37 protein-coding genes, 3 tRNA genes and 1 other RNA gene are annotated in these 41,908 nt (G+C 64.3%); 18 read left to right on the forward strand and 23 right to left on the reverse strand.

Going from position 1 to position 41,908, the window contains the following annotated elements; genetic code table 11:
* Positions 1–5: 5 nt before the first annotated feature.
* From HPA02_RS12885 to HPA02_RS12920, 8 genes are all read left to right on the forward strand, one after another.
* Positions 6–81, forward strand: a tRNA-Glu gene (locus HPA02_RS12885).
* A 21-nt stretch (positions 82–102) separates the two neighbouring features.
* Positions 103–177: transfer RNA gene (locus HPA02_RS12890), tRNA-Gly, on the forward strand.
* A 482-nt stretch (positions 178–659) separates the two neighbouring features.
* Positions 660–1,613, forward strand: a complete 954-nt coding sequence (locus HPA02_RS12895; RefSeq protein ID WP_146803614.1) for an ABC transporter ATP-binding protein — start codon at positions 660–662, stop codon at positions 1,611–1,613.
* Complete coding sequence (locus HPA02_RS12900) at positions 1,610–2,383, forward strand: ABC transporter permease (protein WP_146803615.1); 774 nt, start codon at positions 1,610–1,612, stop codon at positions 2,381–2,383. The genes HPA02_RS12895 and HPA02_RS12900 overlap by 4 nt, the downstream gene beginning before the upstream one ends.
* Positions 2,380–3,216, forward strand: a complete 837-nt coding sequence (queF, locus tag HPA02_RS12905; protein ID WP_146803616.1) for an NADPH-dependent 7-cyano-7-deazaguanine reductase QueF — start codon at positions 2,380–2,382, stop codon at positions 3,214–3,216. Before HPA02_RS12900 ends, queF begins: the two co-directional genes overlap by 4 nt.
* A 72-nt stretch (positions 3,217–3,288) precedes the next feature.
* Positions 3,289–3,849 carry a nitroreductase family protein gene (locus HPA02_RS12910; RefSeq protein WP_146803617.1) on the forward strand — a complete coding sequence of 187 codons (561 nt, stop codon included), beginning with the start codon at positions 3,289–3,291 and terminating at the stop codon, positions 3,847–3,849.
* Between the two features lies 1 nt (position 3,850).
* Positions 3,851–4,348, forward strand: a complete 498-nt coding sequence (locus HPA02_RS12915) for a YiiD C-terminal domain-containing protein (protein WP_146803618.1) — start codon at positions 3,851–3,853, stop codon at positions 4,346–4,348.
* 139 nt (positions 4,349–4,487) lie between these two features.
* A tRNA-Ser gene (locus HPA02_RS12920) sits at positions 4,488–4,575 on the forward strand.
* 471 nt (positions 4,576–5,046) lie between these two features.
* Here the strand turns inward: HPA02_RS12920 and HPA02_RS12925 are convergent.
* The 4 genes from HPA02_RS12925 to HPA02_RS12940 all read right to left on the reverse strand — a co-directional run bounded on the left by HPA02_RS12925 (position 5,047) and on the right by HPA02_RS12940 (position 8,670).
* A complete protein-coding gene (locus HPA02_RS12925) occupies positions 5,047–5,796 on the reverse strand; it encodes a transporter substrate-binding domain-containing protein (RefSeq protein ID WP_146803619.1) in 750 nt (249 codons plus the stop codon).
* A gap of 93 nt (positions 5,797–5,889) precedes the next feature.
* Positions 5,890–7,290, reverse strand: coding sequence for an FAD/NAD(P)-dependent oxidoreductase (locus HPA02_RS12930; protein WP_146803620.1), 1,401 nt, complete (start codon positions 7,288–7,290; stop codon positions 5,890–5,892).
* Positions 7,287–7,574 (reverse strand): (2Fe-2S)-binding protein, encoded by a 288-nt coding sequence (locus HPA02_RS12935; protein ID WP_146803621.1) that lies wholly within the window; start codon positions 7,572–7,574, stop codon positions 7,287–7,289. The genes HPA02_RS12930 and HPA02_RS12935 overlap by 4 nt, the downstream gene beginning before the upstream one ends.
* Positions 7,555–8,670: an NAD(P)/FAD-dependent oxidoreductase gene (locus HPA02_RS12940; RefSeq protein WP_146803622.1), complete on the reverse strand. Its 1,116-nt coding sequence runs from the start codon at positions 8,668–8,670 to the stop codon at positions 7,555–7,557. Before HPA02_RS12940 ends, HPA02_RS12935 begins: the two co-directional genes overlap by 20 nt.
* Positions 8,671–8,764: 94 nt before the next feature.
* On the opposite strand from HPA02_RS12940, the gene HPA02_RS12945 reads away from it, so the two are divergent.
* Positions 8,765–9,667, forward strand: coding sequence for a LysR substrate-binding domain-containing protein (locus HPA02_RS12945; RefSeq protein WP_146803623.1), 903 nt, complete (start codon positions 8,765–8,767; stop codon positions 9,665–9,667).
* A 145-nt stretch (positions 9,668–9,812) separates the two neighbouring features.
* On the opposite strand, the gene nhaC is transcribed toward HPA02_RS12945, so the two are convergent.
* The 7 genes from nhaC to HPA02_RS12980 form a co-directional block, all read right to left on the reverse strand.
* Positions 9,813–11,255 (reverse strand): Na+/H+ antiporter NhaC, encoded by a 1,443-nt coding sequence (nhaC, locus tag HPA02_RS12950; RefSeq protein WP_146803624.1) that lies wholly within the window; start codon positions 11,253–11,255, stop codon positions 9,813–9,815.
* Positions 11,256–11,284: 29 nt separating this feature from the next.
* Complete coding sequence (locus tag HPA02_RS12955; protein WP_146803625.1) at positions 11,285–12,604, reverse strand: NAD(P)/FAD-dependent oxidoreductase; 1,320 nt, start codon at positions 12,602–12,604, stop codon at positions 11,285–11,287.
* A gap of 468 nt (positions 12,605–13,072) precedes the next feature.
* Positions 13,073–13,744 carry a GntR family transcriptional regulator gene (locus HPA02_RS12960; RefSeq protein ID WP_146803626.1) on the reverse strand — a complete coding sequence of 224 codons (672 nt, stop codon included), beginning with the start codon at positions 13,742–13,744 and terminating at the stop codon, positions 13,073–13,075.
* A 109-nt stretch (positions 13,745–13,853) separates the two neighbouring features.
* Positions 13,854–15,431 carry an aldehyde dehydrogenase (NADP(+)) gene (locus HPA02_RS12965; RefSeq protein ID WP_146803627.1) on the reverse strand — a complete coding sequence of 526 codons (1,578 nt, stop codon included), beginning with the start codon at positions 15,429–15,431 and terminating at the stop codon, positions 13,854–13,856.
* 70 nt (positions 15,432–15,501) lie between these two features.
* A complete protein-coding gene (locus HPA02_RS12970) occupies positions 15,502–16,506 on the reverse strand; it encodes an Ldh family oxidoreductase (protein WP_146803628.1) in 1,005 nt (334 codons plus the stop codon).
* A 124-nt stretch (positions 16,507–16,630) separates the two neighbouring features.
* On the reverse strand, positions 16,631–17,578 hold the full coding sequence (locus tag HPA02_RS12975) for a dihydrodipicolinate synthase family protein (protein WP_146803629.1): 948 nt from the start codon (positions 17,576–17,578) through the stop codon (positions 16,631–16,633).
* 120 nt (positions 17,579–17,698) lie between these two features.
* Positions 17,699–18,634 carry a 4-hydroxyproline epimerase gene (locus HPA02_RS12980; protein WP_146803630.1) on the reverse strand — a complete coding sequence of 312 codons (936 nt, stop codon included), beginning with the start codon at positions 18,632–18,634 and terminating at the stop codon, positions 17,699–17,701.
* 387 nt (positions 18,635–19,021) lie between these two features.
* On the opposite strand from HPA02_RS12980, the gene HPA02_RS12985 reads away from it, so the two are divergent.
* From HPA02_RS12985 to HPA02_RS13000, 4 genes are all read left to right on the forward strand, one after another.
* Positions 19,022–20,056, forward strand: coding sequence for an Ldh family oxidoreductase (locus tag HPA02_RS12985; protein WP_146803631.1), 1,035 nt, complete (start codon positions 19,022–19,024; stop codon positions 20,054–20,056).
* A 375-nt stretch (positions 20,057–20,431) separates the two neighbouring features.
* Positions 20,432–21,484: a TRAP transporter substrate-binding protein DctP gene (dctP, locus tag HPA02_RS12990; RefSeq protein ID WP_222593998.1), complete on the forward strand. Its 1,053-nt coding sequence runs from the start codon at positions 20,432–20,434 to the stop codon at positions 21,482–21,484.
* A gap of 64 nt (positions 21,485–21,548) precedes the next feature.
* Positions 21,549–22,052, forward strand: coding sequence for a TRAP transporter small permease subunit (locus HPA02_RS12995; protein WP_146803632.1), 504 nt, complete (start codon positions 21,549–21,551; stop codon positions 22,050–22,052).
* The gene (locus HPA02_RS13000) at positions 22,052–23,371 is read left to right on the forward strand and encodes a TRAP transporter large permease (protein ID WP_146803633.1); all 1,320 of its coding nucleotides are present in this window, start codon (positions 22,052–22,054) and stop codon (positions 23,369–23,371) included. Before HPA02_RS12995 ends, HPA02_RS13000 begins: the two co-directional genes overlap by 1 nt.
* 435 nt (positions 23,372–23,806) lie before the next feature.
* Here the strand turns inward: HPA02_RS13000 and HPA02_RS13005 are convergent, their stop codons facing one another.
* Complete coding sequence (locus HPA02_RS13005; RefSeq protein ID WP_146803634.1) at positions 23,807–25,297, reverse strand: CoA-acylating methylmalonate-semialdehyde dehydrogenase; 1,491 nt, start codon at positions 25,295–25,297, stop codon at positions 23,807–23,809.
* 36 nt (positions 25,298–25,333) lie between these two features.
* Positions 25,334–26,677 carry an omega-aminotransferase AptA gene (gene aptA / locus HPA02_RS13010; protein ID WP_146803635.1) on the reverse strand — a complete coding sequence of 448 codons (1,344 nt, stop codon included), beginning with the start codon at positions 26,675–26,677 and terminating at the stop codon, positions 25,334–25,336.
* Positions 26,678–26,835: 158 nt separating this feature from the next.
* On the opposite strand from aptA, the gene HPA02_RS13015 reads away from it, so the two are divergent.
* Together HPA02_RS13015 and HPA02_RS13020 are read left to right on the forward strand one after the other, a co-directional pair.
* On the forward strand, positions 26,836–27,759 hold the full coding sequence (locus tag HPA02_RS13015; protein ID WP_146803636.1) for a LysR family transcriptional regulator: 924 nt from the start codon (positions 26,836–26,838) through the stop codon (positions 27,757–27,759).
* A 71-nt stretch (positions 27,760–27,830) separates the two neighbouring features.
* Positions 27,831–28,256: a DUF3617 domain-containing protein gene (locus tag HPA02_RS13020; RefSeq protein ID WP_146803637.1), complete on the forward strand. Its 426-nt coding sequence runs from the start codon at positions 27,831–27,833 to the stop codon at positions 28,254–28,256.
* A gap of 91 nt (positions 28,257–28,347) precedes the next feature.
* Here HPA02_RS13020 and HPA02_RS13025 read toward each other — a convergent pair whose 3' ends face one another.
* Both HPA02_RS13025 and HPA02_RS13030 read right to left on the reverse strand, forming a co-directional pair.
* A complete protein-coding gene (locus HPA02_RS13025; protein WP_146803638.1) occupies positions 28,348–31,461 on the reverse strand; it encodes an efflux RND transporter permease subunit in 3,114 nt (1,037 codons plus the stop codon).
* Positions 31,461–32,564 carry an efflux RND transporter periplasmic adaptor subunit gene (locus HPA02_RS13030; RefSeq protein ID WP_146803639.1) on the reverse strand — a complete coding sequence of 368 codons (1,104 nt, stop codon included), beginning with the start codon at positions 32,562–32,564 and terminating at the stop codon, positions 31,461–31,463. The genes HPA02_RS13025 and HPA02_RS13030 overlap by 1 nt, the downstream gene beginning before the upstream one ends.
* A gap of 207 nt (positions 32,565–32,771) precedes the next feature.
* Between HPA02_RS13030 and HPA02_RS13035 the strand changes: the two genes are divergently transcribed.
* The gene (locus tag HPA02_RS13035; RefSeq protein ID WP_146803640.1) at positions 32,772–33,953 is read left to right on the forward strand and encodes a BaiN/RdsA family NAD(P)/FAD-dependent oxidoreductase; all 1,182 of its coding nucleotides are present in this window, start codon (positions 32,772–32,774) and stop codon (positions 33,951–33,953) included.
* A gap of 80 nt (positions 33,954–34,033) precedes the next feature.
* Entirely contained in the window at positions 34,034–34,270 is a 237-nt protein-coding gene (locus tag HPA02_RS13040; protein ID WP_146803641.1) for a GDCCVxC domain-containing (seleno)protein, read from the forward strand.
* On the opposite strand, the gene HPA02_RS13045 is transcribed toward HPA02_RS13040, so the two are convergent.
* From HPA02_RS13045 to HPA02_RS13075, 7 genes are all read right to left on the reverse strand, one after another.
* The gene (locus HPA02_RS13045; protein WP_146803642.1) at positions 34,267–34,563 is read right to left on the reverse strand and encodes a YqjK family protein; all 297 of its coding nucleotides are present in this window, start codon (positions 34,561–34,563) and stop codon (positions 34,267–34,269) included. The genes HPA02_RS13040 and HPA02_RS13045 overlap by 4 nt on opposite strands.
* Before the next feature lie 66 nt (positions 34,564–34,629).
* Positions 34,630–35,034 (reverse strand): phage holin family protein, encoded by a 405-nt coding sequence (locus HPA02_RS13050; protein ID WP_146803643.1) that lies wholly within the window; start codon positions 35,032–35,034, stop codon positions 34,630–34,632.
* Positions 35,034–35,366 carry an ElaB/YgaM/YqjD family protein gene (locus HPA02_RS13055; protein WP_146803644.1) on the reverse strand — a complete coding sequence of 111 codons (333 nt, stop codon included), beginning with the start codon at positions 35,364–35,366 and terminating at the stop codon, positions 35,034–35,036. Before HPA02_RS13055 ends, HPA02_RS13050 begins: the two co-directional genes overlap by 1 nt.
* 70 nt (positions 35,367–35,436) lie before the next feature.
* Positions 35,437–36,459: a phospholipase A gene (locus HPA02_RS13060; protein ID WP_146803645.1), complete on the reverse strand. Its 1,023-nt coding sequence runs from the start codon at positions 36,457–36,459 to the stop codon at positions 35,437–35,439.
* A 90-nt stretch (positions 36,460–36,549) separates the two neighbouring features.
* Positions 36,550–37,314, reverse strand: a complete 765-nt coding sequence (locus HPA02_RS13065) for a TlyA family RNA methyltransferase (RefSeq protein ID WP_146803646.1) — start codon at positions 37,312–37,314, stop codon at positions 36,550–36,552.
* 72 nt (positions 37,315–37,386) lie between these two features.
* Positions 37,387–39,423 (reverse strand): hypothetical protein, encoded by a 2,037-nt coding sequence (locus HPA02_RS13070; protein ID WP_146803647.1) that lies wholly within the window; start codon positions 39,421–39,423, stop codon positions 37,387–37,389.
* A 30-nt stretch (positions 39,424–39,453) separates the two neighbouring features.
* Entirely contained in the window at positions 39,454–40,677 is a 1,224-nt protein-coding gene (locus HPA02_RS13075; RefSeq protein WP_146803648.1) for an ATP-grasp domain-containing protein, read from the reverse strand.
* A gap of 177 nt (positions 40,678–40,854) precedes the next feature.
* Between HPA02_RS13075 and ffs the strand changes: the two genes are divergently transcribed.
* Positions 40,855–40,951: signal recognition particle sRNA small type (gene ffs / locus HPA02_RS13080), an RNA gene on the forward strand.
* A 126-nt stretch (positions 40,952–41,077) separates the two neighbouring features.
* On the opposite strand, the gene HPA02_RS13085 is transcribed toward ffs, so the two are convergent.
* Positions 41,078–41,875 (reverse strand): DUF2201 family putative metallopeptidase, encoded by a 798-nt coding sequence (locus HPA02_RS13085; protein WP_146803649.1) that lies wholly within the window; start codon positions 41,873–41,875, stop codon positions 41,078–41,080.
* Positions 41,876–41,908 lie beyond the last annotated feature (33 nt).

Below are 41,908 nucleotides of genomic sequence, written 5' to 3' on the forward strand. Positions count from 1 at the left end.
ATTGCGTCCCATTCGTCTAGTGGCCTAGGACACCGCCCTTTCACGGCGGTAACAGGGGTTCGAACCCCCTATGGGACGCCACTTCGCACACTTCGATGATTAGCGGGAATAGCTCAGTGGTAGAGCATCGCCTTGCCAAGGCGAGGGTCGCGAGTTCGAATCTCGTTTCCCGCTCCAATCGATGTATAAAGGAACTGCCAGGCACCTGCCTAGGCGGTTTTTTTCGTATGTGTAGCCAGGGCTCGGGTCACGAGCCGGTGCGCCGGTCCGATCGAATCTCGTTTCCCGCTCCAATTGATGCGCCAGACCTTTGAGAGCCAAGACTCGGGGCACGAGCCGGTACGCCGGTCCGATCGATCTCGTTTCCCGCTCCAATCGATGCATAAAGGAACTGCCAGGCACCTGCCTAGGCGGTTTTTTTTCGTATGTGTAGCCAGGGCTAGGGTCACGAGCCGGGGCGCCGGTCCGATCGATCTCGTTTCCCGCTCCAATCGATGTTTAAAGGAACTGCCAAGCCAAGCGCTTCGGCGGTTTTTTGTTTTTCCCGCTGTTAGCGGCTTCCTCGCCCGGGCTCCGAGCCCCACTTCTTCCCTTGGCATTGCAATCGACGCGCTGGCCCACATAATTTGTAGCCTAATGAGTGACGCAGAGGTGACTTCATGGCCGAACCGGCCCTGTCCATACGCGGCCTGACCAAGGTCTACGGCAACGGCTTCCAGGCCCTCAAGGGCATCGACCTGGAGGTCGCCGAGGGCGACTTCTTCGCCCTGCTGGGCCCCAATGGCGCCGGCAAGTCCACCACCCTGGGGGTAGTCAGCTCTCTGGTGCAGAAGAGCGACGGCAAGGTCGAGATCTTCGGCGCCGATATCGACCGCGACTTCGCCCGCGCCAAGTACCACCTGGGCGTGGTGCCCCAGGAGTTCAACTTCAACCAGTTCGAGAAGGTTATCGATATCGTCCTGGCCCAGGCCGGCTACTACGGCATGCCGCGCCGCGAGGCGCTGCCCCGGGCCGAGGAGCTGCTCCGCGACCTGGGCCTGTGGGACAAGCGCAACGGCAGCGCGCGGATGCTCTCCGGGGGCATGAAGCGTCGCCTGATGATCGCCCGCGCCCTGATGCATCGCCCGCGGCTGCTGATCCTCGACGAGCCGACCGCCGGGGTGGATATCGAACTGCGCCGCAGCATGTGGGACTACATGCGTCGCATCAACCGCGAGGAGGGCACCACCATCATCCTGACCACCCACTACCTGGAAGAGGCGGAGAGCCTGTGCCGCAACGTGGCGATCATCAACCACGGCGAGATCGTCCGTAATACCGGCGTGCGTGAGCTGCTCGCCGAGCTCGACACCGAGACTTTCCTGCTCGACCTGGCCCGCCCCCTGGCCGAGGCCCCCGCGGTCGAGGGCTTCGAGGTCAGCCTCAGCGAGCCGGCCCAGCTGGCGGTGGCGGTGCATCGCGGCCAGCGCCTCAATGAGGTCTTCGCCGCCCTCAACGAGCGGGGCATCGAGGTGGTCTCCATGCGCAACCGGGCCAACCGCCTGGAGGAGATGTTCGTCTCCATGGTGGAGCAGGGCAATGCCGCCACCGCCAAGGCGGAGGGCCAGGCATGAGTCCGCAGCAGATCGCCATCGCCCTCTGGACCCTGCTGGTCAAGGAGATCAAGCGCTTCACCCGCATCTGGCCGCAGACCCTGCTGCCGCCGTCGATCACCATGACCATGTACTTCATCATCTTCGGCAGCCTGATCGGCTCGCGGATCGGCGAGATGGACGGCTTCGACTACATGGACTTCATCGTGCCGGGGCTGATCATGATGTCGGTGATCACCAACAGCTACTCCAACGTGGCCTCGAGCTTCTTCTCCAACAAGTTCCAGCGCAGCATCGAAGAGATGATGGTCTCGCCCATGCCCAACTGGGTGATCCTCTCCGGCTTCGTGCTGGGCGGCATGGCCCGGGGCCTGGGGGTGGGGGTGATCGTCACCATCGTCTCGCTGTTCTTTACCCGGATTGAGGTGGCGCATCCGCTGCTGACCGTCGCCGTGGTGGTGTTGACCGCGGCGCTGTTCTCCCTCGGTGGCTTTATCAATGCCCTGCTGGCGGACAAGTTCGACGATATCTCCATCGTGCCCACCTTCGTGCTGACGCCCCTGACCTACCTGGGCGGGGTCTTCTACTCTATCTCCCTGCTGCCGAGCTTCTGGCAGGGGGTGTCGCTGCTCAACCCCATCCTCTATATGGTCAATGTGTTCCGCTACGGCTTCCTCGGCGTCTCCGATATTCCGGTGGGCTGGGCGCTGGCGGCCATTCTCTGTTTCATTCTGGTGCTCTTCGCCATCGCCCTGTGGATGCTGGAGCGCGGTAAAGGTATTCGCTCATGACCAGTCACCGTCCCGAGACCCTCGAGCACGCCCCCCTGGGGCGTGATTCCGCCTACCCGGAGCACTACGACGCCGGGTTGCTCTACCCCATTCCCCGGGCCGCCAATCGCGCGCCCCTGGGCATCAGCGAGGAGGCGCTGCCCTTCGTCGGCGAGGACGAATGGCACGCCTTCGAGCTCTCCTGGCTCAATGCCCGTGGCAAGCCGATGGTCGCCGTGGCGCGTTTCCGGCTGCCGGCGGACTCGCCGAACCTGATCGAGTCCAAGTCCTGGAAGCTCTACCTCAACAGCTTCAACCAGACCCGCCTCGAGAGCCGCGAGGCGCTGATCGCGACCCTCGAGGCCGACCTGGCCGCCGCCGCCGGCGCCCCGGTGACGGTGGAGCTCTTCGGCGTGGACGACGCGGCCCTGGCGCCGCAGCGGCTGCCCGGCGACTGCCTCGACGACCTGGATATCGAGGTCAACGACTACACCCCCAGCGCCGAGCACCTGGTGGTGGGGGAGGCGATCGTCGAGGAGACCCTCCACTCCCACCTGCTCAAGTCCAACTGCCCGGTCACCGGCCAGCCCGACTGGGGCAGCGTGCTGATCCGCTATCGGGGCCCCCGTCTCGACCGGGAGGGGCTCTTGCGCTACCTGATCTCCTACCGCCAGCACCAGGACTTCCACGAGCACTGCGTGGAGCATATCTTCACCGACCTGCTGGCCCGGGCCCGCCCCGAGCGGCTCTTGGTGATGGCCCGCTACGTGCGCCGCGGCGGCCTGGACATCAGCCCCTGGCGGGGCACCCCCGGCGAGACGCCGCCGCTGCCGCTGCGCCTGGCACGACAGTAAGCCCCGGGCGGTGCTAGAGTGGCCACCAAGGCCTACCGAGAACTTTTCGCATTGGATCTGGAGACAGAGTGGATGGATGCCATTTCCCTGCTGCACGAGCGTAGCTCCATGGGCAAGCTGGTGGGCCCGCCCCCCAGCCCCGAACAGCTCGAGGTGATCTACCGCGCCGCCCTGCGCGCGCCGGACCACAAGGAGCTCACCCCCTGGCGCTTTATCGAGTTCTCCGGCGAAGGCCTCGACCGCCTGGGCGAGCTCTTCGCCGAGGCGGAGTATCGCGCCGACCCGCATATCGGCGATGCCGCCCTGGACGCCGCCCGCAAGAAGCCCAAGCGGGCGCCGATGATCATCGCGGTGATCGCCAAGGTGCGTCCGGACATCCCCAAGGTGCCCAAGCTGGAGCAGGTGATCTCCGCCGGCTGCGCCGCCCAGGGGATCCTGCTGGCGGCCCATGCCCAGGGCCTCGGGGCCATGTGGCGCACCGGCCACTACGCCTTCGATGCCACCGTGCACAAGGGCCTGGGCCTCGATGAAGAGGACGAGCTGGTGGGCTTTATCTACCTGGGCCAACTGGCCGGCCGCCACAAGCCGCTGCCCAGCCGCGACCCCGCCGACTTCGTCGAGCGCTGGAGCTGAGATGCGCCTGCCGGGCCACCCCCACCCGCGCCTGCCCTTGCCCCTCGCAGGGCAGGACGAGGATATGGACGCCTTCCTGACCTGGCTGGGGGAGGCGATTCCCCTGGTCCGGCACCTGGGGATTCGCGCCATGCGCTGGGAAGGCGAGGCCCTGGTCTGGGAGCTGGCGCTTTCGCCCAGCCTGAACGACAAGGGCACCGGCTTCGGCGGCGCCCTGACCGCCCAGGCCACCTTGCTGGGCTGGTGCTGGACCACCCTTTGGCTGCGCCGCCAGGGGCGCGCCCAGGACGTGGTGGTGGCCGAGGCCGGCCAGCGCTTTCTGGCCCCGGTCAGCGGCGACTACCGCCTGGTATGTCGCCCCGAGCGCTACGACGGCCCGGTCCAGCTGGCCGAGCGCCTCGCCGCCAAGGGCCGCGGCCGCCTCGCCCTGGTCCAGCAGCTCTGGTGCGGCGACACCCTCTGCCTGGAGGCCCGCGGCGACTACGCCGTGCTGCCCTGACGCCGACTGACGCGAATCAGGGGGCACCGAATGCGGTGGGTTTTTCCAAAAAAACGGCTTGCAATCGAAGACTTATATCGATAACATACGCGCCGTTCTTGAGCGAAAGGCCACGGCCCAAGCCAAAGAACCACAATGCGGAGGGGTGTCCGAGTGGTCGAAGGAGCACGCCTGGAAAGTGTGTAAGTCGAAAGGCTTCGAGGGTTCGAATCCCTCCCCCTCCGCCACGAATTGATAGAAAAGGCCGCTGACAATGTCAGCGGCCTTTTCTTCTTGTGAAGCCTTCTGACCCGTTCGGGTCACTGGTATCCCTGCCAGCCGGCTAACCCGTTTTACAGGGTAGATTCAAGGCGCACCGCCCCCGCCCACTTGATCCCCGCATCTTGTCGTCGGCACCAGATTGGCCAGCCTCCTTATGGCACACCTTTCGGTGGCCGAAGAGGTCCTTGATCACTTGCAAGGGAGGTTCGCCTCGGGCTTCTCGATCTCCAGCAGCAGCGTTTTCATGGGGCTGTCTACCATCCTCGACGGGGTCACGTTTGGCGGCAACACAGCGGCGGGAGCCCCGGGTATCCCTTTCTTCGTCCGGCACTCCCCTTGGGTAAGGTCGTTTCCTGCGGGATTGGGGTGTCGGTTATGAAGACGCTCCGATCGGGGCAAGGAGGGCCGGGGCAGCGCCCCGGCGAGACACTCCGGCATCATTCTCCAAAGTATTGCTGTTGCAGTCGCTCGAAGGTGCCGTCGGCCTTGACCTCGGCCATGGCCGCGTTGAATTCCTCGACCAGTTCCTGATCACGGGTGCGGAAGGCAGCACCGACACCAGGGCCATAGATCGATTCCGGCTCGGTGATCAGCGGGCCCCGGCGAGAATAGGCGTCTTCATCCAGGAGGGCCTCTTGGGCCAGCGGGAAGGCAGTGAATACCAGGTCCAGGCGACCGGAGTGCATATCGCTGATCACGCCGCCCGAGTTGCTATAACGGCGTATATCGGCCTCGGGGTGGAACTGGGTGACGTAGCGGTCTTGGATGGTTCCCTGCTGCACCCCGATGGTGACGCCGGCGAGGGTGTCTTCGACGTCCACCTCATGGTCCGACCGGCCGACCCAGACCGAGGGTACCTGATAGTAGGGCTCGGAGAACTGGACCTGACGGGCGCGGTCCTCGGTGATGTTCATCGCCGAGGCGATGAAGTCGTATTTGCGGGCGAGCAGTCCGGGGATAATGCCGTCCCAATCCTGCTTGATCCATTCGCACTCGCGCTGCATCTCGGTGCAAACGGCATTGATCAGTTCGACTTCAAACCCGGTGATGGTGCCGTCGGGCTGCTGATACTGATAGGGCACATAGGGCACATCCACGCCGATACGCAGCGGACTCTCGTCCGCTATTGCCGGAGACGTCGACAGGGCCGTGGCGATCAGCAGGCCAGAAAACAGGGAAGCACGCATGGGATGACACCTCTTGTGGTTGTGTGATGCAGAAATGGCCGTACAGTCAGGTTGCTGGCGATGCCCGGGTCGGTCATGACGACCGACTCAGGATCAGGGAGCGGGCGGAGCGGCCGAGTCCGCCAGCTCCCCCAGGGTGATCGAGTGCAGCGGCGGACGAACCTGGTAGTAGCCCGCCGCGTTCATGGTGGTGCCCAAGTGTCCCGCCAACAGACGGGTGACGCTCTCGCCGCATAGCCGTCCCTGACAAGGCCCCATGCCGCAGCGGGTGAAGGCCTTGAGCTGGCCGGGACCGGCGGCACCCTGGGCCATGGCGGCGTCGAGCTCACCGAGGGAGACGGCCTCGCAGCGACACACCAGGGTCGTTTCGGGCTGGGCGGCGAGCCATCCATCGGGGACTCGGAACAGCGCCTCGAGCAAGGCTCGGGCACTTAGCTCGCGACGTCGGGCCTGCACAAGTGGCGTGCGCTCGTTCTCTACCGGCTCGCCCTTGGCGGCGAGAATCGATAGGGCCGCGAGATGACCCTCGCGCTCGGCGTTGAGTGCCCCGCCAATACCGGCGCCGTCGCCGGTCAGCCAGATGCCGGGCGCGGCAGCCAGGCTGGCCTCTTCGCGATGGGGGACAAAGGCCTGCTGGCTAGGATGCCAATCAAAGGGCAGGCCTAGGCCCCGGCTCAGTTGAGGCTCCGGCACCACGCCGAAATGCGTCAGCAGCATGGAGGCGTCGACGCTCTGCCAGCGGCCCGCTCGTCGGTAATGCACCGCTTGCAGGTGGGGATTTCCCTCGGCCCTGAGACCTTCGATGCCGTGCACTACTTTCACGCCGGCACGCCGCAGCGTGGTCAGCATGCCGAGTCCCTTGAGCAGGTAGTGGCGGCCATGCCAGGTGCTCAAGGGGCGACGCAGCATGGTCGCGTAACGTGAGCGTGGGGCCGCATCTAGGATCAGGCGAGGCGGACACCCGGCACGCAGATACTGCCAGGCCAGCAGATAGAGCAAGGGCCCTGTCCCGGCCAGTACCGGCGGCACGTCAGGGATCAGGGCGCCCTGCTTGAGGAGAATCTGGCCGGCTCCGGCCTGCATGACGCCGGGCAACTGCCAGCCTGGAAATGGCCAGCCACGCTCCATTGCACCGCTAGCAATGATCAGTCGCCTTACCTGCCAACTCTCGCTGCGCCTGTCCGCCAGCACCCCAAGGGTCGTGCCTTGGCCCTCGCGCTTGGCCCACCACACCCGGCTGCCCGGCCGGTAGTCGATTCGAGCCCGTTCGAAGCGCTCCAGCAGGCGTCGGCCGCGCAAATAGTCGCGGCCCATCACGTCTTCTCCCAACTGGGGGGCGGTGAGCTGACGGTAGATCTGGCCCCCGGGGCTGGGAGCCAGGTCGAAGACCACCGGCACCTGGCCGGCCTCGGCCAGGCGGCTGGCGGCGGCCATGCCGGCGGGACCGGCGCCAATGATCGCCACGTCGGCGTGATGTGTGCTCGCGTCGCTCATGCCGGCCTCCGTTGGCGCTCGAGGCGCATGCCCTCGGCCACCGGTACCAGGCAGCCCTGTCGGTTGGGTTGACCATCGATCGTGATGAGACAGTCATGGCACACCCCCATCATGCACAGCGGCGCTCGGTGGCCGCCGGCGGCATGGTCGCGATATCCCGTGGCGCCGACGAGCCACAGTACCGCCGCGGCGGCACTGAGGGTGGCCGGCACTGAATGGGGTTGCCCCTCCAGCCAAATCGTGACCATCGCCGCGGGGGCGGCATTATCCAGTCGCTTGAACATCGAAACGGGCTCCAGAAAAGTCACCGTGGATTGTCGCCAGGCGATCGGTATCGATGGCCTCGGCGAGCTCCCGAGCATGAAAGGCGGCCAGGGTGATGCCACTGTGGCAGCTCAGGTTGTAGGCCCCTGGGCAGCTACGGGAAGCCTCGTAGAGTGGGCTGCCGTCCGGGGTCATGACCCGCAGCGCACCCCAGCTACGCACCAGTCGCGCCTGGGCCAGCTCGGGGTAGATCTGCACCGCCCTCTGGCCAAGTCGATGGATGGTCTCCAGCGTCACTCCGGTGTCGTAGCCGGCGTCTTCCAGTACATCGCCGATCAGGTAGCCGCCGCTGGCGGTCTGGCGAAGCTGGGGAGTCGGCAGCCGCCCGCTAGGAGGGAAGCGCTCGGTGACCAGCACCTGGCCGCGAACCGGGTGTACCTGGCCGGAGAGCCCCAGTGGGGGGGCCAGGGTACGTGCCCCCAGCCCCGCGGCAAGGATCACCCGTTCGGCAGAGAAACTGCCTTGCGGACTATGTGCGGTGAAGCCAGTAGTGGAAGCCTCGATCCCAGTAACAGGCGTGGCAGGGTGATAGTCGACGCCCAGCGTCAGGCAGGCGGCATACAGAGCACGCAGTAGGTAGAGGGGGTTGCACTGGCCGTCGTGGGGCGAAAAGGTGCCGCCATGGACCCTCTCGCCGAGACCTGGAAGTTGCTCGCGAAGCGCCTCTCGGTCGAGATATTCCCAGCGTACGGCCGTCAGCGAAGGGGTGGCAGCATACAGTGCCCTGTATTCGGTCTGACGTGCCTGGGCCTCTTTGGCATCGAAACACAGATCCACGCCGCCGCAATGCTCATACTCGAGGTCGATGCCGGTGCGTTTGGTAAGCTCCTCCGCGAACTCTGGCCAGGCCATGCTCGAGTGCAGCGACAGTTCGGCATAGCGCGGCATGGCAAGCCCCTTGCCTTGCACCCAGACCAGTCCGGCATTGCCCCGCGAGGCGCGCAGTGAATCGTCGTGCCCATCGAGCACGGTGACGCTTCGACCACGGCGAGCCAACCCATAGGCCACGGCCATTCCAACCACGCCGCCGCCGATGATAAGGAAGTCTTGAGGCATCCGCTTCGCTCCGTCACTGCGATATGTCTCGACGATAGATCAGCCAGGTCATACGATCTAATATCAATACTTGGTCATCCTATATGGTAATGTTATGGAGTCACCGCGACTAAGCGATCGTCAGTTGCAAGCCTTCCAGCAGGTAATGGACTGCGGGACCGTCTCGGGAGCAGCCCAGCGCATGCTCATCGCGCAGCCCGGCGTGACTCGCTTGCTCAAGCAGCTCGAACATGATCTCGGCTTCGCCCTGTTTGAGAGGCGGCGTGGACGCCTGGTGCCGACCCCCGAGGCACGACTCTTTCACCGCGAGCTGGTTCGCGTATGGAGCGGGCTGGAGGAGTTGCGCACCACGGCCAGGCGCATCAGAGAACGTGAGATGGGCGGGCTACGCATCAGTGCTATGCCGCTACTGGGCATGACCTTCTTGCCAGACGTGCTTGCGGCTTTCACCAAACAGCACGGAGAGGCCCAGGCCGAACTCGCTACCTTCCGTTCCGAGCAAGTGCTGGAGGATGTGGTGACCCAACGCGCCGACCTTGGCTTTGCCATGCTGGGTGGAGGCGACGAACGCGTGGAGAGTGAGGCATTTCGCCTCGAGAGTGTCTGTCTGTTGCCCGCGGATCATCCGCTGGTGGCACAGGCGAAAGTGAGTATCAAGGATCTACACGGCCAACCACTGATTTCCTATGAGCCGCGGGATCCGACTCGACAGGCCCTTGATCGGCTGATCGAGGCGGCAGCTGTGCGTCCACAGCGACAGCTGCAAGTGTCTCTGGCCTTGCAGGCGGCTCGCCTGGTGGCGCAGGGTGGTGGCATCGCGATCATTGACCCCTTGAATGCTCGCGGGTTCGAGGGCCAAAACATAGCGATCCGTCCCTTCGAGGCCGATCTGGGCGATACGTTTTATCTGCTGACGCCCCGAGAGCAGCCCCTCTCGAGCCTGGCGAAGGATTTTATCGAGGCCTTTCGAGCTCAATTTTTCGCCATGCGCGTCTAAGCCAGCGTTTTCTGTTTCGGTCTTTTGATTTAAAAGGTGAGCCTGAGCTTCGTAAAAAACAAAACTCAGGCGTTGGCTTTCTTGATATAAGGGTTAGTGACGCTCGGTATCGCTGGTTAAGGCTTAGCCGTACGAGTACAGGCTGTTATGTTGCACTCGCATGGCGGCTTTTCGCCAATTCCTGGTCAGCCTTAGCTGTCGGTGGTGTTCTCCAGATGGCGATATTGGCGTAGCCGTAGAAGAGGGCGAGCGCAAGCACCAGCATGTGATACCAGAGGAAGGGCAGGTAGGTCAGCGTCGAGACCCCAAGCGTGGTGGCCATAAAGACGCCGCCGTCTGTCCAGGGGACCATCGGGGTCGTGATGGTACCACCGGCCTCGGCGTTGCGCGACAGCACGCGCCGGTCCACGCCCTGGTCGTCATAGTTCTTTTCGGTGATGGTGCTGGCCGTGATCAACGAGACATAGGCGGCACCGCCGAAGAAGTTCCCGAAGAAGCCGCCCAGCATGGTCGAGAGCGTCAGGCGACCCGAGTTGTTGGCCCAGCGCAGGAAGCCGTTGCTGATAGCCTTGAGAATGCCGACCCTCTCCATCAGGCCACCCAGTCCCAGGGCGAACAGGATGAGGGCGACTACCCCGAGCATGGACTGGATGCCCCCCCGGTTGAGCAAGGTATTGAGGAACTCGACGTCGGATTGCATGGCGTTGCCGGCGTAGGCGATCCGGATGGCTTCGATCGGGCTGATATCCTGGGCCCACCAGGCGCAGATGCTCCCCAGCATAGCACCGAAGGTGATAACCGGGATGGCGGGATAGCGTCGTGTCAATAGCAGGATAACGATGGCGGCTGGTAACAGCAGCCAGGGGCTGATGGTGAAATGTGTTTCCAGTGCCTGCATGGCGATGGTCGCACGACTCGTATCCACATCGCTGCTGATATAGAAGAAACCGACGATCAGGAACAGCACCGATGCGATAGCGATAGCCGGCACACTGACCCACATCATGGAACGGATATGATCCACCAGGTTGACCTTGCACAGTGAGGCGGTCATCACCGTAGTGTCGGAAAGCGGTGACATCTTGTCGCCCACATAGGCGCCCGAGATAACTGCGCCGGCCACCAGGGGCAGCGGAATGCCAAAGCTGTGGCCTATTCCCATCATGGCGACACCGGCGGTGCCGACGGTCCCGAAGGAGGTGCCGGTGGCCAGCGAGGTCAGGGCGCAGATGATAAAGGCCGCGAAGAGGAAGATCTGAGGATTCATCACCGACAGGCCGTAGTAGATGATACTCGGCACGATGCCCCCGGCAATCCAGGTGCCAATCAGGGCGCCAACGGTGGTGAGAACCAGTACGGCCTCCATGCCATTATGGATACCGTTGATAAGACCATCTTGCATGGTCTCATAGTCGATCTTTAGCTTGAGCCCCAGGGCCATCACCAGGAACCAGGAGGCAAAAAGCGCGAGCTGTATGGGGAGCTGAAGTACATTGATGCTGAGAAACATGATGGCGATGAAGCCGATCATGATGGCAAGGACCTCGGTCATGCTAGGTAGCCTTGCAGGCGTCATTGCAGTGGACATGATGTTTCCTCTGGAATTGTTCTACCGATTTATTCTGAGGGGTATGAAGAAAAACGGGTGAGTCGATAGGGCTTGTGATCGGGTTGGTAATGCGGGGTCGAAGAAGTGGGGCTGTCTCCTTGTATGGCCAGGTTTGCGATAAGCTCTGCCGTCACCGCCGCTTGGGTGAGGCCGAGGTGGTGATGCCCGAAAGCCAGCAGGACCTTGCCGTCTTTCGCGCTATCGATGATGGGTAGCGAGTCCGGAAGTGAGGGACGAAAGCCCATCCATGGCCTAGCGTCGGCCGTGTCGAGATCTGTCTCGAACAGCCCCTGACTCAGTCGATGCAGCTGCCAGGCTCGCTGCATGTTGGGCGGTCGATGAAGGCCGGCAAACTCGACGGTGCCTGCCAGACGCAGGCCTTCGTCCATCGGCGTCATGATGAAGCGTCGCTCCAGCGAGGTAATGGCCACCGGCAAGCGCTCTTTCTCGCGGGGCAACATCAGGTGGTAGCCCCGCTCGGTATCGAGAGGCACCCTGGTGCCGGTGAGGGCTGTGGTGAGAGGAGCCGAGTGGGCGCCACATGCCACCAAGACCTTGTCGGCCCGGATAGCGGGAGAGTTCGCCATTTTCAGGTTGACGCCTCGATCGTCGACCTTTCCCGTGAGCACCTCATCTCGTTGAAACCGCACCCCATTGGCCTTGGCAGCCTTCGTCAGGGTGTCGACTACCTGCCAGGGGTCCACGACATGGGCGGTTTCCGGGAAGAACAGGCCACCCTTGATGCGCTTGGAGAGTTGCGGTGCGATTGTTCGAACGGCGTCTCCCTGCCAGTACTCTGCCGCCACCTGCTGGGCATCCAGGCGTGACTCGAGGACGTCGATCGCCTCCCGAGAGCGCTCGTCTTCATAGATCAAGAAAGAGCCTTCTTTTTTCAGCAAGTGGCCGCCATTCACCGAGTCGAGTAGCCTGTGCCATGCATAAAGACTGGCCTCGTTGAGAGACCGAATGCCGGCCACACTAGCCTGATAGGGCGCCGGACGAAGGTTCCAGAGCAGTTGAGCAAACCAGGGCAAGGCCTTGGGAAAGTGCCGCCAGTCGAGGCGGAGCGGCCCCATGGGATCCATCAACATCTTGGGAAGACGCATCAGGATTGATGCATCGGCAATGGGGAAGACCTGCTCGGTTGCCATGTGCCCGGCATTGCCATATGAGGCCCCCATGCCGGGTTCTTGCTTGTCCAGCACCAGCACACGCCAGCCCAGTCGACTCAGGGAAAGGGCACAGGCAATACCGATGATGCCGGCACCAATGACGACGATGTTGCAATCAGGTTTGAAGTTGCCGGCTGCTGGATCCTGTGAGGCCATGGGCATTCCTTACTTCCGCTTTGTCGATTGTATAAAATATAAGTTGTGACGCTGACACCTGCAATACGGGTGTCGACCAAAGTCTATGGCTCGAGGAAAGAAAATATCGTGGGCGTGCCAAGGGACCATCGACACCACGTCACCGCCGATGGTGGGGCTGACTAAGAGGCGGCGGGGCTGGGCCTGCATCGATGCAGGGATGTAGGGTACCCTGAGCCGCTGATCACTGCCCGGCAAGGTGTGGAAAGGGGGGCAGGTTCAGCATGATTAGGGGGGCTTTAGCCAGTCCAATTGAAGGCTGGAAATGGCAAGAAGAACATCACTGAGAGCGGTTTATCGCCTATGGGGAGTAATCACGGCTAGGCATGCCTTTCTCGGCTTGCATTCATATGAAGCCCTGCTGTTACGAGGGTCTCTGGCCGGCATTGTCAGGGGAATCACAAACCATGGAGAAGGCGTCGCCGAGGCTCAGGTCTTCTCGGCGCGTCTCGCTCGTTCCTCAAGCAGTTCGACGATTCCCTCACAGGCTTCCTGGATATGCGTTTTCAGGAGATCGCATGCCTTGTCGGCGTCGCCCTGGCGAGCCAGATCCAGCAGTTTATGGTGCTCTCGTTCGGCTTTTTCGATCTCTTGAGTATAGAGAAGCTGCATGCGGATGTAGCGATCCGACTTGGTATTCAGCTGGCTGATGAGTGAGAGCGTCTCGGGCAGCTCGGCGGGTTCGTAAAGCGCCAGATGGAACGCGTAGTTGTACTCGCTCCAGTTATCGATTTCTCCCCCAGAATTGAGCGCCTCGTCGTATTTGCGGAGAATCTCCTCGGCTTTTTTGAGGTCTGCGTCGCTAAGTCTGGTAATCGCATGCCTGAGAACGTATGTCTCCAGTAGCGTACGTAACTCGAAAAGCTCTCGAATCTTGCTGACGGAAAGTTCCGTGGTGAAGGCACCACGGTGGGCGTAAAATTCTACCAGCCCTTCGGATTCGAGGGTCAGCAAGGCCTCTCGTACGGGGATACGGCTGACATCGTAATCCTTGGCTAGCGCATCTTGTCGCAGCTGAGTGCCGCCCTTGAATTCACCGCCAAGGATTCGCTTGCGCAAATCGTCGGCCACGAATTGGGCGCGTGTCTTGAATGTCGCCATGGCTTGCATTTACCTAACAAGTGTTATCGCACATTTTATACAAGCCACATTGAAAGTCCATGACTGTAGGCCGCTCTCTCGGTGAGAGAGCGGCCCGGCCAGCAAGGAATCAGGCTTCGCGCTGCCCATCAACCAGCCGTTTGAGGGCCAGAGGGTTGCTCGCCTTGAGGGCCTCGGGAAGCAGTGCATCCGGCAGGCCCTGATAACAGACGGGGCGCAGGAAGCGCAGGATGGCCGCGGTACCCACGGAGGTGGTGCGGACATCCGACGTCGCCGGGAAGGGACCACCATGAACCATGGTGTCGCAGACTTCGACCCCGGTGGGCCAACCATTGACCAGGATGCGGCCGGCCTTGCGCTCGAGCACCGGCAGCAGGGCGCGTGCGGCATCCAGATCGGCGTCATCCATCAGCAGGGTGGCGGTCAGTTGCCCTTCCAGCCGCTCTGCGACCCGCTGGAGTTCTTCGGCATCGCTGCACTCTACCACCAGAGAGGTGGAGCCGAAGACCTCCGCCTGTAGCGACTCATCGCCGAGGAAATCGGATGCCGAGGTCACGAAGAGGGCGGTTTGGCACTGGTTTGGGCCATCGCCTTGCCGGCCACGGGCGATTTCCCGGGCCTTATCGCTGTTGGCCAATTGCTGCATGCCATTCTCATAGGCCTGATGAATGCCGGGCGTGAGCATGGTCTGCGAGGCACTAGTCTCGACGGCCTGTCGCGCAGCGGCGATGAAGTCATCCAGCGCCGGCCCCTTGATGGCGACCACCAGCCCGGGATTGGTACAAAATTGCCCGGCGCCCATGTTCAGCGATCCCACGAAAGCTTCGCCCAGGTTGGCGCCGCGTGCCTCGAGGGCCGCCGGCAGCGGGAAGACCGGGTTGATGGAACTCATCTCCGCATAGAAGGGAATCGGCTCGGGGCGAGACTGCGCGATGTGCCAAAGTGCCAGGCCGCCGCTGCGTGAGCCGGTGAAACCGGCCGCCTTGATGCGGGGGTTCGCCACCAGCGCCTGACCGACTTCACGCCCGGAACCGAAGATCAGCGAGAACACGCCCTCGGGCAGTGCGCAGCGCTTGACCGCTGCCTGGATCGCCCGACCAACCAGCTCGCTGGTGCCCGGGTGGGCAGAGTGAGCCTTGACGATGACCGGGCAGCCCGCGGCCAGGGCCGAGGCGGTATCGCCGCCGGCCACCGAGAAGGCCAGCGGGAAGTTGCTGGCGCCGAAGACCGCGACCGGGCCCAGCGCGATGTGGCGTTGGCGAAGATCGGCCCGCGGCATGGGCTGGCGTTCCGGCATGGCCGGATCGACCCGTACATCGAGCCATTCGCCGGCGCGCACGGTCTTGGCGAACAGCCGTAGCTGGTTGCAGGTGCGCCCACGCTCCCCTTGGATGCGGGCCTGGGGAAGGCCGGACTCGGCGACCGCGCGCTCGATAAGGGCGTCGCCCAATGCTTCGATTTCATCCGCGATGGTCTCGAGAAAGCCGGCGCGTGCTTCCAGCGCAGTCTCTCGGTAGCCGTCGAAGGCGGCCCAGGCCAGTTCGCAGGCCTGCTCGACGTCTTCCCGAGTGCCGCCGAAATAGGCGGGCTCGAGTTGCGCGTTGGTCGCCGGATTGATCGCGTGGATCGCATCGCGCTGGCCTGGAACGGCTTGCTGGCCGATCAGCATCTTACCTTCCAATGTCATGCTCATCTCCTTGGTTTGGGGGGAGAACCTTGAGGGTTTAGGAACGGGATGGAGGAGGCGATCATCGCGCTCACATCAGCTGCACCAGCTCCTGATAGAGAGCCTCCGGTATGGCGATCCCCTCCTTGCGTGTGCGTTCGCGAGCCTCGTAGCGCCGCTGAGAGGGGAGGCGGGCGCCCTGGTCGATGATCGATGAGAACAGGGTCTCGGCCTTGGCCATGTGCTGGGCGGAGTGCTCGCCGAGAAAGCGAGCGGGATCCATCGCCAGGATCAGCTCACCGTGATAGGGCGAGGCGCCGGCGCCGTTGTCATGGGCCAGGGATTCGGCACTGGTAAGGTCCCCGATCAGCGGTCCGGCGATCAGCTCGATCATGGTGGCCAGGGCCGACCCCTTGTGGCCGCCGAATGTCAGCATGGCGCCGTCCAGAACGGCGGCGGGATCCTGGCTAGGCTGACCCGTGCGGTCGATGCCCCAGCCCTCGGGAAGCGACTTGCCTGCGCGTCGATGCAGCTCGATATCGCCGCGCGCCACCGCACTGGTGGCGAAGTCAAAGATAAACGGTGGCTTGCCATCCGGGCGCGGCCAGCCGAAAGCCAGGGGGTTGGTGCCGAGCAGAGGGCGACTGCCGCCGGCGGGGGCGACCCAAGCGTGGCTGGGGTTACATGCCAAGCCGACCAGGCCGAGGTCGGTGATTGCCTCGATCTCGACCCACAGCGCCGAAAAGTGCACGCAGTGGTTGATCGCCAAGGCGGCGATGCCCTGCTCCCGAGCCTTGGTCGCGAGCACCGGCAGGCCCGCCTCGAAGGCGAGCTGTGAGAAACCGCCCCCGGCATCCACGCGCACGATCCCGGGGGCCTGGTCGTCGACCTTCGGGGTCGCATCCGCGACAACCTTGCCGGCGGCCAGGGTAGAAGCGCAGTTCAGTAGGCGATATAGGCCGTGAGAATGGCATTCGTCGCGTTGGCCCGCGATGACCGCCTGGGTCAGGACACGGGTCTGATCTTCACTGAAGCCCTGGCCTTTCAGCACGGCCTCGGCCAAAGCGGTGGCATCTTCCAGACTCATGCGACGCATGAAGGACTCCTAGCGAGTGATGGGAATACCTCGGCCCGTTATCCGGGCCGAGGTGAGACACGAGCGGTCAACGCCGTGTGAGTGCCTGCGGCGTGCCCTCGTGGAACCTGTTCGGACCGTCGCTTCAGGCGTTATCGAGCGAGGCGGACCATTGGGCATACCAGGTACGGAACAGGTCGTACTGTGTCTCTACATAGTTGCGCTGAGCGTCGCTGAGCACGTCGGTTTCGTTGAAGTGCAGCGCGTATTCGCTATCGCCGTTGAGCACCATCAGGTGCTTGTAGTAGAGGACCAGGTCGGCACCCTCGTCGAAGGAGGACAGAACGCCCAGAGCCTCTTCGAGCTCCAGTGCCTGGCGGCGTGCCTTGGCATCTCCCTTGGCGGCCTTCTTGCTGAGCGCGACCAGTTGCAGCACTTCGCGAGGCAGGGCATTGCCGATTCCGGTGATGGCACCGGTGGCGCCGCAGTTGACGAATCCGTGATATACGGTGGTGTCGACGCCGACCATCAGGGTGACGTCCTCGTCCTGAGAGGTGATGTTTTCGGCCGCATAGCGCAGATCGTCGGCGCCCCCGAACTCCTTGAAGCCAATCAGGTTGGGGTACTGATTGCGGAGCTCGAAGAACAAGTCGGCTCGCGTAGCAAAGCCGTAGTAGGGGCTGTTGTAGATCACCGCAGGCAGGTCGGGGGCGGCCTCGAGAATGGCGGCAAAATGCGCCTTCTGGGCGGCAATAGAGCTGCCGCGGGAAAGCACGCGGGGAATCACCATCAGCCCGTGGGCGCCGACCTTGGCGGCATGAGCGGCATGAGAGATGGCCTCTTGGCTATTGACCGCGCCGGTGCCGACAATCGTCGGTACTCCGGCTTCCACCAGGCGCGCGACGCCCTCCTGGCGCTGTGCCTCGGTCAACAGCGGCCAATCTCCCATGGAGCCGCAGTACACCACACCGCTCATGCCGATTTCGATCAGTTCGCGGCCCTTGGCGACCAGGGCATCGAAATCCGGCTGGCGATCGGCGGTGCAGGGGGTCATCAGTGCGGGAATGCAGCCTGTGAAGATGTTGTCGCTCATCGTAGTTCCTTTCGGTTGGTCTCTTCTGTCTCTAGGGGACAGCCCGCTGGCCTTCGATGGCGCTGGACGGGCTGAGGTGTAAAAAGTGGATACCGGTACATCTCAAGCGGGAGTGAATCGTCAGGACGCCGCGATGCCCCAGGCAAAGGGATCCTGCTCATCGATCAATAGCGTGCTGTCGGCGCTCAGGTGGGCGCGCCCCTTGATGTAGGGGCGAATGCGATCGCCTTCCCATTCGTAATATCCCTCGAACCGCCCCCCGCAGATGCTGGCTTGCAGCCACGTTTCTCCGGGGGCCAGCTTGCCGTCCGCTGCCAGGCAAGCCAGTTTGGCGCTGGTGCCGGTGCCGCAGGGCGAGCGGTCATAGGCCTTGCCGGGGCAGAGCACGAAATTGCGGCTGTCCGCCTTGGGGTCATCGCAGAACAGCTCGATATGATCGATCGGCTCACCGTTCTCGCCGGTGATTGCCTGGTTCTCCAAGGCTTGGCGAATGGCCCAGGTGAAGCGGGTCAGTGACTCGACATGCTCGAGTTCCAGCGATTGACCGTGATCATTGACGAGAAAGAACCAATTGCCTCCCCAGGCAATATCGCCGTGTATCACCCCGTGGCCGGGTACCTCGACGGCCACCTGCTTGCGGTACCGGTAGGAGAGGACATTGCGTACGGTCACGGCCCCGTCGTCATGAAGGAGGGCGTCGACGGGGCCCACGGGGGTGTCGATCCTGTGCGAGCCCGGTGACATTTGGCCGAGGTGGTGCAGAGAGGCGACCAGGCCGATCGTGCCGTGGCCGCACATGCCCAGATAGCCGGTGTTGTTGAAGAAGATGACACCGCATGTCGCTTCCGCTGATGTCGGTTCGCAATACAGTGCACCCACCAGGACGTCATGGCCTCGCGGCTCGAGCATGCTGGCGCGCCGCCACGCATCATGCGACTCGCGAAGGGCATCGCGCTTCTCCGCCAGGGTGCTCCCCGGCAGGGAGGGGAAGCCGTCCAGGATCAGTCTCGTCGGCTCACCCGCGGTATGGGAATCGATGACGTGTACGCGCTTCATGGGGGCACCTTTACTTGTCTTTGCGTGGTGATCGTCGTCCGAACCATCGCGGTTGCGAGCGTCGATCACGTCTGGTTTTATATTTTATACAATCTTCGAGCCGCTTTGTGAAGCCATGTTTCCTGGCGAATCGAACGGCTCACGGACGAAGGCATGAGGTGCCGGTTTGGGGCGCCCGATCTGACGCGGCCTTGCGCCGAGGGGTGGGCCAGACCGGGATAGCAGGGATTAGACCAAGGTCTATGCCGCCTCGCGGGGCGGGCCGCGGGTTTCTGCTTAAGCCAAACGCCCGACGGCGAATGCCGGCAATTTGGGATGCCTGCCACGGTCGAGGAACAGGGCATCCGCTTGTTGACTGCCCGAATGGGCGCAAGGAGAGGAATCACCATGACGACAATCACGATGGCCATTGCCGAGCTGGAAGCGCGCATCAGACGAATTTTCACAAACTGCGGCGTTCGCGCCGAGACGGCGGGGGCGGTGGCGCGGGTCATTGCCGCCGGCGAGCGCGATAACTGTAAATCCCATGGGATCTACCGGGTCGAGGGGTGCCTGCGTGTATTGAAAGCCGGCAAGGTGGCGCCAGATGCGATACCCGAGGTGCGCTCAGGAGAGGGCCCCATCATTCGCGTGGACGCCGGCGGCGGTTATGCGAGCCCGGCCTACGAGGCGGCTCGACCGACCCTGATAGAGCGGGCCCGCCGACAAGGGCTCGCGGCCCTGGTGATCAACGACTGCGTGCACTTTTCGGCACTCTGGTACGAGGTCGAAGATCTGGCAGGCGAAGGGCTGGCGGTGCTCTCTATGTGTCCGAGCCATGCCGCGATGGCGCCCTCGGGCGGCCGGGCGCCGCTGTTGGGAACCAATCCCTTCGCCTTCGGGTGGCCGCGTCCTGGGAAGGACCCCTACGTCTTCGATTTTGCCACCACCCTGGTGGCCCGTGGCGAGATCGAACTGCATGAGCGCGAAGGCAAGGCGTTGCCGGAAGGCTGGGCCGTGGGCCCTGATGGACAGCCCACCACCGATCCGAGTGCCGCCCTGGCCGGGGCGATGCTGCCTTTCGGCCAGCACAAGGGGTCGGCGATCGCCACCATGATCGAGCTGCTGGCCGGGGCGATGCTGGGCGATTTCATGAGTCAGGAGGCGCGCGAGTTCATGGAGGGGACCCGTTTGTTGCCGCGCCACGGCGCGCTGATACTCGCCTTCGACCCGAGCGCTTTCTCGCAGGGCCGCGATCGCGATCCGCTCGCCGACGGGGAGAGACTCCTGCAGGGCATCGCGGACCAGGGGGCTCGATTGCCGTCACAGCGTCGCTATGCCGCGCGACGCATAGCCAGAGCCGAAGGCATTCGGCTGAGCACGGAGGAGGTGGCGCTCCTGGATCGGTTGGAGGCCCAGGGGCTAGGGGCTGTTCGTTGCTGATCGTTTTCGGCCGCCTGGCACGGCTAGGGGTGGGGAGGCAAAAAAGCTTGCGCGCAAAAAATATATTTTATACATTCTTCGGGGTCGCCGAATCTGGCCTTCGAAGAGGTGCGTCTTCAATAACTGCCAGCGGAGAAGCCCGCGGGCAGTGGACGCTGAACGCGGATAACGATGTCGTGACCCTGGTGGTCAGGGTCATCAAGGCATGGCGTGATTATCGGGGGCCTAGGCACTCTAGGGTGCCAAGATATCTGGCTTTCCAATAATGAAGAAGCTATTGATTTTTAGTTGCTTGGTGCATCAAAAAGTGCTGGGTGATATCTATCCGGCACACTTCATGCGTGCCGAAAAAACCACAAGAAAGGGGAGTCTTACATGACCCAAAAACAACGTTTGGCTGCGGTCTTAATCAGCGCCTCTATGGCTTCGCCAGTTATGGCTGCCGAGATCGAGTGGCGGATTCCTACCTCAGTTCCAGATGGTTCACCTATCTTTGAGAACTTTCTCGAACGCTTCGCCGTCAATGCGTCGACCCTGACGGAGGGGCGGGTTGAGATTTCCCCCTTCGGTGCAGGAGTTCTGGTCCCGGCGCTTCAGGTCTACGAGGCAGTGAAGGAAGGTACCGTCGATGCGGGGCACTCCACCCCTAGTTACTTGGTTAACCAAGACCCAATCAATGCTATCTTTGCCGGCTTCCCCGGTGGCATGGGACCACAAGCCTATATTAACTGGATCTACGAGGGGGGCGGTCTAGAAAGGCTTCAGGAGATTCGCGCCAGTGAAGGCCTCCACTCCCTCGTTGTTGGAATTGGCTCGACCGAGGTGTTCGCGCACTCGAATGTCCCCATTCACGGCCCCGAGGACCTTGATGGTATTAAGTATCGTACTTCCGGCCCTTGGGCCGAGGTCATGCGGGAGTACTATAATGCCGTTCCGACGGTGGTTCCGCCCGGCGATACGTATACATTGCTGCAGCGAAACGGGGTGGATGCCGTGGAGTGGGCAACGCCTTCCAGCAATCAGCCGGAAGGCTTCCACGAAGCGGCTCGTTATATCGTGGTGCCTGGCGTTCATCAGCCTACGTTCCTCTGGGAAGTGGTAACCCGACAGGAGACCTGGGATCAGGTACCCGACGATCTAAAACCATTGATCGAAGCGGCCGCCAAGCTGACCACCTACGAGGGGCTGAGTAATTTTTATCATCACGACCTGCAGGCAATGGAAACTTATCGCTCAGGCAGGAATGAAGTCATTAGCCTCGATGATTCCTTCGTCGGGGAGCTTGCCGAAAACGGTCGTGAGTGGATGAATAACCAGGCGACAGAGCGCAGCCAGGCAGGGGACACTCGTATGACCGATATCCTGGAAGGGTACAATGAGTATCAGGAGCGCTGGAGTGCTCAGCAGGATTATTTGATCACCAACTGACCCCGGTGGCAGGGGACCCATCTAAGGGTCCCCTTATGCGCTGTCTACTGGGAAGGAAATGAAAATGATCCTAAATTTGATCGATAAAATTTCTTGGCTGTCTGCCTGGGTTAGCAAGGCCCTTCTGATCGTTCTTACAGGAGCGATGTTGTACGAGGTGGTGGCGCGCTATGCCTTCAATGCCTCTACTATCTGGGCGTTCGATATCTCTTATATGGTCACGGGCGCTGTGTTTCTCCTGGGTGTGGCCTGGACCGCTCGCGAGGATGGTCACGTACGGGTCGATGTGGTCAGTAATCTGATGCCAAAGCACATCTCCGCCACTATCAATGGTGTGGCTTATATGATGCTGATGTGTCCAATTGTTTCGCTTATGGCTTGGCATGGCTGGAAGAAGTCATGGAAGGCTTTTGTGACCGGGGAAGTAGATATGGTGAGTATATGGGCACCCAAGATGTGGCCATTTTATGGAATTATTGCCGTCGGGTTAACCCTCCTGGCGCTTCAGCTTTTCGCCCAGGGTGTCAGGTACTTCATTGATAAAAACACGCTCGGGGAGAAAGGGTAATGGATCTGTTGATCTCGGCTTTGATGTTTCCCGGGCTCTTCTTGCTGATTTTCTTGGGAATTCCTGTCGCTTTCTCGCTGGTCATCGTCTCGGTGGTGGCGGGCTGGTTTGCCTTCGGCCCACTGGTCTTTCAGCAGTTGTACGGTAGTATCTATAGCGCTGCTTCCAACTATGTGCTGGCATCTATCCCCTTGTTTGTAATGATGGGTGCCATACTGGAAAAGTCTGGGATTGCCAAGAATCTTTTTAATGCTATCCAGATGTGGATTGGTCGTCTGCCGGGTGGTTTGGCTTTGACGACGATCGCCATGGCGGCAATCTTTGCCGCGGCTTCTGGTGTCGTAGGGGCCGTGGAAATAATGATCGGGCTGATGGCCATTCCGGCCATGCGCGCCTATAAGTATCACAACTCCCTAATTAGTGGCACTATCTGTGCGGGTGGCTCGCTGGGAACGATTATTCCGCCCACTGTCATCGTGGTGGTCTATGCCGCTCTTGCCCAGTTGTCTATTGGTGAGCTTTTCGCCGCAATTATTATGCCCGGCGGAATCATGCTTACGCTGTTTGTCGTCTATATCGTTGGACGTTGCTTGCTACGCCCTGAAGACGGCCCGGTGCCTGCGCAAGCGGAGGACCCTTACCCTCTTAGCAAGAAGTTGGCAATTACCATGAAGGCACTGGTTCCGCCACTCCTGCTTATGCTCTCTGTGCTGGGTTCACTGTTGGGTGGGATTGCCTCTCCCACTGAGGCTGCCGCCGTGGGTGTGGCTGGCGCAGTGATTCTGGCGGTGATCAATGGTGGGGTTTCACTGAAATCCATGACAGATTCTCTCGGGCTCACGGTGCGCATTACTGCGATGATCTTGATGATCGTAGCCGGGGGAACCATGTTTACGGGTATCTTTGCTGTGAATGGTGGCGGAGACATGGTCAGCGCGATTGCCACCGGGCTAGGCGGTGGTACGACGGGTGTCATTCTGTTCTTCTTGGCTGTCACCTTCTTGCTGGGATTCGTGCTTGACTGGACCTCCATCGTGTTAATCTGCGTGCCTATCTTCACGCCGATCGTCAGGCAGATGGGGATTGATCCTGTGTGGTTCGCCACCCTGGTGTTGGTGACTATTCAGACCAGCTATTTGACCCCGCCGATGGCATCTTCAATTTTCTACCTGAAATCAATCGCACCAAAAGACATTACTTACGGTCAGATGTGCCGAGGCGTGCTTCCCTTTATTGCCGTTCAGTTGATCACTTTGCTGATCGTGGCATTGTTTCCAGTTACGGCGACCTGGCTGCCAGACAAGATAGTTGGTTTCTGATTTTCCTTTCCTCTGTTTGAAGTATGTCTGGGTCACCAAGAGTGGCCCAGATTTTTAAGTTTTTCGCGTTCTGGCGTGAATGCCATCGATCGGTTGAGTGCTTGGCCATAAGTTCTGATGTCGACACCTGATCAAATCGTCAAGGCGTTGTACTCAGACACCCTGTCTTCCCAGTGAGGATATGGCGCCCGGGGCGATGGCATCCGGGTATCAAGACGCTCGGCCGTTTCGCGGGCCCGGGACTCCGCGTGACCGGCGATCATCGGCAGAGCACTGGCGGTGCCGGGGGAGTAGGCCCACATCGCCATCGATGATCACCCGCGGGTGGCCTTTGGCCGATGTATCAACCACGAAACCCGGATACCCTCAACACCGGATCGGGTCGCCCCGATCCGGTGTTATCAATACCGCGATGTTAGTCGAGTATTCTGTTTATCAGGAGGGGAAGGAGAACTGCGCGCCTTCGCGTACCCCGGCGGAGGGCCAGCGCTGGGTGATGGTCTTGCGCTTGGTGTAGAAGCGCACCGCGTCCGGGCCGTAGGCGGACAGGTCGCCGAACAGCGAGCGCTTCCAGCCGCCGAAGCTGTGGTAGGAAACCGGCACCGGCAGCGGCACATTGATGCCCACCATGCCGACCTGGATGTGATCGCTGAAGTAGCGGGCCGCCTCGCCGTCGCGGGTGTAGATGCAGGTGCCGTTGCCGTATTCGTGGTCGTCGATCAGCGTCATGGCCTCCTGCATGGTGTCGACCCGCACCACCAGCAGCACCGGGCCGAAGATCTCTTCCAGGTAGCAGGTCATCTCCGGGGTCACCCGGTCGATCAGGGTGCCGCCCACGTAGAAGCCGTTCTCGAAGCCCGGCACTTGCACGCCGCGGCCATCGACGACGATCTCGGCGCCCTGGGCCTCGGCGCTGTCGATATAGCCGCAGACCTTCTCCTGGTGCGCCTGGGTGATCACCGGGCCGAAGTCGTTGCTCTCGTCGAAGTGGGGGCCCACCTTGAGGGTCGCCAGGCGCTCGCGCATCTTGGTGACCAGGGCGTCGGCGGCGGCGTCGCCCACCGCCACGGCCACGGACAGCGCCATGCAGCGCTCGCCGGAGGAGCCGAAGGCGGCGCCGGTCAGGGAGTCGACCACGTTATCCATATCGGCATCGGGCATGACGATGGCGTGGTTCTTGGCGCCGCCCAGGGCCTGGCAGCGCTTGCCGTGGGCGCTGGCCCGGCCGTAGATGTAGTCGGCGATGGGGGTGGAGCCGACGAAGCTGACGGCCTGCACCCGCGGGGCATCGAGCAGGGTGTCGACGGCCTCCTTGTCGCCATTGACCACGTTGAGCACCCCGGCGGGGAGCCCCGCCTCCAGGGCCAGCTCGGCGATATAGAGGGTCGAGGTGGGGTCGCGCTCGGAGGGCTTGAGCACGAAGGTGTTGCCGGTGGCGATGGCCATGGGGTACATCCACAGCGGCACCATGGCCGGGAAATTGAAGGGGGTGATGCCGGCCACCACCCCCAGCGGCTGGAACTCGCTCCAGGAGTCGATATTGGGGCCGACGTTCTTGCTGTGCTCGCCCTTGAGCAGCTCCGGCACGCCGCAGGCGTACTCGACGTTCTCGATGCCGCGCTGCAGTTCGCCCTTGGCGTCATGGGTGATCTTGCCGTGCTCGAGGCCGATCAGCCGGCAGATCTCCTCGGCGTGCTCTTCCAGCAGTTGCTTGAAGCGGTACATGACCCGGGCGCGCTTGGCGGGCGGGGTGTTGCGCCAGGCCGGGAAGGCGGCCTGGGCGGCTTCGATGGCGGCCTCCACGGTGGCTTGGCTGGCCAGGCTGACCCGGCTTGCCACCTCGCCGGTGGAGGGGTTGTAGACGGCCTGGGTGCGGGTGGCGTCGTCGACGCGGACGCCGTTGATCAGGTGGCCGAGAGTGGTCATTGCAGTACCTCTAGCTAACAGGTGGGTCGGTCGTGTTCAGTCCAGTTCGCCGAGGGCGTCGCCCAGCACATTGATCAGCCGGTCGATCTCCTCGGGCTCGACGATAAAGGGCAGGCCGAGTTGGATGGTGTCGCCGCCGTAGCGCACATAGACTCCCTTCTCCCAGCACTTCATGGCGATCTCGAAGGGGCGGCGGGCCGGCTCACCGGCGTAGGGCTCGATTTGCAGGGCGCCGGCCAGGCCATAGTTGCGGATATCGCTGACGTAGCGGCTGCCCTTGAGGGAGTGCAGGGCGTGCTCGAAGCGCGGGCTCATCTCGCGCACCCGCTCGATCAGGCGGTCGTTCTCGAGCACCTCCAGGGTGGCCAGCGCCGCGGCACAGGCCACCGGGTGGCCCGAGTAGGTGTAGCCGTGGGGCAGCTCGAGCATATAGTCGGGGCCGCCCTGCTCCATAAAGGTCCGGTAGATCTCGCCCTGGACGATCACCGCGCCCATAGGCACCGCGCCGTTGGTGAGCTGCTTGGCGACGTTCATGATGTCCGGCACCACGCCGAAGGCGTCGGCGCCGGTCATGGCGCCCATGCGCCCGAAGCCGGTGATCACCTCGTCGAAGATCAGCAGGATCTCGTGCTGGTCACAGATCTCCCGCAGCCTTTGCAGATAGCCCTTGGGGGGCGGAATCACCCCGGCGGAGCCGGCCAGGGGCTCGACGATCACCGCGGCGATATTGGAGGCGTTGTGCAGGGCGATCAGCTCGAGCAGCTCCTCGGCCTTGTCGGCGCCCCGCTCGGGCAGGCCGCGGGTGAAGGCGTTCTCGGCCAGCAGGGTGTGGGGCAGGTGGTCGGCATCGATACCCTGGCCGAAGAGGGCGCGATTGGCGCCGATGCCGCCCAGGCTGATGCCGCCGAAGTTGACCCCGTGATAGCCCTTGGCGCGGCCGATCAGCTTGGTCTTGGTGGGCCGGCCCTTCTTGCGCCAGTAGGCGCGGGCGATCTTCAGGGCGGTGTCGGCGCTCTCCGAGCCGGAGCCGGTGAAGAAGGCGTGATCGAGGCCCTCGGGGGTCAGCTCACGCAAGCGATGGGCCAGCTCGAAGGCCTTGGGGTGGCCGAACTGGAAGGCCGGCGCGTAGTCGAGCTCGGCGAGCTGGCGGCTCACCGCCTCGGTGATCTCCGGGCGGCCATGACCGGCGCCGCAGGTCCACAGGCCCGAGAGGCCATCGAAGACCTGGCGGCCGTCGGCGTCGGTGAAGTAGCTGCCCCGGGCGCCGACGATGATCCGCGGGTCGCGCTTGAACTGGCGATTGCCGGTGTAGGGCATCCAGTAGGCATCCAGCTGCTCGGGGCTCGGGCCCATGGTCTGGGGGAGATCACGCTCTGACATGGCCGCATCCTCGGTTGGCGTTGCCATTGGTGGGGGATGAGTCGCAGGCTAGCCCCGGTAGGTGATAAGTTAAATCCAGATTTTTTTACGTTTATAAAAGCGTCTGGTTAACTTTATGGGGCGGGGCGATATCGTCCCACTGCCGGGAGGGGAGGGTTATGTCGCGGCATAGGGAAGTCTTGGGAGGACGGCTCAGCGATACCGATCTGCGCCTGCTGCGGATCTACCGCCAGGTGGTGGAGTGTGGCGGTTTCTCCGCCGCCGAGGTGGAGCTCAATATCAGCCGCGCCGCCATCAGCATGGCCATGAACGACCTGGAGACGCGGCTCGGCCTGCGGCTCTGCCAGCGGGGACGCAGCGGCTTTTCCCTGACCGACGAGGGCGCCGAGGTCTACGAAGCGGTGCTGCAGCTACTGGCGGCGGTGGAGGGCTTTCGTACCCGGGTCAATGGGCTGCATGCGCGACTCAAGGGCGAGCTCAATATCGGCATCACCGATAACCTGGTGACCATGCCGGAGATGCATATCACCCACGCCCTGAGTGCCCTCAAGGCGCGTGGCCCGGAGGTGCGCATCAATATCCGCATGATCCCGCCCAGCGATATCGAGCTGGGGGTGCTCGACGGTCGCCTGCATACCGGCGTGGTGCCGGCCCTCAAGACCCTACCCGGGCTGGAGTACCTGTCGCTCTATGAGGAGACCTCGCGGCTCTACTGCGCGACGGGGCATCCGTTATTTGCGGCCGAGGCGGTCGACGAGGCGGCGCTCGGCGAGTGCGATGCGGTGGTGCCGGCCTATGCCCAGACGCCGGAGATCAAGGCTTGCCATGCGCCCCTGCGGGCCACCGCCTCCGCCACCGATCGCGAGGGCATCGCCTTTTTGATCCTCTCGGGGCGCTATCTTGGCTACCTGCCGACCCACTATGCCGAGCGTTGGGTCGGCGAGGGGCGCATGCGTGCCCTGAACCCCGAGCGCTGGCACTACCTCACCCACTACAGTGCCATCACCCGCAAGGGAGCGCCGCCCAATCTGGTGGTGGAGCATTACCTGGAGGCGCTGAGGCGCCTGGTGGCGGCGGCCTGACGCCGCGATTTCCCCTCGACGCCGCCATGGCATAAGCTGCGGTGTACATTCATGACATCCGGAGTCCTCCCATGCTGCCGCGCGCTCTGCTCGTTTCTGCCGCCCTGGCCCTGCCCCTGGCCGCCCAGGCCGAAGCCCCCGACCTGCTGCCCGGTCAGTGGGAGTTCACCAGCACCACCACCGTGGAAGGCGATATGCCGATCCCCGAGCAGAACGAGACGCACCAGGAGTGCCTGACTCAGGAGGAGATCGATGAGGCGCCGATGACCCTGATCGAGGAGGAGGAGGGCTGCGAGCTGCTGGAGCAGAATGTCAGCGCCGCCGGCATGGACTATCGCATGCGCTGTACCGGGGAGGGTGGCGAGGCCGATATCGTCGGGAGCATGAGCTATCTGCGGGATCGCGCCGAGGGCACCATGCGCGTGGAGATGACCACGCCCATGGGCGAGATGGTCATGAACACCGAGATCCAGGCCGAGCGGCTGGGCGACTGCTAAGGAGTCGCCTGCCACGCGGGAACAACGTCATGGGGCTGGATCTTGGATCCGGCCCCATGCTTTTGGCGAGGGAAGACGACGGGAGCGGGGATCAGCCCCGGCCGCCCTCGGCCTCCATTTCCGCCTCCAGGCGTCGCGCCACGTCGCCGGGGGAGCCGGTCTTGCGCGCCAGCAGGTCGTAGGCCACCGGCACCACGAACAGCGTGAAGACGGTGGCGGCGGCCAGCCCGCAGAGGATCACGGTGCCGATCACCAGGCGGCTCTCGGCGCCGGCGCCGCCGGAGACGATCAGCGGCACGGCGCCGGCCATGGTGGTCGCCGCGGTCATCACGATGGGCCGCAGGCGGGTCACCGAGGCCTCGATCAGGGCGTCGTGGAAGGCGTGACCCGCATCGCGCAGCTGGTTGGCGAACTCGACGATCAGGATGCCGTTCTTGGCGGCCAGCCCCACCAGCATCACCAGGCCCACCTGGCTATAGATGTTCAGCGACTGTCCGGTCAGGTAGAGCCCCAGCAGGGCACCGCAGATCGCCAGGGGCACGCTGAGCATGATCACGAAGGGGTGCACGAAGCTCTCGAACTGGGCGGCCAGCACCAGGAAGACCACCAGGATGCCCATCCCCAGCAGGAAGGCGGTGGCGCCGCTGGCCTCCTGGTAGTCGCGGGAGGCGCCCTTGAGGTCGGTCTGGGCCTCCGCGGGCAGCACCTCGGCCACGGCACTCTCCAGGTAGGCGAGGGCCTCGCCCAGGGGGTAGCCGTCGGCCAGGTCGGCCTGGAGGGTGATGGCACGCACCCGGTTGAAGCGGTTGAGGGTACTGGGGCCGGCGAAGTCGGTGAGGGTCACCAGGCTGGCCAGGGGGATCAGCTCGCCGCTGCGCGCCGAGCGCACTCGCAGGCTCTCTAGGCTGGCGGGGCTGGAACGGGCCCTGGGCTCGCCCTCGAGGATGACGTCATACTCCTCGCCGTCATCCACGTAGCGGGTCACGGTGCGACCGCCGAGCAGGGTCTCCAGGGTGCGGCCGATCTCGGTGACGGTGACGCCGAGGGCTGCGGCGCGCTCATAGTCGATCTCCACGCGCAGCTGGGGCTGGTTCTCCTCGTAGTCGCTCTCCAGGCCGATCAGGCGTGGGTTGTCCTCGCGGATATGCGCTATCAGGGTGTCGCGCCATTCTGCGAGCCGCTCGTAGGTGCCGCCGCCCAGCACGAACTGCACCGGCTTCTCGACGCGCATGCCGAAGCCCTGGCGCATCACCGGGAAGGCGCGGATGCCGGGCAGGTCGGCGAGTTCCTGGCGGATCTCGTTCATGATGCTCCAGGCGTCGCGGCGGCTGCCCCAGTCGGCCAGGTTGACGATCACGAAGCCGCCGTTGAAGTTCTCGATATTGCCCCAGCCCCGCGGCGCCCGCACCACCACGCGCTCCACCTCCCCGGCCTCCACCATGGGCAGCAGTCGCGCCTCGATCTCGTCCATGTAGTCGAGCATGTAGTCATAGGTGGCGCCGGGGGGGCCATTGACCAGCACGAAGAAGTTGCCGCGATCCTCCTGGGGGGTGTATTCCTTGGCCAGGTTGGCGTTGAGCCACAGCATGCCGGCGATGACCCCGGCCAGCAGCGCCAGGACCAGGAAACGGTGGCGCAGGGCGCCTTCCAGCAGTCGCCGGTAGACGCAGCGGCAGTGCTCCAGGGCCCACTGCACGGCCCGGGCCAGGCGGCCCTCCTGCATCTCGGCGGTCAGCAGCTTGGAGGCCATCATCGGCGTCAGGGTCAGGGCCAGCAGGCTGGAGAGGATCACCGCGGCGGCCAGCGTCAGGGCGAACTCCGAGAAGAGCCGGCCGATGTCCCCCTGCAAGAAGCTCAGCGGCACGAAGACCGCCACCAGCACCAGGGTGGTGGCGATCACCGCGAAGGCGATCTGGCGGGTGCCGCGAAAGGCCGCCACCAGGGGCGTCTCGCCGTGGTCGTGCATGCGCCGGTGGATATTCTCCAGCACCACGATGGCGTCATCGACGATCAGGCCGATGGCCAGCACCAGGGCCAGTAGGGTCAGCAGGTTGATGGTGAAGCCCATCGCCGCCAGGGCGGCGAAGGTGCCGATCAGGGCGATGGGCACGGTCACCGCCGGGATCAGGGTGGTACGCAGGTTGCCGAGGAACAGGAAGATCGCCACCACCACCAGGCCCATGGCGATAAACAGGGTCTGTACCACCTGGGAGATGGCCCCCTCGACGAACACCGAGGCATCGAAATTGAGGCGCAGCTCCATGCCCTCGGGGAGGGTGTCCTGCAGGCGGGCCATCTCGGCCTGTACGCCCTCGGAGATCTCCAGCACATTGGCGGTGGACTGCTTCATCATGCCCAGGCCCACCATGGGGGTGCCGTTGCCGCGGAAGATGGTGCGCTCCTCCACCGCGCCGATCTCCACCCGGGCCACGTCGCCAAGGCGTACCAGGTAGCCGTCGTCGCCCTCGGTCAGCACCAGGCGGCGGAAGTCCTCGGGGCTGGCGAAGCCGCGCGGCAGGCGCACGATAAACTGGCGATCGCGGGATTCGATGGCGCCGCCGGGCAGTTCGACGTTCTCGCGGCGCAGGGTGTCTTCCACGTCGCCGGCGGTGAGGTCGCGGGCCGCCAGGGCATCGGGATCGAGCCAGACGCGCATGGCGTACTCCCGTCCCCCGCCGACGAGCACCTGGGAGACCCCGGGCAGTACCGAGAAGCGGTCCACCAGGTAGCGGTTGGCGTAGTCGGTGAGCTCGGCCATGTCGTAGTTCGCGCCGGAGAGCGATAGCCACAGCACCACGTCGGAGCTGGAGTCGGCCTTCTGCACCTCGGGCGGCTCGGCCTCCTCGGGCAGGTTGTCCAGGGCCCCGGAGATGCGGTCGCGGATATCGTTGGCAGCGGCGTCGATGTCCTTGTCGAGGCCGAATTCCACGCCGATGCTGGAGCGCCCATCCTCGCTGGAGGAGGAGATCACCTGGATGCCGGAGATGCCGGAGATGCGATCCTCCAGCACCTGAGTGATGCGGGTCTCCACCACGCTGGCCGAGGCCCCGGGATAGCGGGTGTCGATGCCCACCACCGGCGGATCGATGGCGGGGTACTCCTGTAGCGGCAGGCGCTCGAGGGCCAGCAGGCCGAAGGCGACGATCAGGGCGGCCAGTACCGTGGCCAGCACCGGGCGTTGAACGGAGAGGTCGGAGAGGCGCATCAGCCGTTGGCCTCCGTGGCGCCGCGATCCCGGCGCAGCAACTCGGGGATGCTGGTGTTCTCATCGAGGATGCCCAGCAGGCGGGGCGTCTGGCCATCCCGTACCCGCTCGGTGCCGTGGGCCACCACCAGGTCGTCGGCGACCAGGCCCTCGATCACCTCCACCTCGCCTTCACGGCGCGCGCCGATGGTGATCTCGCGCCGCGCCACCCGATAGTCGTCGGCCTCGTCGAGCACCAGCACGTACTGGCGATTGCCCTCGGGAATCAGCGCCGACTCGGGGATCACCAGGGCATCGCGGGGGGCGCGTCGGACCACCACATTCATCAGCATGCCGGGGCGCAGGCGGCCCTCGGGGTTGGCGAGTTCGGCGCGCACCATGAGGCTGCGGCTGACCGGGTCGACGCGACTGCCGAGGCTGGCGATCTCGCCGGCGAAGACCTCGTCGGGGTAGGCGGGGCTGGTGGCGGAGAGCGGCAGGCCCTCGGCGAGCTGGCCGAGCACCGTCTCGGGGAGGGTGAAGTCGAGCCTCATGATATCCAGCTTGTCGAGGGTCACCAGCTCGGTGCCGGGGGTGACCAGGGTGCCGACGCTGATATCGCGAAAGCCGACCCGGCCCGCGAAGGGCGCGCGGATATGGTAATCGGCGAGCCGGGCCTCCAGGGCCTGAATCTCCGCCTCGGCCTGACGCAACTGGGCCTGGGCATCCTCCACGTCGGCGCGCGGCGCCAGGTTGCGGCTCTGCAGCTGGGCGAGGCGATTCACCGCATTGCGACGCTCGTCGCGTAGGGCCTGGGCGACGCGCAGGTTGGCCTGGGCCTCGTCATCGGCTAGGCGCACCAGTAGCTGCCCGGCCTCGACGCTCTCGCCGTCGCGGAAGTTCAGCTCGCGGACGATATCGGTCACCGTGGCCGAGAGGGTCACGCTCTCGTCGGCGCGCAGGGTACCCAGCGACGCCAGCGGATCGGACCAGGCCGAGAGGCTGGCGCGGGCGGCAATCACCGCGCTGGCCTGCTGGGCTTGGGCCATGCCGGGTAGTAGCAGCACGAGCAGCAGCAGTGGCAGCCATGGGCGGGTCGAGACGGGCGAGAGGATCGATGGCATGGGCAGCAGTCACGGTCGATGAGAAGAAACCGGCGCGTCCTGCGCCGGGTGAGTCGGGGCGTCGCTTATCAGGCTAATGGCATCGCCAGGCCGAGAGTATGACAAAAAACGGCAAGCACTCCATTCCCTGTACGGAGGTTGTACGGGGTGGGAAAGTTCCCTGGCCCCGGGTAGAATCCGCGGCCCACGCGTCCTCAGGAGTTCCGCATGTCGTCCTCTCCCGATGTGGTGATCATCGGTGCCGGTGCCGCTGGCCTGATGTGTGCCCTCACCGCCGGCTATGCCGGCAAGCGGGTGCTGGTGCTCGACCACGCCAACAAGGCCGGCAAGAAGATCCTGATGTCCGGCGGGGGACGCTGCAATTTCACCAACCTGGCCAGTTCGTCGACCAACTTCTTCTCCGCCAACCCGCACTTCTGTATCTCGGCGCTGAAGCGCTACCGGCCGGAGCACTTCGTCGAGCTGGTGGAACGCCATGGCCTGGAGTACGTGGAGAAGGCGCCGGGGCAGCTGTTCTGCGCTCACTCCGCCAAGGAGCTGCTGGCGATCCTGCTGACCGAGTGCGACTGGGCCGGGGTGGAGATTCGCCTCAAGACCGCCATCGAGCGCGTCGAGCGCCATGGCGAGGGCATGCGCCTGCATACCTCGGCGGGGCGGATCGATACTGGCGCCCTGGTGGTGGCCACCGGCGGGCTGTCGATTCCCACCCTGGGCGCCAGTGGATTCGGCTTCGACCTGGCCCGCCAGTTCGGCCTCGCCGTCACCGCGACGCGGCCGGCCCTGGTGCCCTTCACCCTGACCTCCCAGTGGAAGGCGCGGGCCGAGGCGCTCGCCGGGGTGGCCTGCGAGGTGGCGGTACGCTGTCGCGACGGTCACTACCGCGAGCCCATGCTGTTTACCCATCGCGGGCTCTCCGGCCCCGCCATGCTGCAGATCTCCAGCTACTGGGAGGCCGGCGACGAGCTGGCCATCGCCCTGCTGCCCGGTGTCGATGCCTTCGAGGCCCTGGTCGCGGCGCGTCGCGAGACTCCCAGGCGTCAACTGAGTACCTGGCTCGCCGAACGCCTGCCCAAGCGGCTGGCCCAGGCCTTGATCGACTGGTATGGCGGCGACGGCATCCTCGCCGAGCGCAGCAATGCCGACCTGGAGGCCTGGGCCCGGCGCCTCGATGAGTGGCGCCTCAAACCAGCCGGCACCGAGGGCTGGCGAACCGCCGAGGTGACCCTGGGCGGCGTCGATACCCGTGCCATCTCGTCCAAGACCTTCGCCGTGGCGGGGCTGCCCCAGCTACGCTTTATCGGTGAGGTGCTGGACGTGACCGGTGAATTGGGCGGTCATAACTTCCAGTGGGCCTGGGCCAGCGGGGTCGCCTGCGGCCAGGCGATGTGATTCGCCGTGGCGTTGAGTCGCCTTCGGGCCGGCGCGCGAGACCTCGCATAGACTGAGGGTAAGCCGCCTGGGAGGGGAGCATGGGATTAGGAGTCCTGCTGAAATCGACGCTGACCTGTCCGGAGTGTGGCCACCGGGAGGTAGAGACCATGCCTTGCGATGCCTGCCTGTGGTTCTACGAATGCCGCGGCTGCGGACGGCTGTTGCATCCCCTGCCGGGAGATTGCTGTGTGTTCTGCTCCTATGGCAGCGTGGCCTGCCCACCGGCGCAGAGTGCCGCGCCTCGCCAGGCAGGCGACAAGGAGCTGGGCTCCTAGCGGCGGATCAACAGGCGTCGCGCTCGGTGCCACAACAGGGCCCCGGTGGCGGCGCGTCGCGCCAGGCGCAGCAGGGCGCGCGGGCGCTTGGCACCCCGCCAGGCCAGCAGGCCACCGACGCCATAGAGGGCGCCTCGCCAGTGCCGCAGCGCTCGCCAGCGAGCGTCCAGCTCGCCACCGGCGCCATGCCAGCGCTCGGCGGCCACCAGCAGGTCGATGCGCTGCTGTTCGATCCGCCTTTCCAGCATGGCCCGGCGTCTTGCCCGCTCATCGCGTCGTTCGGCGTGGCTCATGGTGCCCGGTGCTCCGTATCGAGACGATCGATAGGCGCTGCCCGGAGCGTCTCGCGTGCCGCCCGCTTATCGCGGTTCATGGGCATCGCCTCCGCTCTCCAGCAGCTCCCGGTCGGTGGCCAGGTGGCGCAGGGTGCCCTTGAGCAGGCTGGGACGGCGGGCCAGTCGGCGCGCCCAGAGCCCGCATCCCAGGCCGGCGCCGAGTAGCGCCAGGCTGCAGGCGACCAATGCCAGCAGGCGATGGCTGTCCCAGAACACCACCACGACCAGCAGCACCAGCACCACCAGGCCCAGCAGCAGCAGGATCAGGCAGAGCCCGATCACCAGCAGCAGGCTGACCAGGCGGGCACGCTCCTCCTCGAGCTCCAGGACCAGCAGCCGCAGGCGCGTCTCGCCGATGCCCACCAGGCTCTTGAGCAGTTGCTTGGCCGCCGCGAAGAGGCGTCCCGCCGGTCCCTGGCCATCGCTCATCAGCGCCGCCCGATCAGCAGCCCGATCACCACCCCCACGGCGGCGCCGATGCCGACGCTGGTCCAGGGGTTGTCGTGAACATAGCGGTCGCAGCTGTCCACCTGGTCGCGGACGCTGTCCCGGGCCTCGCTATAGAGGCGCTCGCCGCGGGCCTCGAGGCGATGGCGAGTCTCCTGCAGGCGCTGTTCGGCCTTCTCGCGCAACTGTTTGATATTGCTTCGGGAGTCGTCGGCGGTGGCACCGACCAGTTCCTCAAGGGTCTGGGTCAGGTGCTCCAGGTCGGCCTTGAGCTGCTCGGTGCTGGCATCGGTGCGGGGGGTACGACTGGCCATCGGGTCTTCCTCTGACGGTAAATGACAGGCTCAGCATAGCAGCCGCGGATGGCGGTGCAATCGGCGGTGCTCACTCTGGATGGGTGCTGAACAGGGGATTGATGCTGAAGCCGAGGCTGACGCGCTGCACCCGGTGATCATAGTCGATCAGGCTTTCGCCATAGCCCTGGTAGTACTGGAGGTGGCCGCGGATTCGCCCGAACAGGGGCCAGGAGTAGTCGAGCTGGGTTCCCAGGTGGCCGGCACCGGGATTGCCCCGGACCAGCAGGCTGGCCTCGTGGTCGCCGGCGAAGCGACGGGCTATGCCGATATCGCCATACCCCAGGTAGCGTTCGAGATCGGGGTTGTCATCGTCGCCGGCGGATTCGGGGATGCGCCAGTGGGGGGTGAGGCTGACCGCCCAGTCGCCATGCTGAAATAGCAGGTCCGCATAGAGGCGATTCCAGCTGCGGGAGACGGGATTGGAGCGACCATTGGATTGGTGGCTGAAGCCCAGGCGGTTGCGGGTATTGGTCCAGCCCAGCAGGGTCCAGGCGTTATCGAAGCTGAGAAACAGCTCCGGCTCGTAGTTGGTCTCCCGGAAGGGGGAAGAGGCCTCGGTATTGTAGGCCTGCCACCAGCTGCGCTGGGTAAAGGCGAAGAAGAGGTCGCCGTTGTTGCCGACCAGGTCCTCGATCAGGTTGACCTTGACGCTGAACTGGAACTTGACCTCGGTATCGCTGGGGCCATTGGCCTCGGTGATGGCGCGGAAGGCATCACGGTTGGGGCGATTATTGAAGCTGACCGGCAGCAGGTAGTTGCGCCGATAGGCGGTGATCGCCAGCGGGTTGCGGGTCGACTCCCGTTCCAGGGCGCGGCGCTGGCGGATCTCGCTGAGCACGGCCTCGCCGGGAGCCTCGCCCTGGTCCGGCGCCGCCTCCTCGGCGGGGGCCTCGACCAGGCGTTGGCGCAGGCTATCGAGTTCGCCCTCGAGGGAGTGAATGCGGGCTTCGATGTCGCGACGCTCGGCGTCGCTCAGGCTAGCGGCGGCCGGAGTGGCCAGGAGCAGCAGGCCAAGCACGCAGAGCGAGGTCAGGCGGGGAGTCGCGATCATGGTGGCTATCCATAGCTAGAGTCATGAGGCGTTTCTACCATGCTACCCGACCAAGTCAACGCCGGATACTGGCACTCGAGTGAGCCTGGCTCAGCGGCGGCGGCCGTAGAGCAGAAACTCGCGGTTGCCGTCGCCGCCGAGGATCGGGCTATCCCCCCAGTGACGGACCTCGAAACCGAGCTCGTCACAGCAGTGCCGCAGCCGGGCCTCCACGTCCGCATAGAGGCTTGGATCGGCCACCACGCCCCGGGCATTGACGCGTCCGGGGCCGACCTCGAACTGCGGTTTGACCAGGCTGAGCAGCTCGCTCCCCGGGGGCAACAGGCGTGCCAGGGCCGGCAGGATCAGCGTCTGGGAGATAAAAGAGACATCCATCACCGCCAGGTCCGGGCCGCTGGCGCCTTGCGCCGCCAGGGCCGCCGCCAGTTCGGGGGCGGTATCCATGTGCCTGGCATTGAGCCCCTCCAGGCAGGTCAGGCGGGGATCGCCGCGCAGGCCGGAATCGAGTTGATCATGACCGACCTCCACGCCGATCACATGGCGGGCGCCATGCCGCAGGGCGCAGTCGCTGAAGCCGCCGGTGGACTGGCCCACGTCGAGTACCAGGCGTCCGGTCAGGTCGAGCCCCAGGGCCTCGAGCAGCGCCTCGAGCTTGAGGCCGGCCCGGGAGACGTAGCGCTCCTCGGGGTCCTCCTCCACTCGCAGCCGGCTCTCCAGGGGCAGTTTCTCGCCGGGCTTGGTAAGCACCCGGTCGGCGTCGACCAGGCTGACGCGGCCGTGACGAATCAGGCGCTGAGCGCGGGAGCGGGAGCGGACCAGGCCCTGGGTAACGAGCAGTTGGTCGAGGCGTTGCATGGGCATCATCGGCAAGGCATCGCAGGATAGGGGCAGGCAGTATAGCGCCGCCCCGGGGTTTGAGGCGATGGCTCAGGCATCCGGAGCCGCGGGGCCTGGCCCGGCCTGGAGCGCGCCCCCGGGCAGGCGGTCTGCCCCCCAACTGCGCATCAGGTAACCGAGGGCCTCGTCCAGGCTGGCCTGGGGAACCTGTTCCACCTCGCCGCGCTCCTGGGGGTCGAAATGGAAGATATAGAGTCGTGACACGAACTGCTCCACCGGCAGCGACCCCTCACCGAAGCGCTCGCCATGGCCGGCGGTGCTGACCCGGACGTCATCGCCCCAGTCCTGACCGCTGTCGTTGTTGGGATTGAAGAAATAGACGCGCATCACTTCCTCGGGGTCCAGGGCCACCCGCAGGATGGTGATGGCGTGCCAGCCGATAAAACGGGCGGCGCTGTCGGTGACGGCGATGCCGGCGGGCTGAGGATGAATCAGCGGCTGACTGCCATTGTAGAAGGGGTGGTAGGCGGCATAGAAGTGGCGCAGGAAGTCTTCGGGTTCGAGCAGTCGGCCGCTGGCGACATCCACGTTGATACGAAAGCCGCGCCCGGCCCACCAGCCGTGAAACTCCGGATTGACCCAGCGATGGGGGTCTCCTTCGCGTTCCTGGCAGCGGCGCCCCATCTCTACATAGATGCGGTCTAAGTGGGGGACCACGATCAGCGAGACCGGGTCGAGGTCCAGGGGCGGGCCCGCGGCCAGCCCGGGCTGGCTGTCCCGGGAGGAGATCGGGTGGCCCTCGAAGTGCATCACGACTTCGTCGTCCCGGGCCGCCCAGGCGACCATCTGCAGCAGATAGTCGGGGTCATTGTAGGCCCACATGGAGAGCGCGCGGGCCGACTGGCAGGTGGGGTTGTTGCCTTGCCCCACGCCAAGCGGCTGCCCGAGCATGCACAGCACCCCCTCCAGCAACCGCGCCCGGGGGCCCGGCGTCTCGCCGAACACTCGTGCCAGGTGCCGAGCATTCGTCGGATGGAGGGGCAGGGCCAGCTGACGCCACAGGGCTGGCGCCACCGGTGGCTGATAGAGGATGCCGCGTTCGAGCATCAACGCCAGGCCATAGGTGGCCTGGGCGGTATCCGGATGCACCGCTTCGTCGATCAGGGCATGTACCAGCTCGCGGTAGCAGAGCAGGCAGTCGCGGCCGGTGGACGACAGCCCCAGGGCCTCGGCGACCAGGTAGTCGCCGCGTTGCAGCAGGTGGCGCAGCAACAGGGGGTGATAGGGCGAGACCAGGCCGGTGTCATGCATCGCCCGGGCGAACCCCGAGGCCTCGTACTGCAGGCCGCCGTCATCCATGCTGACCAGGCGCTCGGCATAGGCCTCGAGGCCAGGATCCTCGCGGCAGCCTTGGGTCGGGCCGTAGAGGCTGCTGATCAGGCGGTCGGCACCCTGGCCGCTGGCGCCCAGCTCAATGCTGGGATCGGCGCGGCAGATGGCGATCTGGGTGATCATGCGCTTGACCGCCTCCACCTGGATGGGGCGCTGTTGCAGGATGCGCCAGATCTCGTCGATCAACGGGTCGACGACGCGCTCATAGCCGATATGCTCGGCCAGGTGCTGGAGCAGGCGCTGGGGCAGCTCACACAGGCGTCCCTGGGTCTCCCGCTGCGCCTCGCTGGGTGGCGTGAATAGACGCCCCAGGTTGATGGCCAGCACCTGGGTCAGGAAGTGGAGTGCCTGCTCGGCGGAGACCTGGGGGTGGCGATACTCGCCTAGGGTCACGGCCAGCAGGCGCAACTCACTCAAGGCCTCAATGGTCAGGGTCTCGGCCTGGGGGCTCTCGAAGGTCACCGCGGTCAGCGAAGGGATCAGGCTCTGGGGGTGGGCCCAGTCACTGCCGGCGAAGACGCCGGCCTCCTCCACAGAGCGGGCGCGAGCCCGCAGAGCCGCGGCCCCTCCCGGTTGAAGCAGCACGCGACGGGCGGTATCCAGTACTCGTGGCAGCTTGGCCGGCTTGGCGAAGGGGCGTGCGCCGGCGAGTCGATCGATGGCATCGTCCAGCTTGGCCAGCAGGCCCTCGAGCCTGCCGGCGTCGAGGGGGGAGGGAGGGATCTCGGGGCTCACGCCGTGTCCTTAGTCTGGTGCCTGGGGGGATTATACATAGAAGTCCAGGCTCTCCTGGCGCTTAAGCAGATCGCGCATCTCGTTGGGGTCGTCACCGGTGAAGTAGACCAGCCCCCAGTGGGTGCCGAAGGCGGAACGCTTGGTCACGGTCTCCTGCAGCGGCGGCGTCAGCTCGTGGGACTCGAAGTAGGGGTGATCCTCGGTCTCCTCGGGAATCTCCAGGCGGCTGACCACCCGCAGCCGCGGGTAGACCCCGAAGCAGCCGGCATAGCCCTTGGCATCCACCACCTCGCGGGGAAAGAAGGCCTTCACTTCGTCTTCGGTGCTCTTGGGATCGAAGACCAGCATGCTGGCCTGGTAGGCGTTGAAGCCATAGACCCGCTCCAGCAACTCGAAGACCTTGAAGCCCGGCGGGCGATAGGCGACCTCGCCGAAGTACATCTCGCCATCGCTGGTGACGAAGTACTCTGGGTGAATCAGCCCGAACTCGATATCGAAGGTCTTGATCAACTTCTCGATCTGGGCGGTGATCTGGGCACGATACTGCTCCAAATCCGGCGAGGCGGGCACGAACACCGAAAAGCCCAGGGTCACGTATTCCGAGATGTTCAGGAAACGGATCTTGCCCTTATGGATCCAGGCCTCCACGGCGAACTCCCAGCCGTCCAGGTGCGATTCCATCAGGGCGGGAAACTCCTCATCGGGGATGGCATCCACGTCGTCGGGGGTGCGGATCACCCGGTGGCCCAGGCAGCCGGCCTTGTCGAAGGCCTTGACGTGGATGGGGTCATTGGGATCGCCGTCGAGCTTGAGCAGTGTCTGATTGACGCGCCGCAGGAAGCGCATGACATCGTCCCGGTCGTGGGCCTCTTCGAAGATGCCCACGCGGATCCCCCCCAACTGAGCGCGGCGTTTCATCAGCGACTTGTCGCGCATCAACATCGATTGACCCAGCAGGCGGGGGTTATCGAGCAGCACCGAGTTGATGGCGCCGGCCCACTCCACCGTCTCCTCGAAGAGTGGAATCGCCACGTCGACCCCCATCTCCTTGAGGGTCTGGGCGATCTCCATGGAGCGATCGTTGAGGCGCTCGAAGTTCCAGGGGAGATAAGGGATGTCATGTTCCTGGCAGTAGGGTTCGGCCCAATCCGGGGCGACTACCACATAGCGACGGTCGAAGTTTTCGGCGGCCTCAATGGCATTCAGGCTCCAGCCGAGCAGCGCGATATAGCCCTTGTCAGGGTGCTTCTTCATGGGGAAGTGCCTCTGCGTCGATGGGTGGCTACCCCTTAACCATGGACGCCAGGCCGGGGAATTGCCACTGCCCTTGCGGGGGCTACGGGCCGCTGTTATAGTGCCCCGCGTCGAGTCGGGTGGCTGCTTCAGCACGGCTCTTCGCGAGGCTCGAGGCGTCCTCCGTTATGGTGGCCCCGTCGGTCCTCCCGCAACGCTAAGCCGCAAACCCCGCCAGGCCCGGAAGGGAGCAACGGTAGTGGTGGTCGCGTGTGCCGGGATGTGGCTGTCGGGGCCGCCTCCATTTCTGGCCGAGCCTTCTCCTCGGCTTGCCTACCATTCATTCCTAGACTCCATTCCTAGACTCGGTTTGCTCTCGCCTCGTGCTCGTTAACACGTGGCGTCTCGTGATGCGTGCTCGTCAGCGATTGAGCAGGTGATCATGAAGGGGGCCAACCCGTACCTCTCTGCTGGCCTGCTCCCGCCATAGGTTGGCCAGGGCCACATCCGGCTCCAGGGGAGCATAGTCCGGGTCCACGCGATCGACGTCGCCGGGGTGGCGGGGGCTGTCCAGGGGGTGGCAATCGAAGTGATGGTCCCATTGAGGGTGGGGGTGAGCGGCCAGCCAGTCATAGACCTGACCGCTATGGCGCCCGGCCTGGGAGAAGTAGAAGACGGCGTCGCGGGGGAGGTTCAGGCCCTCGAGCAGCACCAGGTAGTTGGCCTCGTGCTCGCAGGCCAGGTTCCAGCGCAGGGTGTCTCGGTGTGGCTGCGCCACGATATGCCCGCAGACGCAGTGCCACACCAGGTGGGCCGTGATAAAGCGACGCTCTTCCGGCGTCAGCATGGCAGCAAAGACGGCATGGAAAAAGAGATGCTGCCCGTCGGTGGTCACCGTGGCGAGACGATCATCCATGACCGCGACCGGGGTCAGGTAGCGCGCCAGGCGCGCCGAGGTCCCGCCTCGCTCGATCCACGAGTGGATATCTTGCGCCCACTGCCGCTGCTGCGAGGCTTTTTGCGGGTGAGACTCAAGGGGCGACTCTCGCTGTCGTGGGCACAGCGCATCGATCAAGGACATGGCGGATTCCTCCATGAATATGACGAGAGCGTGAACACTATTGGTCAGCCTATGTCGGGGAGCGGGAGGCCGCCGTCGGCTTTCGCTGACGGCGAAGGTAAGACACTCCCGCGACGACCGGGCGAGTGACGCGCTCATAAAAGTTTTTTACCAAAGCCCTTGCAGGGCCCC

Source organism: Bisbaumannia pacifica (assembly GCF_007989625.1).
Lineage (GTDB): Bacteria > Pseudomonadota > Gammaproteobacteria > Pseudomonadales > Halomonadaceae > Bisbaumannia > Bisbaumannia pacifica.

What these genes read in the sequence shown, in the direction of transcription:
- HPA02_RS12960 (WP_146803626.1), bottom strand. Translation starts at nt 13,744, where the DNA reads ATGGCGACATTCAAGACACGCGCCCAATTCGTGGCCGACGATTTGCGC.
- HPA02_RS13025 (WP_146803638.1), bottom strand. Translation starts at nt 31,461, where the DNA reads ATGCGCCTCTCCGACCTCTCCGTTCAACGCCCGGTGCTGGCCACGGTA.
- HPA02_RS13035 (WP_146803640.1), top strand. Translation starts at nt 32,772, where the DNA reads ATGTCGTCCTCTCCCGATGTGGTGATCATCGGTGCCGGTGCCGCTGGC.
- HPA02_RS13020 (WP_146803637.1), top strand. Translation starts at nt 27,831, where the DNA reads ATGCTGCCGCGCGCTCTGCTCGTTTCTGCCGCCCTGGCCCTGCCCCTG.
- HPA02_RS13060 (WP_146803645.1), bottom strand. Translation starts at nt 36,459, where the DNA reads ATGATCGCGACTCCCCGCCTGACCTCGCTCTGCGTGCTTGGCCTGCTG.
- HPA02_RS12985 (WP_146803631.1), top strand. Translation starts at nt 19,022, where the DNA reads ATGACGACAATCACGATGGCCATTGCCGAGCTGGAAGCGCGCATCAGA.
- HPA02_RS13015 (WP_146803636.1), top strand. Translation starts at nt 26,836, where the DNA reads ATGTCGCGGCATAGGGAAGTCTTGGGAGGACGGCTCAGCGATACCGAT.
- HPA02_RS13075 (WP_146803648.1), bottom strand. Translation starts at nt 40,677, where the DNA reads ATGAAGAAGCACCCTGACAAGGGCTATATCGCGCTGCTCGGCTGGAGC.
- HPA02_RS12935 (WP_146803621.1), bottom strand. Translation starts at nt 7,574, where the DNA reads ATGTTCAAGCGACTGGATAATGCCGCCCCCGCGGCGATGGTCACGATT.
- HPA02_RS12955 (WP_146803625.1), bottom strand. Translation starts at nt 12,604, where the DNA reads ATGGCCTCACAGGATCCAGCAGCCGGCAACTTCAAACCTGATTGCAAC.
- HPA02_RS13085 (WP_146803649.1), bottom strand. Translation starts at nt 41,875, where the DNA reads ATGAGCGCGTCACTCGCCCGGTCGTCGCGGGAGTGTCTTACCTTCGCC.
- HPA02_RS12900 (WP_146803615.1), top strand. Translation starts at nt 1,610, where the DNA reads ATGAGTCCGCAGCAGATCGCCATCGCCCTCTGGACCCTGCTGGTCAAG.
- HPA02_RS13030 (WP_146803639.1), bottom strand. Translation starts at nt 32,564, where the DNA reads ATGCCATCGATCCTCTCGCCCGTCTCGACCCGCCCATGGCTGCCACTG.
- nhaC (WP_146803624.1), bottom strand. Translation starts at nt 11,255, where the DNA reads ATGTCCACTGCAATGACGCCTGCAAGGCTACCTAGCATGACCGAGGTC.
- HPA02_RS12995 (WP_146803632.1), top strand. Translation starts at nt 21,549, where the DNA reads ATGATCCTAAATTTGATCGATAAAATTTCTTGGCTGTCTGCCTGGGTT.
- HPA02_RS12895 (WP_146803614.1), top strand. Translation starts at nt 660, where the DNA reads ATGGCCGAACCGGCCCTGTCCATACGCGGCCTGACCAAGGTCTACGGC.
- HPA02_RS12980 (WP_146803630.1), bottom strand. Translation starts at nt 18,634, where the DNA reads ATGAAGCGCGTACACGTCATCGATTCCCATACCGCGGGTGAGCCGACG.
- HPA02_RS12925 (WP_146803619.1), bottom strand. Translation starts at nt 5,796, where the DNA reads ATGCGTGCTTCCCTGTTTTCTGGCCTGCTGATCGCCACGGCCCTGTCG.
- HPA02_RS12970 (WP_146803628.1), bottom strand. Translation starts at nt 16,506, where the DNA reads ATGCGTCGCATGAGTCTGGAAGATGCCACCGCTTTGGCCGAGGCCGTG.
- HPA02_RS12940 (WP_146803622.1), bottom strand. Translation starts at nt 8,670, where the DNA reads ATGCCTCAAGACTTCCTTATCATCGGCGGCGGCGTGGTTGGAATGGCC.
- HPA02_RS13000 (WP_146803633.1), top strand. Translation starts at nt 22,052, where the DNA reads ATGGATCTGTTGATCTCGGCTTTGATGTTTCCCGGGCTCTTCTTGCTG.
- HPA02_RS12965 (WP_146803627.1), bottom strand. Translation starts at nt 15,431, where the DNA reads ATGACATTGGAAGGTAAGATGCTGATCGGCCAGCAAGCCGTTCCAGGC.
- HPA02_RS13055 (WP_146803644.1), bottom strand. Translation starts at nt 35,366, where the DNA reads ATGGCCAGTCGTACCCCCCGCACCGATGCCAGCACCGAGCAGCTCAAG.
- HPA02_RS13040 (WP_146803641.1), top strand. Translation starts at nt 34,034, where the DNA reads ATGGGATTAGGAGTCCTGCTGAAATCGACGCTGACCTGTCCGGAGTGT.
- HPA02_RS13065 (WP_146803646.1), bottom strand. Translation starts at nt 37,314, where the DNA reads ATGCAACGCCTCGACCAACTGCTCGTTACCCAGGGCCTGGTCCGCTCC.
- dctP (WP_222593998.1), top strand. Translation starts at nt 20,432, where the DNA reads ATGACCCAAAAACAACGTTTGGCTGCGGTCTTAATCAGCGCCTCTATG.
- HPA02_RS13050 (WP_146803643.1), bottom strand. Translation starts at nt 35,034, where the DNA reads ATGAGCGATGGCCAGGGACCGGCGGGACGCCTCTTCGCGGCGGCCAAG.
- queF (WP_146803616.1), top strand. Translation starts at nt 2,380, where the DNA reads ATGACCAGTCACCGTCCCGAGACCCTCGAGCACGCCCCCCTGGGGCGT.
- HPA02_RS12945 (WP_146803623.1), top strand. Translation starts at nt 8,765, where the DNA reads ATGGAGTCACCGCGACTAAGCGATCGTCAGTTGCAAGCCTTCCAGCAG.
- aptA (WP_146803635.1), bottom strand. Translation starts at nt 26,677, where the DNA reads ATGTCAGAGCGTGATCTCCCCCAGACCATGGGCCCGAGCCCCGAGCAG.
- HPA02_RS12930 (WP_146803620.1), bottom strand. Translation starts at nt 7,290, where the DNA reads ATGAGCGACGCGAGCACACATCACGCCGACGTGGCGATCATTGGCGCC.
- HPA02_RS13045 (WP_146803642.1), bottom strand. Translation starts at nt 34,563, where the DNA reads ATGAGCCACGCCGAACGACGCGATGAGCGGGCAAGACGCCGGGCCATG.
- HPA02_RS13005 (WP_146803634.1), bottom strand. Translation starts at nt 25,297, where the DNA reads ATGACCACTCTCGGCCACCTGATCAACGGCGTCCGCGTCGACGACGCC.
- HPA02_RS12910 (WP_146803617.1), top strand. Translation starts at nt 3,289, where the DNA reads ATGGATGCCATTTCCCTGCTGCACGAGCGTAGCTCCATGGGCAAGCTG.
- HPA02_RS12975 (WP_146803629.1), bottom strand. Translation starts at nt 17,578, where the DNA reads ATGAGCGACAACATCTTCACAGGCTGCATTCCCGCACTGATGACCCCC.
- HPA02_RS12915 (WP_146803618.1), top strand. Translation starts at nt 3,851, where the DNA reads ATGCGCCTGCCGGGCCACCCCCACCCGCGCCTGCCCTTGCCCCTCGCA.